Genomic DNA, 57,671 nt, shown 5'->3' on the forward strand with positions numbered 1-57,671 from the left:
TTAATTTGAGCGCGTCTTTGAGCTTATCGTCGGCATCAACCAGCAGTTGCTCGCAGCCGTGACAGCGGCGGGCGGCAATATCATTTTCAGCGCCACATTGCTCGCAGACCTTAAAGCGAAAACGAAAATCACACTGCTTTTGATCGGCGCCCTGCCTACCCTTGCCCGCCTTAGCAGTCGGATTGGGGTTATCCACCAACCCCTGGCAGCGACGACCAAAGTGCTCAATCACCAGCTCGCCATCACGCTTACCCCAGAATAAATTGGCGTGACCACACGCCGGACACTCAACCTGGACCGGTTCACTGTCACTGTCCGGTTTTGGCTCGCCCACTTCTGGCGAGTATAGGTCCCAAGGGTTACCCGCAAAATCCAGAACCAAGCAGTTGGCTTTACCCGGCGATAAACGCAACCCTCGGCCAACAATCTGCTGATAAAGGCTCACCGATTCTGTGGGACGCAGAATAGCGATTAAATCCACATGAGGCGCATCAAATCCGGTCGTCAGCACAGCGACGTTGACCAAGAATTTAAGCTCACGCGCTTTGAATGCTTCAATAAGAGAAGTACGCTCCTGTGAAGCCGTCGCACCGGTAATCAGCGCTGCTTGGTTCATAGGTAAGTAGCTGATAATTTCTTCAGCATGAGCGACCGTTGCGGCAAAAATCATCACCCCTTGACGCGCGGAGGCATACTCAACCACCTGGGCAATGATCCCTGGCGTAACGCGACTACCGGCAACAACACGGTTGAGCTCTTCCTCACGAAACAGCCCACTGGGCGCAGGGGCCAAGGCAGAAAAATCGTAGCCTTCAATGGCCATATCCAGCCGTTTAGGCGCCGCCAAAAAACCTTGTTTCACCATCAATCGTAGCGGCTGTTCAAAGACGCAGTCGGCAAAGAAGCACGCTTCATCGCCACGCACCATGCCATGGTGATGGCGGTGGTAGATAAATCCCTGCCCTAACCGAAACGGCGTAGCGGTTAAGCCGAGAATTTTTAGCTGTGGGTTCTGACGCTGCAGATGCTCAATCACTTGGCGATAGCTGGCATCTTTTTCCAGCGATACTCGGTGGCATTCATCAATCACCAGTAACGTAAAACTGGCGTCACTGAAGCGCTCCAGATTACGCACCACTGATTGCACCGAGCCAAACACCACTTGTCGGCTGGCTTCTTTACGCTTAAGACCTGCACTGAAAATATCTGCCTGAAGCCCGTAGGCTTGGTACTTGGCATGATTTTGCTCAACCAGCTCACGCACGTGGGCCAGCACCAACACACGGCCACGGGCTAGCCTGGCCAGCTCAGCAATCACTAACGACTTACCGCTCCCAGTGGGCAATACCACCACCGCGGGCGCACTGGTCGCACGGAAGTGCTCCACCACACGCTTTACCGCCTCCGTTTGGTAAGGTCTCAAGCAGGGTGGCGTGCCAAAAACAGGGGCGGTGGAAGGGCTGAATGGTTGCATGTCAGTCGAAACGCGGGGCGCGACGCTCCATTCGTGCGCTCACCGCTTCGCGATGCTCGGCGCCGGCCAAAAGCTGCTGTTGCAAATGCGCTTCAAGGGCCAGACGATCGCCATGGGCCAGCCCCGGACCGCGAGCGAACAGCTCACGAGCCGCAGCGACGGCCCGAGGTGAACGCGAGGCGATGAGTGCAGCGGTTTCCCGGGCGGCTTCCAGGGGCGTATCGCTCAGCCGACTGCCCAGGCCTAACTGATAGGCCTCTTCCCCTGACACCTTGCGTCCGCTGATCGCCAGTTCTTGGAGCACATCCTGGCGCAACGCCGCTCCAGTCACGCTAATAGCCATATCGGGGATGATGCCCCAATCGATCTCCAGCAGCGCCAGTCGTGCTCGTGGATGGAGAATACGGATATCGGCACCCAAGGCAATTTGCAGGCCGCCACCGTAGACATGCCCGTGCAAGGCAGCCACCACGGGAACGCCCACCTCACGCCAGCCTAGAGCCAAGCGCTGAACCGGGTTGATGCCCGCTTCGTCAGGCGCCAGCAGAGTGGGCAATCGCTCCGCCTCGATCATGATCGCCGCCATATCGAGCCCCGCGCAAAAGCTGTCACCATCGCCGCTTAAGACCACGGCACGCACTCCACTAAGCTGGGTCAAGCGCTGCTGGGCCGCCAGCAGGCCATCGATCATGGCCCAATCCAGGCCATTGTGATGTTCGGGTCGCGACAACATGACTTCGGCCACGTGGTCGGCGAAGGTCAGCGTTACACGTTCATTGAGGATTTGATGCATTCGAGCTCCCTGAAGAGTTCTTTGGCTCGCCACCGATTGGCGATCGCTGGGCTTGCGGGCTAATCCGCTTATAAACTGATAAACGCGTTTATGAAGTGAGTGTGGCGCGAGGATGAACGTTTTTCAAACAATCGTTTCATTTTACTCTCACCATCGCCCTACCCCATTGCCCTCGTAGCAAAAAGCGGCCCGCAGGCCGCTTTTCTTTAGCATGGCAGGACGTATCAGCCCAGCCATACACGGGCATTACGGAATAAACGCAGCCAAGCGCCGTCCTCAGTCCACTCAGCCGGACGCCAAGAGTTAGTAACCGCACGGGTCACCCGCTCAGGGTGAGGCATCATGATGGTCACGCGGCCATCTGGCGTAGTGAGGCCGGTGATCCCTGACGGCGAGCCGTTGGGGTTGGCGGGGTAACGGGTTGTCACTTGGCCGTAGTTGTCGATATAGCGCAGCGCTATCTGACTGCTAGACTGCATACTGCGCAGGTGCGCGGTATCGCGGAACTCTGCACGTCCTTCGCCATGGGCCACGGCAATCGGCAACTTAGAGCCCTCCATCCCCGCCAGCAGAATCGACGGGCTTTTCTCTACCCGCACCATCGCCACGCGTGCTTCAAACTGCTCAGATTCATTACGCTCAAACGCAGGCCAGCTTTCAGCGCCCGGAATCAATGATTTCAGTTGCGAAAGCATCTGACAGCCGTTGCACACACCCAGCGAGAAGCTGTCATCACGGGTGAAGAAACTCGCAAACTGCTCACGGGCTCGCTCATTGAAAAGCACCGATTTCGCCCAACCGCCGCCTGCGCCCAGTACGTCGCCATACGAGAAGCCCCCGCAGGCGACTAGCCCTTTGAACTCATCGAGGGAAACACGTCCTTCCAGGATGTCGCTCATATGCACATCCACTGCGTCAAAGCCGGCTTTGTGGAACGCCCAGGCCATCTCGACCTGACCATTAACACCTTGCTCGCGCAGCACGGCAACAGCAGGCTTGGCAGTGTTGATAAACGGCGCGCTGATATCATCGTTGATATCAAAGCTAGGCGCGGCGCTTAGGCCAGGATCACGAACATCCAGCAAGCTATCGAATTCGTTCTTAGCGCATTCAGGATTATCACGCAGTGCCTGCATGCGATAGCTGGTCTCAGCCCAAGTGCGCTGAGTCAGTTGACGGGTAGTTTCCAGCAGCGGCTCTTCAAATAGCGTCACTCGCACCTGGTCGTCATAACGAGGGCGCGCAATGACACCACACGTTTCAATACCCGCAACGGCGAACTGGGTGAGCACTTCTTCAGTGTGCTCGCGGTTTACTTGAATCACCGCACCCAACTCTTCGGAGAACAACGCATTGAAGGCTTCCACCGGCTCATCAATCAACCAGTCCAGCTTGATTTCCAGACCCGCATGGGCAGCAAAGGCCATTTCCAGCAGCGTGACTAGCAGGCCGCCATCGCTACGGTCGTGGTAGGCCAGCAGTTTGCCATCGCGGTTAAGCCCCTGAATGACCTCGAAAAATGCTTTCAGGTCTTCTGGGTCATCGACGTCTGGACACTCGTTACCGACTTGACCATAGACTTGCGCCAGCGCAGAGCCACCTAGGCGGTTTTGCCCATTACCCAAGTCGATCAGAATCAGGTCAGATTCATCCTGCTCCAGATTGATTTGCGGCGTCAGCGTCGCCAGCGCATCGGTCACCGGTGCAAACCCCGTCACCACCAGTGAGAGCGGCGATGTGATGCTCTTTTCGTCAGCCTCGTCACCTTCCTGCCAAGCGGTGCGCATGGACATGGAGTCCTTACCCACTGGAATGGCAATGCCGAGTGCCGGGCACAGCTCCATGCCTACCGCATGCACGGCATCATAAAGCGCCTGGTTCTCACCGGGATGGTCAGCGGCGCTCATCCAGTTAGCAGAAAGCTTAACATCCGACAGTTTGGCAATTGGCGCAGCGGCTAGGTTAGTAATCGCTTCGGCAACGGCCAGGCGAGCACTGGCAGCAGGGTTAATTAGCGCCACTGGCGGGCGCTCGCCCATTGCCATGGCTTCACCAGCGTGGGTGTCGAAGCTTGCGGTGGTCACAGCAACGTCGGCCACCGGCACTTGCCAAGGGCCAACCATTTGGTCACGGGCGACTTGGCCGGTAATAGAGCGGTCGCCAATGGTAATCAAAAAGCTCTTCGATGCTACGGTCGGCAGGCGCAATACCCTGTCCATCGCTTCACGCAGATCAAGGTTGTCGAGCATGACGCCAGACAGCTCAGGAGTCTGACGCTCAAACGAACGCGTCATCTTCGGCGGTTTGCCAAACAGCACGCTCATCGGGAGATCTACCGGCTTGGTATCAAAATGGCCGTCGCGAACTTCCAAATGATGATGCTCCAGAGCCTCGCCAACTACCGCATAGGGGCAGCGCTCACGCTTACACAGTGCGTCAAAGGTCTCCAGGTCTTCTGGGGCAACGGCCAGCACATAACGCTCTTGGGCTTCGTTACACCAAATTTCCAGCGGGCTCATTCCCGGCTCGGCGTTAGGCACCGCACGTAAGTCAAACAGACCACCGCGATTACCGTCTTTAACCAGCTCCGGCAGAGCATTAGAAAGCCCGCCAGCGCCTACGTCATGAATAAAGCGAATCGGGTTTTTATCGCCCAACGCCCAACAGCGGTCGATGACCTCCTGAGCGCGACGCTCAATTTCCGGGTTTTCCCGCTGCACTGAGGCAAAATCTAAGTCCGCGCTAGACTCGCCTGACGCCATGCTAGACGCTGCACCACCACCCAGGCCAATCAACATGGCCGGGCCGCCCATCACGATGAGCTTGCCACCAACGGGAATCTCACCTTTTTGCACATGGTGGGCACGAATATTGCCATAACCACCGGCCAGCATAATCGGCTTGTGGAAGCCGCGACGCTCGATACCATCGTCGCTCAACGTATCCTGCTCATAGGTACGGAAGTAGCCCGTCAGATTAGGCCGACCAAATTCATTGTTAAACGCTGCACCACCGATGGGGCCATCCAGCATAATTTGCAGCGCTGACTGCATGCGCTCGGGTTTGCCGTAGTCAAAGGCTTCCCAAGGCTGTACAAACTCGGGGATACGCAGGTTGGAAACGGTAAAGCCTGAAAGGCCCGCCTTCGGCTTACCGCCAATACCGGTCGCTCCCTCATCACGTATTTCACCGCCAGAACCGGTCGCCGCGCCTGGGAATGGTGCAATCGCTGTAGGGTGGTTGTGGGTTTCCACCTTCATCAGAATGTGAATGGGCTCTTGGTGGGCGTTGTAGCTAGCCCGCTCTCCCTCAGCACCAGTCAGCGGCGTAGGGAAGAAGCGCCCCCCCTGGCTACCCTTGATCACTGCCGCGTTGTCGCTATAAGCCGACAGCACGTTATCCGGCGAGGTCGCAAAGGTGTTCTTAATCATCTTGAACAGCGAGTGACTCTGGGCTTCGCCATCAATAACCCAGTCCGCGTTGAAGATTTTGTGGCGGCAGTGCTCTGAGTTTGCCTGGGCGAACATCATCAGCTCGACATCGCTAGGGTTGCGACCAAGCTCAATAAAGGCCGCAACCAGATAGTCGATTTCATCATCGGCAAGCGCCAGCCCTAACTCTCGGTTGGCTGTCGCCAACGCTTCGCGGCCGCCTTCCAAGATATCGACACTGCCCAGTGGTGCAGGGGTGTGATGAGCAAACAGCTTAACCGCGTCAGCAATGTCAGCTAGCACGTTTTCCGTCATGCGGTCGTGAAGCAGTGCGCTGATCGCCTCCAGGTGCTCGACGCTGGGTTCGCCACTCAGCGCCACCCGATAATCAACACCACGTTCGATGCGATCAATTTGGTGCAACCCACAGTTATGAGCAATATCAGTTGCTTTAGAAGACCATGGCGACTGGGTGCCTAAGCGCGGCACAACCAGGAAGCGCTGGGCATTTTCAGGAATGTCTTGGCTCGCGTGGCTGCCATAATCAAGCAGCTTGGCCAAACGCTCCTGGGCAGCATCATCCAGCGTCTCGTGGTGGTCAATGAAGTGGATATAATGGGCGGACAGCGCCACCACCTCGGGAACACGTTCACGCAACACCGTTAACAGCCGTTCATGGCGGAAGGCAGAAAGGGCGGGTGCGCCTCGCAGTTCGAGCATATCTGGGAGCCTCTAAAGCAGGAAGAGTTCGTGCAGGAAATCAATGGGCCGCAGCGCGGCAATCTCTCTATGATACTGGAAAGCGGCGGCCACACGAAATCAACAAGGTGACAGCTTCTCTCAGGCTGGGTATCGTTACAGACTGTTTCCCCTCAACAAGACACCATGCTAACGTTGATTTACCGACACTTTATGAGGCGTTCTCGCGCCTATTTCGCAGTAATTGCTACGCTTTTCTTAGCGTTAGTTCCGCGCGCCTCCCTGGTATCGCAAGGTGAACATTTAGCCCAGATTACCGCAAAAGATTTTATTACCATTCATACCCGCAACACGCCAACCACCTACTATGAAGGCCGCCAAGGCCCAACTGGCTTTGAATATGAACTGATGCATCGGTTTGCTGATTACCTGGGCGTTAGCTTAAACCTCAATGCAAGCCACCACCCTGAAAGCGTGTTGCCTGCTGTGCGAGGGCAAGGTGACCTGGGTGCAGCAGCACTGCCCTTGCTGCCAGATTCATCTGGCATTCATTACACCCGTTCAATTATTCAGATGCAGCCATTGGTGGTTTACCGCCGCGGCTTGAACGGCATTAACGAGCCGGAAAATTTAGTTGGCTTGGAATTGGGCACGCTGAGCGAGGCGGGCACCAGCCAAGCACTTCTCGCCCTTCAGCGCGACTATCCAAGTTTGAGCTGGAAAGAGTCCCATGAGCTTGAGGTAGCAGAACTGCTGGCGCGGGTGGAAAACGGCACGCTGGATGCGGCGATTATTTTTGATCATCAGTTTCGTCTAAACCGGCTTTTTTTCCCCAACGTCGAGCGCGGCTTCTTCTTGGGAGAGCCGCTATCATTAACCTGGGCGGTGCCCAGCGGGCGCGGGCTGGGCCTCTTGGAAGCTGCTAACCGGTTCCTTGAGGAGCTACAGGGAAATGGCACGCTAGAACAGCTAGTCAGCCGTTATTTTGGCCATGATGATTATTTGGAGTATGTGGGAACGCGCACGTTTTTAGCCCATCTTGATGAACGTCTGCCAACCTATACCGAGCTTTTCAAAAAAGCCGCTCGAGATACAGGGTTTGATTGGAAACTACTGGCCGCCGTGGGCTATCAGGAATCTCACTGGGACCCTAACGCAGTGTCCCCTACTGGGGTGCGTGGCCTGATGATGCTCACCAACCCTACCGCCAGCGAGATGGGCGTCGCTGACCGCACTAATCCAGCACAAAGCATTGATGGTGGTGCACGCTATTTACGCAGTATTAAAGATCGTCTGCCTGAAAGCATTATCGGTAATGACCGGCTCTACATGGCGATGGCAGCCTACAACGTGGGGCTTGGACACCTATACGATGCCCGCAAGATCGCCGAAATGCGCGGCGGCAACCCAGACAGCTGGCAAGATGTACGCGCAGCACTACCGCTACTTCAGCAACGGAAATGGCATAGCCAAACTCGCTATGGCTATGCACGCGGCGGCGAGCCCGTCATTTATGTACGCAACATTCGTCGCTACTACGAGATGATTGAGTACGTTGAGCGCAGCCGCCAGCAGTTCTTCCAGCTGGGGCAAACGCTGGTTAGCGATGAGCCTCTGTTACTCTTTGATATTATTCCACCCGTGGAATAATGATTGGCTACCCCCAATACCGCCACTCGTTGACGATAGTAGCGGGCTAGCGTTTCGTAGCAAAAAACTGTTTTAGCAATTTTTTTGCCGGCGCTGCCAGCACGCCACTGGTGACGGCTACTTGATGATTGAACCACGGCTGAGCAAGCAGGTTGGCTTTTGATTCGACCATACCCGTGCGCGGCTCTGCCGCACCATACACCAAGCGTGCTAAGCGGGCATGGACCATGGCACCCGCACACATCATGCATGGTTCAAGCGTCACAAATAGTGTGCAGCCCTCTAAGCGATAGTTATCCACCTGCTGCCCCGCCTCCCGCAGCGCGCGAATTTCTGCGTGACCACTGGGGTCGCAACTGGCTACCGGTGAGTTCCTCCCTACTCCTATAATAGCGCCTAGAGCATCTACTACCACGGCACCCACCGGCACCTCGCCCTCTTTAAAGGCAAGGTGTGCCTGGTCAAGCGCTCGGTGCATGTAAAATTCGTCGCTGCGTATCAAGACAAACTCCGCTAAGGTAGCAAAACGATCGTTTTAATTGTGCCATAGCCGCATAGATACCCTGGCAAACATTAGCGGCCAAACGGACAGCACTAAGGATACCGAGAATGAACGATGCGCTGAAGTTACTGGTAAGCTTACTAGAGCTGGAAACACTTGAAGAGACGCTATTTCGTGGCCAAAGCCAAGACCTCGGCTTCCCACAACTCTACGGCGGTCAGGTATTAGGCCAAGCATTAGCAGCTGCGGCCCGCACCGTGCCCGATGATCGCCGCCCACACTCACAGCATGGCTATTTTCTGCGTCCCGGCGACCCTCACCGCCCCGTCGTCTACCAAGTAGACACGATTCGCGATGGTGGTAGCTTTACTACTCGTCGCGTCACCGCCATACAAAAAGGACGACCTATTTTCTTCTGTAGCGCATCGTTTCAAAGCGAGGAAGAGGGCATTAGCCACCAACGCACGATGCCCAATGTAGCCACACCGGAAGCCATCATCGAAAGTGGTGACGTGAAGCATACCCGCTTCCCAGGCCACCCTATCGAGTTTCTGCATTTAAAGGGCAACCCAGACAATGCATCGCCTGCAGGCCAATGTCTATGGTTCCGCTTAGCTGGCGGAGCGCTGCCCGATGACCCAGCACTGCACCGACATCTGCTTTCCTACGCGTCAGACTTCAACCTACTGACGACAGGACTAGTCCCCCACGGCATTAAATTCACTGACCCTAAACTGCGCATCGCTAGCCTAGATCATGCACTGTGGTTACACGAAGACACTCGCCTGGATGACTGGCTACTTTACGTGATTGACTCTCCCTGGGCAGGCGGCGCCCGTGGTTTAGCCCGCGGTCATATTTACCGTCGCGATGGACGCTTGGTGGCATCTACCGCTCAAGAGGGGCTGGGGCGATATCCTCAGCAACACTAAACCGATCAACAAAACCGGCCCCCAAAACACCAACGCCCGCTATAAACGGGCGTTGGTGGGTACATTAATGTGTGCTAAACAACTGACGCACCGTAAACATCATTAATGGTTTTGAGCGGATAGTGTGCCGGGTAAGGTTTGCGCGCCACACCTGAATCTACCGCTGCCTGGGCCACCGCCGAAGAAACTCGGTCTAGCAGGCGAATATCGACCGGTGTCGGGATAATGTACTCACGCCCAAAGCTCATTTCAGTGCGCTCGTAGGCGTCTAACACTTCTTGGGGAACCGGCTCTCGGGCTAGATCCTTCAGAGCGTGGACTGCTGCCAGCTTCATGGCTTCATTGATGCGTGTCGCCCGAACATCTAAAGCACCTCGGAAAATAAACGGGAAACCCAATACGTTATTTACCTGATTCGGGAAGTCCGAACGGCCGGTGGCCATGATCACATCAGGGCGTGCCTCGCGGGCCACAGCCGGGTGAATTTCCGGATCTGGGTTAGTACAGGCGAAAATAACCGGATCTGCGGCCATTTTCTTAACTTGCTCAGCAGAAAGAAGCCCTGGACCAGAAAGACCAATAAACACATCAGCACCGTCGATGGCATCGTCTAGTGTGCGCATACCGGTATTGCGGGCGAATTCAGCTTTATACTCGTTAATGCCATCGCGATCAGTGTGAATAACACCGCGCCGGTCAAGCATCACCAAATTCTCTTTACTAGCGCCACAAGACACTAGCAAACGCATGCAAGCAATCGCTGCAGCTCCCGCGCCCATGCATACAATCTTCACATCTTCAATTCGCTTGCCCGCAATATCCAGCGCATTGAGCATACCTGCGGCGGTCACAATGGCCGTACCATGCTGATCATCGTGAAATACCGGAATGCTGCAGCGATCAATCAAGGCTTTTTCGATTTCAAAGCATTCGGGTGCTTTGATATCTTCCAGGTTAATGCCGCCCCAGGTGTCCGCAATACGCGCCACCGTATCGATAAACGCCTGCGGGCTTTCAGCATCCACTTCAATATCGACTGAGTTAATGCCTGCAAAGCACTTAAAGAGTACGCCCTTACCTTCCATAACCGGCTTACTGGCCAGTGGACCAAGGTTTCCAAGGCCTAGAATGGCGGTTCCGTCGGAAATGACGGCAACCAGGTTCCCTTTACCAGTGTAGCGATACGCATTTTCCGCCTCGCGAGCGATTTCGCGAACCGGCTCAGCAACGCCAGGGCTATACGCCAGCGCCAGATCACGCGCGGTAGCCGTGGGTTTGGTTAACTCCACAGATAGCTTACCGGGAATCGGTTTAGCGTGATAATCCAAAGCCGCTTGCTTATTTGCATCCATCATGGTCAAGGTCCAATCAGCCTAAAGTAGAAAAGTCACTCCAGAATATAGAAAAAACCCATGCGTCTCAAGCACGTAGTAAACTTTGCAGGAAAACAGTCGTTTTAACTCCGTTTCCATCATGTTCGTAACTTTTCAATATCATTTGCTGCAACTTATGCATAAACATCCCAGCCATAAAGGTTTGCTTATTGATGCAATGCGTCATTTTATGGAAATAAATTCCACTAAAAAAAGAGAAAAAAGCTAACTTTTCAACAGGCTAATATGTGCGGAAGAGCCTGTGGAAAAGTGCCTATTTAAAAGCAGCTATGGATGCGTCATCACTAAGCGCAAATAAGTCTTCAAAAGGCCAATCAGGAAAGGGAAAGGGAAAGGGAAAGGGAAAAAGCGAGCCACTGAGAATAAAAAGCCCACGCCGTAGCGTGGGCCTCATTGCAAAACACATTGTGTGTTTGCAACAGCGCAAATCCGTTAGGATTAGCCGCGCTTAACGGCAGCGCCGAAACGCTTGTTAAAGCGTTCTACACGGCCACCAGTGGTCGCTTGCTTCTGCTTACCGGTGTAAAACGGGTGGCAGTTGGAGCACACGTCCAGAGAGAAGTCCTGACCAGAGGTAGAACCAACTTGGAAGCTTGCACCACAAGAACAGCTAGCGGTGACCGTGTTGTAATTCGGGTGGATACCTTGTTTCATCTTGAGCCTCATGAGCTGTATGCCGCCACCTGATCCATTGCCAGGCACCGCATACGGGTTTGAAAAAACTGCTAACCGGTTAACCGCTCCATCCTATAGATTCAGAGCGGCCGCGCATTCTAGCAAACTAAACGCCGGAGGCCAATTGTCCGACTCTGTTTCTAACCAGGCACGCCCTCAAGGCGCGACCTCAGCACCGTTTCAAGTGCTAAAAGTCGCCCTGCCATCACCACTGCGGCGCTTATTTGACTATTTACCAACACACCAACCACCGGTTTGCGGCTGGCAGGTAGGCCTTAGAGTGCGCGTCCCCTTTGGCCGCAGGGAAGTGGTCGGCGTGGTAACAAAACTGGCCAATAGCAGCGAACTGCCTCACGGAAAGCTGCGCGCTATTAGCGAAGTGCTCGACGATGCCCCCCTGCCCAACGACTGGCAGTGGCTATGCCATTTCGCCGCCCGTTATTACCAGCACAGCTTAGGCGATACCATGCAGCTGGCCATGCCCGCCCGGCTTCGCCAAGGCCACCCCATGGGGGGACGAACACAAACCCTGTGGCTAACGCTATCACCAGGGGGGGACCTGCCGCTTCAACGAGCACCAAAGCAAGCCGAACTGTATGCCCTGCTGCGCCAGCATCCACATGGGCTGGCTGGCCGAGCAATCACTGCTCATGGTTTCACCCGTGAACAGCTTCTAGCCTTGCAAAAAAAAGGCTTCGCCCGTGCCCAGGAAACCACACTAACCGCAGCGCAACCTGCTGGCGGCAACCTACTGGCCTCGCCATCACTTCCTCTGAATAGAGAGCAGGCCGCAGCACTTGCCGTACTGCATGAAAAACTCGAAAGCTACCATCCTTGCTTACTTGAAGGCGTGACCGGCAGTGGTAAAACCGAAATTTATCTTCAACTGATAGAAGCCCTCGCCGATAAAGGCAAGCAGTCTTTGGTACTGGTGCCTGAAATAGGCCTCACTCCTCAAACTCTGGCGCGTTTCAAGAGCCGATTTAGGGTACCGGTAGTGGCGCTACATTCGGGCCTTACCGATCTAGAGCGCTTGGATGTATGGGAGGCCCCTGCCAATGGCCGCGCGCTAGTGATTATCGGCACCCGCTCAGCTATTTTCACTCCCCTCAAAAACCCAGGGGCCATTATCGTCGACGAGGAACATGATGGCTCCTATAAACAGCACGACGGGCTACGCTACCACGCCCGGGACTTAGCCGTTGCCAGGGCTCACTACCACAACATTCCCCTACTACTAGGCAGCGCAACGCCTTCGTTTGAGAGCTTGCAGCAAGCGCTTTCTGGTCATTACCGTCATCTGCGGCTTACCCAACGCCCTAGCCGGCACCCACCAGCTAAGCTTGAGTTGATTGACCTACGTCATCAGCGACGCCAGGGCGGGCTCCTGCCTAGCGCCATCGCCGCCATCAAAAGCACCTTAAAGGCAGGTAAACAGGCGCTAGTGTTTATCAACCGACGGGGGTTCGCACCGACACTGGCTTGTCATAGCTGCGGATGGATGGCCGAGTGCGGGCAGTGCGACTCACGCATGACACTCCACCGCCAGCCCCCCCTCTTAGCCTGCCACCATTGCGATAGCCGACGGGCGCTGCCGGATGCTTGCCCCGAATGCGGCAGCGGTGACCTGCGCGCCCTGGGCAGCGGCACCGAAAGAACTGAAGAAACGCTACAAGGCCTGTTCCCTAACGTTACCGTGCACCGTATTGACCGCGACAGTACGCGTAAAAAAGAGAGTTTTGAGCAGATACTCAAAGAAATTCAGCGAGGCGAGCCTTGCTTGCTCGTCGGCACCCAGATGCTAGCGAAAGGACATCATCTTCCCCATGTCACGTTGGTTGTCGTCGTCAATGCCGACGGCGGGCTCTACGCTGCCGACTTTCGCGCTTTGGAGCACAGCGCGCAGTTGCTGGAGCAAGTCGCTGGTCGCGCAGGGCGTGCCGCTCACCCGGGGCGTGTACTGGTACAAACGCTGCACCCAGATGACCCGCATTTGAGCCAACTTGCTGAACACGGTTATGGCGCACTCGCACGCAGTCTTTTGGAAGAGCGCCGACTCGCCGGGCTGCCCCCTTTTTGCTTTATGGCATTGCTACGAATTGAAAGCCCCCATGAAGAAGCAGCCCTTGCTTTGGGCCAACAGGCCGCTCAAGCACTTCAGGAATGGTTAACAATAGTAAAACTTCCCGTGCGCTGTTTAGGCCCTGTCCCGGCGCCCATGGAGCGCCGTCAAAACCGTTATCATGTACACATCATGCTGGCAGCGGACAAACGTAGCCAGCGCCACACGGCTGCTAACTGGCTGGGACAGTGGCTAGAGGCCAATCGAGAGGCACGCAAAGTGCGCTGGTCAATCGACATTGACCCGCAAACTCTCGCGTAAAGACAGGTAGATCGAAGGCAATTGGCTCGCCCGGTAACGCAATACGGCTTTGAAACTGCGCGCCAATTGCCGATAATGGCCGCTTTGCTACTGCATTTACATTTATATGAATAACTGCATTACCATTTACATGTATATGCGCATGCACACGCCGCCACCGACGACATCCGGATATTTAAATGAAAGACACCATTGTTACTTTGCTAGAAGGCGCGATTGCCGCGCTTAAGCACCAAGGCGTGCTGCCCGACGATTTACAGCCGACCATTAAAGTTGACCCCACCAAAGACAAAGCTCACGGCGACTATGCCACTAACTTGGCCCTCATGCTGGCGAAGCCTGCAGCGATGAACCCTCGCGAGCTTGCCGACCTACTGGTTGCTGCCCTTCCCGCCAGCGATGCGCTTCAAAAAACTGAGATCGCAGGCCCAGGCTTTATCAATTTCTTTGCTGCCACCGATGCGGCCGCTCAAATTGTTGCTCAAGTGCTCGATAGCGGCGATGCCTTTGGCCGCAGCCTGATCGGCAAAGGCGAGAAAGTCCAGGTGGAGTTTGTTTCAGCCAACCCGACCGGGCCTCTTCACGTTGGCCATGGCCGTGGCGCAGCAATAGGCGATTGTATTTGCCGCCTACTAGAAGCCACCGGCTACGATGTGACTCGCGAATTTTATTACAACGATGCCGGCGCCCAAATCAAAAACCTGGCGCTTTCTGTTCAAGCTCGCGCCAAGGGCCTTGGGCCAGATGATCCCAGCTGGCCAGAAGACGGCTACCGCGGCGAGTACATCGTTGATGTGGCCAATGACTATATGGCAGGGAAAACGGTGACAGCCGATGACCGTGAAGTCACCGCTAAAGCAGATGCTAATGACCTAGACGCCATTCAGGCCTTTGCTGTGGCTTTGCTACGTCGTGAGCAGGACTTGGACCTGAAAGCGTTTGGCGTTGAGTTTGATGTCTACTTCCTTGAGTCATCGCTTTATCAAGATGGCAAGGTAGAGGCGACCGTCGAGAAGCTGGTTGCTAATGGCCATACGTACGAAGAAGACGGCGCCATGTGGCTGCGCACCACTGACTTTGGCGACGATAAAGACCGCGTAATGCGTAAACGAGAAGGCGGTTATACCTACTTCCTACCGGATGTGGCCTACCACCTGAACAAATGGCAACGCGGCTTTAAAACCGTGATTAATGAGCAAGGTGCTGATCACCACTCCACGGTTACCCGTGTTCGCGCTGGCTTACAGGCACTGGAAGTCGGCATTCCAAAAGGCTGGCCCGACTACGTTCTGCATCAAATGGTGATGGTGACCCGCTCAGGCGTAGAGGTAAAACTTTCCAAACGTGCCGGCAGCTATGTCACCGTGCGCGACCTGATTGATGAAGTTGGCCGTGATGCTACCCGCTTCTTCCTAGCTGCACGCCGGGCGGATTCACAGCTGACCTTCGACATCGACCTAGCGCGCTCACAGTCGAACGACAACCCTGTTTATTACATACAGTATGCTCACGCGCGGGTATCCAGCATGCTGCGCAAAGCCGAAGATGCGGGCCAGCCCTTCAACCACGGCGTCGCTCTGGCGAACCTCGCACTGCTCGATAGCGATCAGGAAAAAGCCGTTCTTAACCGCTTGGCGCGCTATCCAGAAGTGGTTGAGAACGCCGCTAAAAATCGTGAGCCTCAGCAGGTTGCTCAGTATTTACTGGACCTTTCTGGTGATTTCCACACGTGCTACAACGCGGTTAAAGTCATGGTCGAAGACGATACCCTGCGCAACACTCGCCTAGCCCTTGGCCTGGCGACCAAGCAGGTGTTACGCAACGGTCTCGACCTTATGGGGGTCAGCGCCCCAGAGGAGATGTAAGCGATGGCCAGCCCAAAAGAAAAACCAACCCGCCGAGGAGCAACCTCTCAGCGCAAAGCCAGCAAAAGCTCAGGTGACGGATTCAAGATTCCCGGCTGGTTGTGGGGTGTGGCAGGTTTAGCGGCAGGCTTTTTCCTGGCGCAGCACCAACACGGCACCGCCCCTTGGCAAGAGCAGGAAGACACGCCCCAAGCGACCGTTTTGCCTAAGCCTGCCGACAGCGATGAGCGCAGCGCAGCGCGCCAGACCGAGAGCGTCGCCGAGCCAGCAATGCCGACGTTTGAGTTTTACACGTTGCTGCCAGACACAGAAGTCATTGCTCCTGGCGTGTCGCTACCGTCTACTGTGAACCGTCCTGAAGCAGCAGCACAGCAGGAACAAACGACGGCAAGTAACAACGCAGCAACAAACGAAACAGCAACAAGCAACGCAAGTGCGCGTCAGAACGATGACCCCATTGCTCAGGTCATTGCGGCTAATATGCGACCCGAAGAGCAAGTGGCCGCCGCCCAGCAAGCGCCTGCTACCAGCACACCTAATCGCTACATGTTGCAGTCCGCGTCGTTTCGGGAGTTAAGTGATGCCGAGCAGTTGCGTGGCCGTCTGCGCAACTTAAGCCTGCTTGCCCAAGTTAGCGAAGTAAAGGCTAATGGCGATACTTGGCATCGTGTTCAAGTAGGCCCTTATGAAGATACCCGTGAGCTTAACCGCGCCCAAGACTTAATGGCCACACAAGGCATTGAGCCGCTCCTGATCCAACTGCAGAACTAGTCTAACCACAGACTACTTTAACCAAAGGGCCAGGCGAGCTTTAATCGTCATAAGCCCCGTTTAAAAAACACTTTATCTAGCGGCTTTATTTAGCGGGCGGTTGATTTTTTATCAGCCGCCCGCATTTTGTTGTGAATCGCTTTTTTTTACGGTCTTTTAATATGGCCGATCAGTCATCGGGAGCGTGAGTCTCCCCCAAGGAGTTATCTCCATGACCACTATTGTATCCGTACGCCGCGGTAATCAGGTTGCCCTTGCAGGCGACGGCCAAGTATCACTGGGCAACACCGTAATGAAAGGCAATGCGAGTAAAGTACGCCGACTTTATCGCGGCAAAGTGTTGGCAGGTTTTGCGGGCGGCACCGCCGATGCCTTCACCCTGTTTGAGCGCTTTGAAGCGCAGCTGGAAAAATACCAGGGCCACCTTACCAAAGCAGCGGTTGAGCTGGCGAAAGACTGGCGCACCGACCGAGCGCTACGCCGACTGGAAGCGCTACTGGCCGTGGCTGACCACAGTGCCTCGCTGATCATTACCGGTAACGGTGATGTGGTTGAGCCTGAACGCGGCATTATTGCTATTGGCTCTGGCGGCAATTTTGCCCAGGCAAGTGCCCGCGCGCTGTTGGAAAACACCGAGCTTTCTGCTCGTGAAATTACTGAAAAGTCTCTCGAAATCGCCGGCGACATCTGCGTATTTACCAATCACCACGTGACGCTCGAAGAGCTGAACATCAACGACCGTTGAGGCCCTTTTTATGACTCAGATGACACCCCGCGAAATCGTCCACGCCCTAGATCAATACATTATTGGCCAGCAAGATGCCAAGCGCGCGGTGGCCATTGCCCTGCGTAACCGCTGGCGTCGCATGCAGTTGGACGATGAGCTGCGCCCGGAAGTGACACCAAAGAATATTCTGATGATTGGCCCTACCGGCGTGGGTAAAACTGAAATTGCCCGCCGCCTAGCCAAGCTAGCTAGAGCGCCCTTCATCAAGGTCGAAGCCACTAAGTTTACCGAAGTGGGCTATGTAGGCCGCGATGTCGAATCGATTATTCGCGACTTGATGGAAGCCGCGATCAAAATGGTTCGTGAGCACGCGAAGGAAGAAGTCGGACATCGCGCTGAAGATGCCGCTGAAGACCGCGTTCTAGATGCACTGCTGCCACCACCCCGCGGCCAGGAAGACCAGCCGAGGGAAGAGAGCGGCACGCGTCAAACCTTCCGCAAAAAGCTCCGGGAAGGCCAGCTGGATGATAAAGAGATCGATATTGAAATATCTTCCCATGGTCAGGGCATCGACATTATGACGCCGCCCGGCATGGAGGAGATGACCAATCAGCTACAGAGCCTATTCTCCAACATGGGCCAGCAAAAGCGCGAACAGCGCCGTGTAACGGTGAAAGAAGCACTGGTTCTGCTGCGCGATGAAGAGGCGGGCAAACTGGTCAATGAAGAAGAGATTAAAGCCCGCGCCGTCGAAGCCGTCGAACAGCATGGGATTGTCTTCTTGGATGAGATCGACAAAGTTGCCAAGGGCAGCGGCCAGTCCAGCGGTGGCGAAGTCTCCCGTGAAGGCGTGCAGCGTGATCTGCTGCCGTTAATCGAAGGCTCTACCGTTTCAACTAAATATGGCATGGTCAAAACCGATCATATTCTGTTTATTGCTTCGGGTGCCTTCCACCTATCGCGCCCCTCGGATCTTATTCCTGAGCTACAGGGGCGCTTGCCGATCCGTGTTGAACTGGATGCGCTAACACCTGGCGATTTCCAACGCATTCTCACCGAGCCATCCGCTTCGCTTACCAAGCAGTATCAAGCACTGCTGGCAACTGAAGGGCTGGATATCGAGTTCACTCCAGACGGTATCGAGCGTATTGCCGAGATCTCCTGGCAGGTGAACGAAGGCACCGAGAATATCGGTGCTCGCCGACTACACACAGTGCTAGAAAGGCTCCTCGAAGAAGCCTCGTTTAAAGGCGGCGATATGGATAGCCCTCTGGTTATCGATGCCGATTACGTCAATGCCCAACTGGGTGAGCTAGCAGTAGACGAAGACCTATCGCGCTATATTTTGTAAACGCGCTTATATCGGTATAGCCCGCAGCAGCCTGCCCGCTATTTACGCACGCAAATGCTGCTATTCAGGCTGCGCTGCGTCTAACGTTATGCACGAGAACAACATCCCTGTTGCTCGTGCTTGATCGGCGTCCTGTCGATTAAACGCTAGCCGTGGCGCTTGCCTTCACGCATTTGCTAAAGCGTAAATAGCCGGTCAATCCGCTTTAGCTCAATATCGTAAAAGGTGACGTCATCCATGAATGCCCCTATTTCTACGAATGCCCCCACCCCAACGCGGGTTCACTACCATAAACAGGCTCGAGAGTTAGAACTTGGCTACGCCACGGGTGAAAACTTTCGGCTGCCTGTCGAATTTTTACGGGTTTACTCACCTTCAGCCGAAGTACGTGGCCACGGCGGCGACACTGCCGTGCTCCAGGTAGGCAAAAAAGATGTCGGACTGCAAAACATTACTCAAGCCGGCAACTACGCTCTGAAACTGCATTTTGACGATGGCCACGATAGCGGCCTTTACAGCTGGAACTATCTTTACGACTTGGCTCAGCACCAAACAGATTATTGGCAAAACTCCCTGCAACGCCTCGAAGAGGCCGGTGCCTCTCGCGAACCTGCCAGCATTCAATTCAAACAGCTGTGACGCTTCACCTCAGTTGAAGCGCAGACAAGTTGGGGGTGAGAAGGCTACAATGTCGCTAACCATTTATTGCGACGACCTTTTGGTCGACTATTACCGCCTCGAACTCGGGAGCTAGAGCCCCATGAGCCCCACTGAAAAACGCACCACCCATTTTGGTTATCAGGAAGTCGCAGTTGACGAAAAAGCGTCTCGTGTTGCCGATGTCTTTCATTCGGTAGCTGCGCGCTATGACATCATGAATGACTTGATGTCTATGGGTATCCATCGCGTCTGGAAACGCCTTGCGATTGAGCGCGCAGGCGTTCGCCCTGGGCACCATGTGCTGGATATTGCTGGCGGCACTGGCGATTTAACACTCAAATTTTCTCGTCTGGTTGGCCCGCGGGGCAAAGTGGTATTAGCCGACATTAACGCCTCCATGCTCAGAGTCGGCCGGGACAAACTGATGGATAATGGCGTCGGTGGCAACGTTGAGTATGTACAAGCCAATGCCGAGTGTCTGCCGTTTCCCGATAACAGTTTTGATTGCATTACGATTGCCTTCGGACTGCGTAACGTCACCGACAAAGATGCTGCGCTGCGTTCTATGACACGCGTGCTAAAGCCCGGAGGACGGTTACTAGTGCTTGAGTTCTCCAAGCCAAATAATGCGCTGCTGTCGAAAGCTTACGATGAATACTCCTTCCGCCTTCTGCCGAAAATGGGTGAACTAGTGGCCGGAGACGGTGAGAGTTATCGCTACCTCGCCGAATCTATTCGTATGCATCCCGATCAGGAAACCCTGAAAGGCATGATGGAAACGGCAGGGCTTGATCGGGGTGAATATACCAACCTGACCGGCGGTATCGTGGCCCTTCACCGCGGCATTAAATTATGAAATCACCGACAATGAGGTCAGCATGCTAGTCACCCCGACCCTGTTGCTGGCCGGATGTGAACGCACGTTGAATGCCTTGCTTGCCCGCGATCCGGCCTCGCCTGCGCGCTTGTCCGCGTTAGCGGGTAGTCGACTACTGGTAAGGCTGGAAAAGCCTCACCTTCAGTTGGTACTGCACTACCACCATGCGGGGATTGATCTGCTGCGTGGCGATGATCTAGATGAAACCGACGTCGACGCCATCGTTGAGCTTACTCCGGAAACGCTCTCTGAATGGTTAAGCGGAGCCTCCATTGAGCGGTTGATGTTTGATGGCAAGCTTTCTGTACGTGGCCGCATTCACCTATTAGAAGCCACCCGTGACCTGCTCTTTGATCTGGATATCGACTGGGAAGGCGAGCTAGCTCGTTGGTTGGGTGATATGCCCGCCCATTCACTGGCCGAAGGTATCCGCCGCGCCACCCGCTGGGGGCTAAGGGCGAAAGACGAGCTGCTGCAAGACGTTTCTGAATACGTATTTGAAGAAGCCCGCTTATTACCCGGCCGCCAACAGCGCAATGTGCTTCGAGATCACTTGACCGAACTTGAGATCGCAACCGACCGCCTGGAAGCCAGGCTCAATCGCCTGCATAAGCGTTTGACACAGTTAACAGCCACGCCGACCGAGCAGTTGCACCCTGAGGAGCCGCACTAATGAGTCTGCGGTTATTGAAGATTTCTTGGATAGTCGCTCGCCATCGTTTAGATACGTTGATACCCATTGAGCGGCTACCGTTCTGGCTGCGTATCTTAATGACGCTTTCTCCTCTAAAGCTGTTTCCCGTTGGGCAGCGCAGCCGCGGCGAGCGATTGCGCCTAGCTTTGGAAGCGCTTGGGCCGATTTTTATTAAATTTGGCCAAATGCTCTCGACCCGTCGAGATCTATTGCCCGAAGATATCGCCGATGAATTAAAACGACTGCAAGACCAAGTGCCCCCTTTCCCTGGCGAATTAGCTGCCGCACGGGTCGAAAAAGAGCTTGAAATGTCGCTGATTGAGGCATTCGCTACCTTTGACCGAACCCCTCTCGCCTCTGCATCGATTGCCCAGGTGCATGCGGCAACGCTGCATAGCGGTGAAGATGTAGTCGTCAAAATTATTCGCCCCGGCATCGACCGCATTATGCGCCAGGATATGGCGCTGATGTATCAAATCGCCAAACTGCTGGGTAAAGTGCCTGACGCAAAACGCTTACGCCCTGTAGAAGTGATCCGCGATTACGAAGCCACACTGTTTGACGAACTTGATCTCTACAAAGAAGCGGCAAACACGTCGCAACTCAAGCGTAACTTCAAAGATTCACCGCTGCTGTTTGTACCGACGATCTATTGGCCATACACCCGCCGCCATGTCATGGTGCAAGAGCGTATTCGCGGCGTACCGGTGGCTGACTTAGACACCCTTATTGCCCGTGGCACCAATCTTAAGAAGCTGGCTGAGCGCGGCGTAGAAATCTTCTTCACCCAGGTCTTCCGCGATAACTTCTTCCATGCCGATATGCACCCCGGCAATATCTTTGTTAACTGCGATGACCCTGAAGATCCACAGTACATCGCCATCGACTGCGGCATCGTGGGGAGCCTTACCCGAGAAGATCAGGACTACCTTGCGCGCAACTTACTAGCGTTTTTCCATCAAGACTATTACGAAGTAGCGGCTTTACATATCGAGTCTGGCTGGGTGGGTGAAAACACGCGCGCCAACGAATTCGCAGCAGCTATTCGTACCGTATGCGAGCCCATTCTTGAAAAGCCCCTAAAAGATATTTCTTTTGGGCAGGTGCTGTTAGGGCTGTTTCAAACGGCACGGCGTTTTAATATGGAAGTACAGCCACAGCTGGTATTGTTGCAAAAAACGCTGCTTAACATCGAAGGGCTGGGCCGTCAGCTTTATCCTGACCTGGATTTGTGGAGCACCGCCAAGCCATATCTAGAAAAGTGGATGAAACAGCGTGCGGGTATCGGCGGGCTTTGGGAGTCGCTCAAACGCCAGGCACCGGAGCTTTCCCATCAGTTGCCTGAGCTGCCCGTGTTAGCGCACCAGGCGCTGAGCCGAATGGAACATGAGCACCGTCAGCGTCATCAGCAAGTGACCTCTATTAGTGCTGTTCACCAGCAGCTGACGCGCCAGCATAAACGTCATTATCGGCTGCGTATCGGCCTCATCCTGATTGCCATTGCCCTAGCTTGCCAGCCGCTAAGCAGCTGGGCATCGGCTCAAGAATGGCCTGTTTTAGCAGCTGCGGGAGTAGGCTTGCTGTTGCTACTATGGCAATGAAACAACCTGGCAGTAAGATAAAGCGCCTCAATGTTGGCCTTTGACGAAAGTGCTGGTCTTTGGCGAAAGCGCTGTGATGATTGATAAAAGGATGCCTATGACTGATTCTACCCAGACGACGCAAGTGCTAGATGCACTCGCCGAGGTCTTAAAGCAGCGCCGTCATGCTTGTGCAGAAGATTCTTATGTTGCCTCCTTGCATCATAAGGGTTTGAACAAGATACTCGAAAAAGTCGGCGAAGAGGCGACCGAAACAATTTTGGCTGCTAAGGATGCCGAGCACGGTGGCGAGCAGGCGCATCAAGCATTGATCGCTGAAACCGCCGACCTGTGGTTTCATAGTTTGGTGATGCTGTCGCACCTTGAACTGGATCATCAGCGCGTTTTAGATGAGCTAGCACGGCGGTTTGGTATTTCTGGTCATGACGAAAAAGCGTCCCGCACACAACGTTAACCTGCACTGATGAGGAAATGCATATGTTAGGTGGTATCAGTATTTGGCAGTTGCTGATTGTTCTGGGCATTATCATCCTAATTTTCGGCACCAAGAAACTGCGTAATGTGGGCACCGACTTAGGCGGTGCAGTCAAAGGCTTTAAGAAGGCCATTAACGAAGAAGAGAAAGATGGCGATAAAAAAGATGTCGACCAACCTCAGGCGAAAGTAAGCCACGAAGAGGCTGGTAACACCTACGACGTTCAAGCAGAAGAGAAGCGTGCCGCCGAAGAACGCCCCACAGAACGTAACGAAGAGCGCAAATAACCCATGCTGGATATCGGCTTTCTTGAACTGATGCTGATTGGTATCGTCGGGCTTCTGGTGCTTGGCCCAGAGCGCCTGCCGAGAGCCGCTCGCACAGCAGGTATGTGGATCGGCAAAATCAAGCGTACGGTATCCGGTATGCAGCGTGAAATCAGCGCTCAGTTGGAAGCAGAGGAGTTGCGTCAAAAACTCAACGAGCAACAGAAAAAGCTCGATGACAGCCTCAAAAAAGCCAAGCAGGATGTTGAGAGCATTGCCGACGCCCCCTCTTCTTCCAGCTCTTCAAGCGCTTCTACACCGGCCACCCAAAACGAGACCGAGCAGCGGGTTGCCAACGCTAGCGCCCGGTTAGATGATGCCTTGCAAACAGTACGCGAAGACACGCCAGCAGCTTCTTCTTCAACGCCTCATCAAAGTGCTACCGATGAGCTGCGTGCGGTTAATCCTAGCGGCGAGAATGCGCCTAGCAAGGCTAATGCTAAGCAGGCGGATATTAAAAAGGCTGATCTTACAAAGGATAGCAATCACCAATGAGCATGTCTGGCGATTCGCAAGAGCCGCGTAAAGACCAAGGCCAAGCGCCTCTTATTGAGCACCTGATTGAACTACGCTCGCGGCTGATGAAAGCGGTCGTGGTTATATTAGTCGTGTTTCTTGGCCTTTACGCCTTTGCCAATGATATCTACAGCTTTGTGGCTGAGCCATTAATGGCATTGTTGCCGGAAGGCTCACAGATGATCGCCACCGAAGTGGCCTCACCTTTCCTGGCCCCCTTTAAACTAACGCTGGTAGTCGCCGTCTTTATTGCTATCCCCTTTGTGCTGCACCAAGCATGGGCGTTTGTAGCACCAGGGCTTTACGATAACGAAAAAGCACTCGCCATTCCTATTCTGGTCTCCAGCATAGCGCTATTTTACGCAGGAGCGGCCTTTGCTTATTACGTGGTATTTCCGCTGCTATTTGAGTTTTTCACCCAAACCGGGCCGGAAGACGTTGCGGTAATGACCGATATTAACCAGTACCTGAATTTTGTACTGAAGCTGTTTTTCGCCTTTGGTGTCGCATTTGAAATCCCCATCGCGACGTTCCTGCTGATACTGTCTGGCGCGACCACGGTTGAAAGCCTTTCTAAAAAACGCCCGTACATTATTTTAGGCTGCTTTGTGGTGGGCATGCTGCTTACCCCACCCGATATTATTTCTCAAAGTTTGTTGGCCATACCGATGTATCTGCTCTATGAAGTGGGGCTATTGTTTGGCCGATTGGTACGCCGCAAGGCAAAGGCTGATGACGCTGAGGAACAAGAGACTTAACAGCGCTATCACACGCGACACACTGCTCAAAAAAAGCCTCTGCCATTGAAAAATGACAGAGGCTTTTTGCTTTTCATACGAGAAGCCGGTTACTCAGTAAGCGCTAGCCCATCATTTCATCAATGCGGTCTACCAACTTAAAGATACCTGTCGCTGCCTCGCTGATTCGGGTCGCCAGCATATAGGCAGGCGTCGTTACCACCCGATGTTCATGATCCACCACAATGTCTTCTACGCCGCAACTGCGATGCAAGCCACCCATCGCACTAATGGCTCCAGAAACCCCCGGATCATGACCAATGGTCACTGCGACTCCCTCGCCAAGCAGGCGCGGGACCAAAACAGGAGCAATACACATCAAGCCAATGGGCTTAGCCTCTTCTTTAAAACCTATCAGCGCCTCTTTTACGCTCTCAAGAACCTGCATGTTATCGCCCTGATCGGCAAAATCAGACAGGTTTTTAGCGACACCAAACCCACCAGGCACAATAACCGCATCAAAATCATCGGCATCTAGCTCAGTAATCGGACTAACATCACCACGCGCAAGGCGCGCCGACTCCTGCAGTACATTTCGCTGTTCGCCTTCTACAGGCTCTTGAGTTAAGTGGTTAATAACATGATGCTGAGCGACATCCGGCGCAAAGCAGCGATAGCCAATCCCTAACTGATCAAGGCGCAGCAGCGTTAGCGTTGTTTCATAGATTTCAGAACCATCAAAAACGCCGCAGCCTGCTAATACGATTGCTACCTGTTTGGTCATGCTTATCTCCTTATCGTAGCGCTTATTATCGCTGTTAAATCGTCGCCACTTAGCGTCGCTGAGTGACTCACTTTAGTCAGTCTATAAAGCCACTACAAGCTAGCTATCACAACCCTGCTTTCGCTGCAGTGCGAGACTGATATACTCACGTTAAGCCTTTTAGGGCACCCACTACGCGATTGTCTATGCGATTGTTTGGAGAAAGCCGTTGAACACCTCTGCTCCCCGCCATTTCCCTGCTACCCGTCTTCGCCGTATGCGTCGCGACGATTTCTCCCGTCGCTTAATGCAGGAGTCGACGCTAACGCCCAGCGACTTGATTTTGCCGGTCTTTGTGCTGGAAGGCGAAAATCAACGCGAAGCGGTTGCCTCAATGCCCGGTGTTGAGCGTCTTTCGATTGACCTGCTAATTGAGCAGGCCCGAGAGGCCTACGCGCTGGGTATTCCTGCCCTGGCTCTCTTCCCTGTTATCGGTGCAGAGCAAAAAAGCGAGTTAGCAGAGGAGGCTTATAACGCGAGCGGCCTTGTCCAGCGCAGCGTGCGGGCGCTAAAAGAAGCGCTACCTGAGCTTGGCATTATTACCGATGTCGCCCTTGACCCCTATACTAGTCATGGTCAGGACGGCATTCTCGATCAACACGGCTATGTGCAGAATGACCGCACAGTAGATACGCTACTTAAACAGGCGCTCTCCCACGCCGAGGCAGGTGCCGATGTAGTGGCCCCTTCCGATATGATGGATGGCCGCATCGGTGCCATCCGCCAAGTGTTAGAGCAAGAACACCTGCATAATGTGCGTATTATGGCGTATAGCGCTAAGTATGCCTCTAAGTATTACGGCCCCTTCCGTGACGCGGTCGGATCTGCCGCTAATCTTGGCAAAGCAGACAAACGCACCTATCAAATGGATCCTGCCAATAGTGATGAAGCGCTGCATGAAGTGGCTATGGATATCGCCGAAGGTGCTGATATGGTGATGGTAAAACCCGGCATGCCTTACTTAGATATCGTACGCCGCGTAAAAAGCGAGCTTCAAGTACCAACGTTCGCTTACCAAGTCAGCGGTGAGTACGCCATGCATCGCGCCGCTTTCGATAACGGCTGGCTTGAAGCCGAACCAGTAATTCTTGAATCACTGATGTGCTTCAAGCGAGCAGGTGCCGATGGGATTTTGACCTATTTTGCGTTAGAAGCAGCACGCTTGTTACAGCGTTAGCTTAAGGGGTCAGGCCTCAAAGATGACAAACCGGTGACACTTGTTTGTCATCTTTTCCCGGCATACTCCTATTAACGATAGTTATTAACATGAGCTATCACGCTATGATGGGTATGAACCACTACCGGGGGCAACCATGGACGATCAATCAGCAGATTCCACGCCAGTATTTTCTAGCGAGTCAACGAGTGGCGAAGGAGAAGTTTTGCCATTGCGCATCAATCGTACGCCCACCGGAGTTCACGCGAAAGAGTCTCATTTGGAAGCGGATCTTGACGACCCGCAGCTTTATTTCAATCGTGAGCTTTCTCATTTGCAATTCAATATCCGGGTGCTTGAACAGGCCCTGGATGATGCGCACCCGCTACTCAATCGGCTGATGTTTCTGCTGATATTTTCATCCAATATGGATGAGTTTTTTGAGATAAGAGTCGCCGGACTTAAACACCAAATGGCGTTAGGTGACGATACCACCGCCGCAGATGGCCGCTTACCCAAAGCTGTACTGGCAGAAATCTCGGAAATCGCACATCAGCAAATTGCCCGTCAATATCAAATATTGAACGAAACGCTGCTGCCCGCATTGGAAGCCCAGGGGCTACGCTTTCGCCGTCGCGATCAGTGGACCGATGAGCAGAAAGCCTGGGTTAAAGATTTTTTTGATAACGAGATCATGCCGGTCATCAGCCCCATTGGCCTAGACCCTTCCCACCCGTTCCCACGCTTGGTTAATAAAAGCCTCAACTTCATTGTTGAACTAGAAGGGAAGGACGCCTTTGGGCGTGCTGGTGGCATGGCAATACTTCCCGCACCTCGCTCACTGCCTCGTTTGATGGCACTGCCTAAAGCGCTGTGTGCAGAAGGCTTCTCCGAGTATATTTTCCTATCGTCGATGATTCACGCTCATGCAGAGGAACTATTCCCTGGGATGCGTGTGCGCGGTTGTTATCAGTTCCGACTGACCCGCAATGCCGATATGACCGTCGACCCAGAAGAGGTCTCAGACTTGGCGTCCGCGCTACGCGGCGAGCTATTAGCCCGCCGTTATGGCAGCGGTGTTCGGCTTGAAGTTGCCGACAATTGCCCAGATGACTTAATCAGCTTTTTGTTACGCCAGTTTGAGTTAGAAAGCAGTGACTTGTACCGTGTTCAAGGGCCAGTGAATTTAACCCGTATGATGGCTGTACTAGGTGATGTCGACCGGCCTGAGCTGCTCTATCGCCCTTATTCGCCTAGCGTGCCAAAAGCATTGAAAGGTGGCAGCCTATTTAGCGCCATTGCCAAAAGCGATATTTTGCTCCACCACCCGTTCCAGTCCTTTTCGCCTATTGAAGACCTACTGCGTGAGGCCGCCCGCGACCCGGACGTACTGGCAATCAAGCAGACGCTATACCGCACTGGCGCTGATTCAACGATTGTGAGTGCTCTGGTCGATGCCGCCAGCCAAGGCAAGGAAGTTACCGTCGTTATTGAGCTGCGGGCGCGTTTCGATGAGGCCGACAACCTGCAGCTGGCATCACGCCTGCAAGAAGCCGGCGCTATAGTGATTTATGGCATTATGGCCTATAAAACCCACGCCAAAATGCTGCATATCGTTCGGCGTGAAAAAGGCGAGCTACGCCACTATGCGCATTTAGGCACTGGCAACTACCACTCTAAAACCGCAAAGCTGTATACCGATTACAGCCTGCTGACTGCCAATAAAGCGCTATGCGCCGACGTGCACAAGGTGTTTCAGCAGCTGTCCGGCATGGGCCGCGCGCGCAAGATCGACACATTGCTCCACGCCCCCTTTACGCTTCACGAGCGATTAGTCGAAATGATTGACCGTGAGGCTCAGGTAGCACTTAGAGGTAAGCGTGGGCACATTATTATTAAGTGCAATTCGCTAACAGAGCCCAAGCTGATCAAAGCACTTTATCGCGCCTCGCAAGCAGGCGTAGAGTGCGATCTGATCATTCGTGGCATGTGCTGTTTGAAACCCGGTATCGAGGGAGTTTCGGAAAATATCCGTGTCCGGTCGATTATTGGGCGCTTTTTAGAACATACCCGCGTTTTCCATTTTCATAACGACGGCAAACCAGAAACCTGGTGCTCAAGCGCCGATTTTATGTCACGCAATATGTTCCATCGCGTAGAAACCTGTTTCCCGCTACTGGATAAAAAGCTTGCCACACGGGTACGTAAAGACTTGGAGACATACCTGGTCGATAACTGCCAAAGCTGGCTACTAAAAAGCGACGGTAGCTATCAACTGCAAGATCCTGGCAATGGCGACGCAATCAGCGCCCAGGAAACACTGCTCTATGCCTACGCCTCAAAAAGCTAGCTATCAAACAGCTAGATAAACAACAAGCCCCGCTGCCTGTGCAGCGGGGCTTAAATGACAAGTATCTATGTTCAGAAGTACCTGTGTTCAGAAGTACCTGTGTTCAGAAGTACCTGTGTTCAGAATTAACTTTTACCCCCCCTACTTACTTGCTTGTCTAGCGGGTGATCGGTTAATGCTGGTTCTATCGCGTGCCGCCTATCGTTTTTACGCATAACGCTGACGCAGTTGATTGGCAGCTTCCACCATATTCGCCAATGCAGGCTCCACTTCTGCCCAGCCGCGGGTTTTCAGACCACAATCAGGATTCACCCACAGCCGCTCGGCAGGGATTTTCTCCAACGCTTTTTCCATCAGCGCCACCATCCACGCGACATCCGGAATATTGGGCGTGTGGATATCATAAACCCCTGGTCCAATTTCGTTCGGGTATGCAAAATCCTGGAAAGCGTCCAGCAGCTCCATATCAGAACGTGACGTTTCAATAGTGATCACATCCGCATCTAGCGCAGCGATGGCACCAATGATGTCGTTAAACTCCGAATAGCACATATGAGTGTGAATTTGGGTGCTATCCTTCACGCCCGCAGCGCTTAGCTGAAAGCTTTCTACCGCCCAATCTAAATAACCCTGCCATTCATGATGACGCAGCGGTAAACCCTCACGTAGCGCAGGCTCGTCAATTTGAATGATCCGAATACCGGCTTTTTCCAAATCCAATACTTCGTCACGCAGCGCCAGGGCGATCTGGCGGCAGGTGGTTGCGCGAGGTTGATCATCACGCACAAACGACCACTGCAAAATCGTCACTGGCCCTGTCAGCATGCCTTTCATGGGCTTATCCGTGAGCGATTGGGCATATTCGCTCCACTTCACTGTCATTGGTACTGGTCGGGTGACATCACCAAAAATAATCGGTGGTTTCACACAACGAGAGCCATAACTTTGTACCCAGCCAAAGCGCGTAAAGGCAAAGCCTTCTAACTGCTCACCAAAGTACTCCACCATGTCATTACGTTCAGCCTCACCATGGACAGGCACATCAAGCCCTAGTGCTTGCTGGCGCTCTACGACGAAGGCAATTTCTTCACGCATGCGGGCTTCATAATCCGTTTGGCTCAGTTCACCGGCTTTAAATGCCCGACGAGCAGCGCGTATCTCATCTGTTTGTGGAAAAGAGCCAATGGTGGTGGTGGGAAACAGCGGTAACGCAAGCGCTCTGCGCTGTGTTGCTGCGCGGGCAGCATAAGGTGATTGGCGTTGGCTCTCTTGAGGCGTTATTGCTGCTAGACGTGAGCTGACAGCAGGCTGATGAATTCGGGTTGATTCCCGACGCTTATCCAGAGCATATGTTGCCTCGCTCACCCGCTGCTCATCAATGGGCGTTGTTCGGTTATCAATGAGCCGAGCGAGGGTCACCACCTCATCTAGTTTTTGCCGAGCAAATGCTAGCCAGCCCACCAGCTCGCTATCTAGCTCGGTTTCTTGGGACAAGTCTACCGGCACGTGCAGCAACGAACAGCTGGGCGCCAGCCATAACCGCTGCCCTAAACGCACTTTTAAGGGCAGCAAACGCTCACGTAGGGCTGCCAAATCAGCACGCCAAATATTACGGCCATCGACTAAGCCAATTGAAAGCACTTGATGAGGGCTTAAACGATCAATCACGCTCTCTACCTGACCCGGCGCACGCACAGCATCAATATGCAACCCAGCCACTGGCAGGCGAGTGGTTAGCGAAAGGTTATCACCCAGCGCACCAAAGTATGTTGCAACAAGTAGCTTCAATTGTGCCGATTGCAGGCGATGATAGGCACGCTCATACGCCTGCTGCCACGCCAACGGCAGATCTTGCACCAGAGCAGGCTCGTCAAGCTGCACCCACTCAATACCTTGGGTGGCTAGACGTGCCAGAATTTCGCTATACACATCCAACACGCTGTCTAACAGGCTCAGCCGGTCAAACTCGCTGCCTTTGGTCTTACCCAGCCATAGCCAAGTAAGCGGGCCGGTTAGCGTCACTTTCGGCGTAAAGCCTGCTTGTAAGGCTTCATCAACTTCATTAAATAAGCGGTCAGACGCTAGCGTAAACGCCTGCCCCTCATGCAGCTCAGGTACTAGGTAGTGGTAGTTGGTATCAAAATACTTGGTCATTTCACAAGCAGCTACGGGCGTGCCGCTTGGCGCACGGCCACGGGCCATGCGAAACGCGGTATCCAAATCGACGTTGCCTGCACTGATTTCCTGCTGAGCATTAAAACGCGCGGGCACCGCTCCTAGCATGACGGAAACATTAAGCACTTGATCATAAAACGCAAAATCGCCAACGCTAACAAAATCGAGGCCAGCGTTTTGTTGAGTATTCCAGTGAGACAGCCTCAGCGCCTGCCCTGTTATTTCAAGTGCTTCCCGTGAAACGTCACCTTTCCAATAGGCTTCGGTGGCTTTTTTAAGTTCGCGCTGAGCGCCAATACGCGGATAGCCGAGAATATGAGAAACTGTCATGATGAAACCTATCAACGTGAATGATTTCGCACAGTCTGCTCACCTCACAAAAATGAATCAAACTAAAGTTTCTAATATCAACCATGAAAAATACTCACAATGATTGAATTACGCCATCTCCGCACGCTACTCGCCCTTCGGGAAACCGGTTCATTAGTGGAGGCTGCTGAGCGGGTTCACCTAACGCAGTCGGCGCTTTCCCACCAGTTAAAAGACTTGGAAGGTCGCGTTGACAGCGCGCTGTTTGCGCGTAAAACACGCCCAGTGGAATTTACCCGAGCGGGACTTCGCCTCTTAGCCCTGGCAGATGAGATTTTGCCCGAGGTGCGTAAAGCTGAGCGCGACTTAGCTCGCTTGGCAGGCACCGAGCAGGGTCGATTACACATGGCCATCGAGTGCCACAGCTGTTTTCAATGGCTGATGCCAACGGTGGATTATTTTCGCGATCATTGGCCAGAGGTGGAAATCGATATCCCCAGTGGCCACCACTTCGACCCACTGCCCGCCCTTGCTAGAGAGCAGTTGGACTTGGTGATTACCGCCGACCCCCAGCCACTGGAAGGGGTTCACTACGCGCCGCTGTTTCGTTATGAGGGACTGCTGGCGGTTGCTCGACAGCATGCCTTTGCTGGCCGTCCGTTTATCGAACCACAAGCGTTAGCCGAGGAGACGCTGATCACCTACCCGGTCGAACACTCTCGGCTGGATGTGTTTACCCAGTTTTTATCTCCTGCCAATGTGCGACCAAAGGAAATTCGCACCGCGGAGCTTACCATCATGATGATGCAGCTTGTTGCCAGCGGTAGAGGCGTCTGCGCACTGCCCAACTGGGCACTCACCGAGTATTTAGAGCGGGATTACGTTAGCGCCGTAAAACTGAGTGAGAACGGCATTTGGAGTACGCTTTATGCCGCCATTCGGGAGGAGAATTTAGAAGCGCCTTGGATGCAGGATTTTTTGCGCACCGCCAAAGAGACGTCATTTGCGGTGCTGTCAGGCATTAAGCCAGCGACTCGCGACGAGGAATCAGCAGGGTAAAGCGCGCGCCGCCCAGTGAAGGACTGGTATCGACAGTGACGCTACCGCCGTGGCCTGCCATAATTTTTTGCACAATGGATAGGCCTAGCCCGTAGCCGCCGGAGCTACGTGCGCGGCTGTCATCAAGCCGGGCAAAAGGCTTGAAGATATCGCTTCGCGCCTCGGGGGGTATGCCTGGCCCATCATCTTCAATATCAATACGCACAAGATGAGGCTCATCCCATAGGCGAATCACCACTTGGGACTTACCATAACGACAGGCATTACTGACTAAGTTCTGCAAGGCTCGTTGTAAATAGCGAGGTTCGGCGTACAACTCAATTTCGGCACTACCATCCAGCGTTAACGATAGGCTTTGGTGCAACGGCGACAGCGTATCAATAACTCGCTCAGCCATTGCCCGACACTCAACCAAGGCCATTTCTAATTCTACGCCATTAATAGACTCCCCCCCCAAGCGGGCATAGGTGAGAATTTCATCAACTAAGTCGTCTAGTTCAGAAATATCAGCATCAATACCTTGAAGCTGGCGGCGTATCGCAGGTTGGTCGGTCATATCTTCAACCATTTGCACCGCAAACCTTATACGAGCCACCGGCGTGCGTAATTCATGAGAGACCGCGCGAATCATCTCTTGCTGACCTCTAAGCAAGCTTTGAACTTGATTCGCCATCCCATTGAATGCCATGCCCAGGCGGCCTAAAAAGTCTCCGCTTTCAACTTTCACCCGGGTTTCTAAGCGCCCGCTGGCGATTCTAGTCGCAGCAAGCTCCAAACGCGCCATACGAGCTTCAATGCTGCGCATGATTAAGTAAATAATTAGGCTAAGTACCACCATCAAACCGACTAGCAAAGGCAGGTGCAAATTGACCGGCAGCGTATCACCACGAGAGGTCGGCCCCGCCTGCAACCACTGATTATCACCAGGCACCCGGTAAAGCAGCATCAATGAAAGCTTATCTGACACCAGCCGAGTCAACACGCCTCCTTGAGCGAGTTGAAACTGCTGTTCGGGGGTAAGGTCAGAGGGCAGCGCTGAAAGCAGCACAAGCGGCCAGCTACCCGCGTCTAGCGAGGTGATCGCGTCGGCCCGCGCATTATGAGGCATACCGGCGAGCCACTCACCGAGTAGCACCATGCTGCCCTGCCACTGTCGTTCACTCCAAGCGGCAAACGTTGCTTCGAGCATCCACTCATCGTTGGGTATGCGTTGCCGCAACTGCCAGGGCTCTTCGGCAACTAATACCGTGCCTCGCTCAACGCGAGCTTGCTCAAAGTAGTTAAGTTCTGCATCCGCAATACGCTTAAGTGAGAGCTGCATACCGAGCTGTTCCGAAAAGCGGGCAAGCATGGCTTCTCTTTCAGCCGCCGGACTTGACGCTAACTGCTGCGTCATTAACGACATAGGTAATGCGGCGAGCTGCTCACGATAGTCTTCACGGCGAACCTGCTCAATAAAAGAGCGCCCGCCCAATGCAATAAAAAACACAACGCACAGTGCCAAACCCAGCAGAAGATAAAATCTCAGAAAAGAACCGTGGCCCAGCACTCGCCGCATGCGGTCAACCTCTCTTAGTTAACTGTCTTTCACAAAAAGATAGCCTTTGCTTCGCACTGTTTTGATCCGGTGCGGCTGGTTAGGGTCATCGCCTACTTTGGGACGAATACGCGAAACGCGCACGTCAATTGAACGATCCTGGCCATCGTATTTAATACCACGCAGCTCATTGAAAATTTCTTCGCGGGTTAATACGCGTCCCGCGTTGCTCGCCACCAGCCACAGTAGATCAAACTCTGCGCTGGTGAGATCGATGCGCTCACCGGAAAGCCAAGCCTCACGTGTTGCGTTATCTATCTCGAGATTTTCGAAGCGCAGGCGCATTTCACCACCAGGCGCTGGCGCATCGGCACGACGAAGTAGCGCACGCATACGCGCTAGAAGTACACGAGGTTGAACCGGTTTTGGCACATAGTCATCGGCCCCCATTTCCAAACCCAGCACCTGATCAAGATCATCGGTGCGGGCCGTTAGCATCATGATAGGACCAGCAAAGTTTGGCCTAACACGACGACAGATAGCCAAACCATCCTCGCCCGGCAACATTAAGTCCAAAATCACCAAGTCAGGCTGAAGCGTTAAAATGCGATCCACGCCCTTTGCACCATCCGCCTCTAGCGTCACTTGAAAGCCATTTGCCTCCAGGTATTCGCGGGTCAGCTCTGCCAAGCGCTGGTCATCTTCAATAATCAACACGTGATCTTGATCGGGATAATCAGGCATTACGGCGTCTTGAGCCCCAAGCGCCTGAAATTGCTGTTCCAAGTGGTCTACCATCCTTTATACTCACTCCGCTTAGGCAGTTTGTGTTATCACCCGCTCACCCTATATAACCGCAGGTTTCAATATCGTCCAGGATACCTCAAAACCGTTCAAACGCCTGCCCCCTTAACTCTTTCCCACCCCCATGTAATGGTTTGCCTGCTAGGTACCTTGATTCTTGCACCGCCAAACGCTAATGTGACTTTGCTAACTGTCGATAATCTGGCAGCAGGAGGACATATGGGAAACAGCAAAACCAAGAGTGTTATCAAACGCGTTTACGTACCCACTCAAGTGCGCGATCTGCCTAATGGAGAGAAACTGACGATTCCTGGGCATTATAAAGCGCCACCAAGTGAATAAAACGGCTTGCGTGATAAGCCGCTTTACGATCCGTTAGGTAGCCTAATAGCTAGGTTACTAAAAAGGCAGACCACAGAAGTGGTCTGCCTTTTTATTATCTATAAATAGCGTGTTACCCACTACCCTTTTGGGCCAAGTAGAAACCAAGCAATCAGCCCAACTAACGGGAAAAATAATAGCGCCAAAATCCACAACAGTTTTGCCAGCCCACCGGCTGAACTCTTGGCGACTTTAACAATGGCCCATACGACAATAATCAGCCAGATAAGGCCCAGTAATCCACCTACTTCAATACCCATAACTACTCCTTAGCGGGTTTGCTTCCATGAATTTTTAGCTAAGCACATCGTTTCGATGCATACAAGTAACATTCACTCCGCAGGCAGGCTCAGCACCATTTCTCCACCGCGTATTTCAATCGTCAAAAAATTAAGAAAGCTCATACCAAGCAGGACGGTATCGTTTTCCATCCCAGGGCTTATAGACCCTTGTACATCATTCATGCGTATGTTGCCCAACACAACCTCATCTAGCTGTGTCAGCGTGCCCTCTGCGCGGCCATTCGCGGTGTTAAACCAAGCACTGCGCCCTGGCTCCAGCCCCAGCTTGCTTGCTAAATTGCCGGGCACAGCCACATAGGTAGCCCCTGTATCTAACAAAAAGGTAACTGGCTTCCCGTTGATTTTTCCCGGCGCTTCAAAATGGCCGGCACGGTTACGCGTTAAATTGACAGGCCCATCATCAGGTGAGGCGTACATCACATGGACATTCGGCGTCATTACCTTTTCAAAACCACCATCCAACAGCCACGTGCCAGCGGCCAATAGCAGCACCCAAAAAAGTAGCATTATGACGATACCGCCACGTTGCGTAGCGAGGGTTTTCATATGCCACCTCCGAGCTAAGCGCTCCTTTCCCAGGCAAGTGCAGCATCACGCCCCCGCTGTTCATTAACGCCAGCACATATCAGCATCGCGATAATAAACAGTGCTACACATAATAGGATAGACGCTTGCAGTCCAATTAGCGTTTGCAAAACGCCCAGCATGACAATCCCGAACACGCCTGCCAGTTTATTGGCGAGCCCCCAAAAACCGAAAAATTCAGCGGACTTCTCCAGTGGCGAAAATACGCCTACCAATGCCCTGCTGGCTGACTGGCTAGACCCCAGACTAAGACCCGCCAGACAACCGACTACCAGAAAAACGTGCTGTGCTTGCCACTGCACGGCGTAACGGCTGTTGACCCAGTCGGTTAGCTCTGGCGTCGCCCATATCGAAACAATAGCAATGACCCAAAGCGCTAGCGTCATTTGATATGTGCGCTTGGCGCCCAATTTATCCTGTAAAAACCCAACCCCCAGCGCCCCTGCCGCGGCCGTTACTTGAACAATAATAAACATAATATTGCGCACGCTCTCTTCCCAACCAATCACCTGAGCGCCATAAATAAAGGCAAACGCAATAATGATGTAGACACCCGCCATTGAGAATAACAGCGACACTAAAAAGACCGTTAAGTCTTTAAAATAGCGTAGCTCAGCAAATGTCGACCGAACACGCTGTAACGCAATACGCCGATAGGAAACGCCATGGGGTTGCGGCACACCGCGCTCTTTCATCCACAGGAAGGTGGGAATTGCCGCTACCAAGAAAAAGCCAGCGGCAAAAGGACCTACCCAACGTATGCGTTCAAAGTTATCGGCGGTCGCCTCCCCTAACACCATCAGCGTAAAACCAGCGGCAAACAGGCCACCAATATAGCCAAGTGCCCAGCCAAACCCAGAAATCTTACCTAGCGCATTAGGAGGCCCTAGCTCCGGCAAAAAAGCGGCGATAAACGACTCACCCATCGAGTAAGCATAGTTTGAAAGTATGATTAACAGCAGGCCCACCACCACGTAGCCAGGCTCAACAAAATAGAGCATGGCGGTAGTCGCTACCGTTGCGAGATAACTTATCAATAAAAAGCGCTTTTTTTCTGCTCGATAATCCATCACTGCACCGCACAGCGGGGCAGTTAATACGACCATTAGATAGCTCAACGCTAACGCGAGACTCCACAAAAAATTCGCTAGGCGAAAGCCATCACCTCGATCACCTACAATGACCGTCGTGAAAAGCTCTCCAAACACGACGGTAATGATGAGCAAGGTGTAGGCTTGGTTGGCAAAATCAAACATTGCCCAGCCAAATATTTCACGTCGCGATGCGTAGGTGGGCGCAACCTTGGCGGGGGTAGCAGGCAGCATGCTGGCTCTCTCAAAAAGTGTGTAGTGGCATCGTCACCATTTTAACGAACGCTAATTAATGACGATAAAATGGCATGTAGTTAGAACAGCGGGGGCGGTCATTAAAAAACAAACGCCCGGCATAGCCGAGCGTGACACGCTGATCATTGCTGCTTTTGCCATCCGTGGCAATCCGGTTCATAGCAACCAGTGTGCGACCACGGCGGCAATGCCCACCACCATCGCTGTAATAACAGCAACGGTGACAAGACGATCCAGCCAACGATCAAAAACCACCCTTTTGGGCTGTTTTCTAGTGGCACCGTGGTGTCCTTGCCGGGCCATTAGCACGCGTTATCCATGTGTGCGTTCCCTGTAAATAAGCGAATAATTCAACTATTAATGCGGCGGTTGACGACGCTTGGGGCACGGCGTAGGCGTTCTTCTTCGCCTAACTGCTCTGCTTCAAATGCATCGGCACCAACCGGCGTTTCCCCGTGGCGACGATATAGCTGCGTTAGCATCGCTTTGCGGTCAGCCCGCAGCTCGCGAACCAGCACCACAATCATCATATACAAAATAAAGGTAAACGGTAATGCCGAAAGCACAGCCGCTGACTGCAGGCCAGAAAGCCCACCCGCCACAATCAGCGTTAAGCAAATGGCTGCGATCAATACGCCCCAAATAATGCGCTTATAAAGAGGCGGATTGATGGAACCATTATCGGTCATTTGCGCCACGATGTATGAGGCCGAGTCTGCCGACGTCACCAGGAAAATGAAGATTAGCATCATAGCCACTACCGACAATGCACCGGTAAAGGGCATTAGCTCAAACATCTCAAACAGCGCCACGGTAATATTGGCTTCAGTAGCAGCAGCCAACCCAACATCGCTGCCCGACATTTCCAAATGAAGCGCGGCACCGCCAAATACGCCTATCCATAGACAGGCTAATAGCGGTGGCACAAACAATACGCCAAAGACATACTCCTTGATTGTGCGACCGCGGGAAACACGCGCCACAAAGGTACCGACAAACGGTGACCAAGCAATGACCCATGCCCAATAAAAAATAGTCCAGCTACTCGCCCACTCATTATCGCTGTAGGGCGAAATCCGCAGGCTCATACCGATAAAGTTTTGCAGGTAATCGCCAATACCCAGGGTAATGGTCTCTAAAATAGCAATGGTAGGGCCGGTGATTAATACATAAAGCATCAAGCCAATACATAAAATCATGTTTAGGTTTGATAACCGTTTAATGCCTTTATCCAAGCCTGACCATGTTGATGCCATATAAGCACAGAACATGACAAACAGAATGACAAACTGCCAAAAGCCATTTTCCGGCAAACCAAACACCGCATTAAGGCCACCGTTCATTTGCAGAACACCTAAACCAAGCGAGGTGGCGACCCCCATAACGGTGGCAACCACGGCAAAAATATCCAGCCATGATGCGTATGGGCGAACTCGGGGATGTTTAGCCGTCACCGAAGAGAGCACGGAAGACACCAGCCCTGCTTGCCCTTTCCGGAATTGAAAGTAGGCAATAATCAAACCCACAACAGAAAAAGCCGCCCACTGGTGGATGCCCCAGTTAAAGTAGCTGTACTGGATCGCATAGCGCGCGGCAGCGTCTGTTTCAGCAGGCACATCGCCATAAGGAGGGTTGATATAGTGAGTCATTGGCTCAGCCATGCCGTAGAACACCAGCCCAACGCCGAACCCTGCAGCCAGCAGCATGCTAATCCACGAGAAAAAACTGTAGCTGGGCGTACTGTCTTGAGGACCAAGGCGCACTTTTCCGTACTTGCTCAGTGCTAGGCCAATAAGAAAAACCACAAAGCCAAACACTGAAAATAAGTAGAACCAGCCGAACAGTTCAGTAATTGATGTGAGCGCTGCTTGGGCTGCATTACCAAAGCCTTCTGGGAATGCAGCACCAATAACAACCAAGCCGAATATAATCACCGCAGATGCGACAAATACCGACTTACCTCCATGATTTGCCATATAACCATCCTGTTAAATGAGCATTGTGTATAACAGAGTAAAATGTACCGATAAATGCAGGCGTTTTAAAACCTCAATCTTGTACCAAACATTAAACGACACGCCCCTCAACCTAACATAGTCGTATAAAATTTCTGCGCAGCCAGAATGAAGAAATGTTAAGCCAGGCCAGGAACTTGATACCCAACCTGTGTTCCAATAGGCGCATACGAACGACGGAGGCTTTCATGCCGCAAATGAATCGCGATCAACGCAATGCTGCGTGGCAAGCTGCTAATCAGTGGCGTGCACGGGCAGCTCAGACCCAGCCGACCGGCCTAATGGGCAGTCTTAAATTGTTACTGACGTGGCTAGCGTTTGGCGCACTGATGATCGTTGGTGTCGTACTTGGGCTCTTTTTCCTGCTTATTGGCTGGGCAATGATGCCGTTTGTCCGCCATAAAATGAAAAAACGTATGGAGCAGATGCGCGCTGACCATGCTCAGGATATTGGCGGCAGTTATACTCATAGTGACGCCTCTCCAGGCCAGCACGATGCGTTAGAGGGTAGTTACGAAGTTAAAGATGATCACCATCGGCCTTAGTCAATTGCTGTCCCGCCGTTGTTAAGGCGGCGATTGAATCCAGGCAAACGCCGCTGCTAATGTCAGCGGCATAACGATTAAGCTACCTAAGTTGCCGATCAGCACCAACGAGGCCACTTTTTGTGGGGCGAGTTTATACTGCTCTGCTACTAAGTAGTTCAGAACTGCAGGCGGCAGTGCGGCGAACACCAGCAGCACGGCCGTTTGTAGCGGATTTAACGGCAGTAACCACATGAGTGGAAGTGCGATCACTAAGCCAGAAAGTGGGCAAAGCACCGCGCCCAACAACCCCGTTCGCCAGTCATTAAAATCAATTTCCAGCAATCGAACGCCTAATGCAAAGAGCATCAGTGGAATACAGATGCCCCCTAACATATGCATCGCTTCCAGCAGCCAACTCGGTAACGCGACATCAGCGACGTTAACCACTAGCCCTGCCAGGCTCGCGGCTACAATGGGCATTCGTAACAGTCGCCAAAGCGGCGTGCGTGGGTCCAACATATAAAGACCCACTGAGAAATGCAGCAGCATTTCAACAATAAACACGACCACACCAGCCGGTAGGGCTTCTGGCCCAAAGGCGAGTACCAATAACGGTACCCCCATATTGCCAGAGTTATTGAACATCATTGGCGGCAAGAACACTTTTGCATCCAACGACAGCCATTTAGCGATCGGCCAAAGCACAAGACCAGATCCCAGCACGACGGCCACCGCTGCAGTGGCAAGCCACGCATAGTCCGCCAAAGGTGCCTGCCGATCAGCCAGCACGGCAAATACCAGTAGTGGTACAAACAGCTCCATGTTGAGCGTATTGAGGCTGCGAATATCGGGGTTACGGTAACGCCCGTAAACCGCACCACAACCAGCAATTAAGAACACGGGTAACAGCGTCGCGAGAATATGACCGATCATGGTTCAAGAAAACGCTGCCAAAGTGAGATAACTACATCGCGGTGGGTTTTAAACGCCTGTGCATCAACGATTGTTTTTTCACCGGTCAACGCCGCACGATGGGTACGACTGCGATAAGCGAGGTACGCTTCTCGTAACTGGTCCGCTTCTGACTCGGTGAGATGACCGCTCTCGGCGAGGGTTTCTAAAATGCGGATATTATCGCTATACGTTATTAATGCAGGCGTGTCATGAGCGAGTGATAACACCGCGTATTGGCAGAGAAACTCGATATCGACCATGCCACCCACATCATGCTTCAGGCTAAACACCTCTCCTACCGCATTATCTGGCTGCCCCTTTGAACCCTGTCCTTGAGAGCCAAGGTGATCACGCATTTTATGACGCATGCTGACAACGTCATCTCTCAAGGCTTGCGGATCACGCTCGCGACAAAGCATCTCACCGCGGATTGCATCGAATTTTTCCGCCAGCGCGTTACTACCTGCGACAACGCGCGCACGAACCAGCGCCTGGTGTTCCCAGGTCCAGGCGTTCTGGCGTTGATAATCCGCAAAGGCATCTAAAGAGGTCACCAACAGACCCGCATTGCCCGAGGGGCGAAGACGCATATCAACTTCGTAAAGGCTACCTGCAGGCGTTACTGCGGTTAAGAGGTGGATAATGCGCTGGCCTAACCGGGTAAAAAAGACCGGTGTATCGATTGGCCTGGCGCCATCGGTAGTGCCTTTTCCATCGCTATCATGAAGAAACACCAGGTCTAAATCAGAGCCGTAACCAAGCTCAATGCCCCCCAGCTTGCCATATCCAACAATCAGAAACGCTGGCTCTCGTGTATTGAGGCCTTCTGGAACACCATGTTTACGCGTGACATGTTTCCAGGCCATTGCTAACACGGCATCCAGAATGACTTCAGCGATATACGTTAAGTAGTCGCTCACCTTCATCAGGTGGCGTGTTCCAGCGATATCTGATGCAGCAACGTGAAGCATCTGTGCATGCTTAAACACGCGTAGCGCTTCCAACTGGGCCTCATCATCATCTTCCGGTAGACGATTCAATGTTTGGCGTAGCTCATCTGCCAAGCGTGACTTGTCAGCGGGAGTGTAGAGCGTGTCCGGCGTTAGTAGCTCATCAAGCAATATCGGGTAGCGCGCCAACTGCTCAGCAATCCAGTGACTGGCCGAGCACAGCTTCATTAGGTGCTCAAGAGCCTGGGGATTTTCACGCAGCAGCGCAAGGTAAGCAGTTCGCCGTAGCACCGACTCAATCAACGGCTGAACGCCGCTAAGGGCGTTATCCGGCAGCTCACTTTCCGCGACGGCAACCAGAAGTAGCGGCATTAGCGCATCCAGCCGTTCAAAGCCGATACGCTGCATGCTTTGCACCTGGCGGGAATGGTAAAGACCATGCAACCGTTTAAGCGCTTTCTCTGGTTCCAGAAAACCAGCATCCTTAAGCAGCGCTGACGACTCGTCCTGCTCTAGTTCGCCGCGCCACAGTAACCGCCATTGCGACAAGCCAAGGTTATCGTCGCTACTCTCTGCATCGGTATCCTCTTCCGGGTCAGCGATCACTGCATCAAAGTGCTGACGAACGCGTTCGCGCACTTCATCCAGCCGTGCGATGAGCCCAGGCCAATCTTCATGTCCCAAAGCAAAGGCAACCCGTTCACGGTCTTCATCATCAACGGGTAGCATTTGGGTTTGGCGATCTTCTAGCGCCTGAATAGCGTGTTCCATATCACGAAGATACGCGTAGTCAGGCAGCAGCTCATCAACGACCGCTTGGGGCAACAGTCCCAGTTCAGGCAATCGATTTAGGGCGGTCTTGAGCGAGGTCACTTGAAGCTCGGTATCGCGCCCACCGCGAATTAGCTGAAACGCCTGGACAACGAACTCAACCTCTCGAATTCCACCGGGCCCTAGCTTGATATTGCTTTGCATGCCCTTCCGCTTTACCTCGCGATTGATCATCGCCTTGAGCTCACGCAGCGACTCAATCGCACCAAAATCCAAGTAGCGGCGGTAAACAAACGGCCGGAGGCTCGCGAGCAGCTCATGCCCACCGTCTATGTCTCCTGCGACGGGTCGCGCTTTGAGCATGGCATAACGTTCCCACTCACGGCCCTGGTCTTGGTAGTAACTGGAAAGCATCGAGAAACTGCCCACCAGAGGGCCACCGTCACCCAGTGGGCGCAGCCGCATATCAACGCGAAATACGAAACCGTCGGCCGTCATGGCATCTAAAGCGGCGATCAGTTTCTGGCCTAGCTTGGTGAAGTACTCTTGGTGCTCAAGGGGCTTGCGACCGCCTTCGGTTTCACCTTTTTCAGGGAAGGCGAAGATCAGGTCGATGTCTGAGGATAGATTCAGCTCACCCGCGCCGAGCTTACCCATACCCAGCACCACCAACCGCTGGGACGAGCCATCTCTGCGGGCCGCAGGCATCCCCCAGCGTGGGGCGTAAAAACGTTCAAGCCAGCTTAACGCAGCTTCTATACAGACTTCCGCCAGCCACGAGACTGCCTGAGCAGTGTCCCACATGGTGTAGCCATCAGGGCGATTAAGGTCGCGCCATACGATCCCGAGCATACGGGCACGGCGAAAACGGCGAATAGTGCGGTGCATTGCCTCTTCGTCATCGGCATTTTCCAGCGCATCATCTAACCAACTCGCTTGCGTTTCTTTACTTGCCGTTGCATCCAGCTCGCCAGCCACATCCAAATCAATCAGCCAGTGGGGAAAACGCGTCAAGGTCTCTAGGGTGAAGCTTGAGCCAGCCACGACGTTAGCTAATGCTTCACGACGCGCGTCAGAAAGCGCCTCCCAACTACTGGAAGGCAGCGGCTGCTTGGTCATTGAGGCAACATTATCAGCTTGGCTAAGCGCTTCACTTAATCGCTGCCATGCGCGCTGTGCAGCGGGCTTAAGCGCTGTTGGCAGCACCTCCTGGGGTAAAAACGCGTCGTTTAACTGCATACCCACCTCTCTGCCAAGCGTCTATTATGTTTGTTGATGAAGCTAATCACTGCATGGATTGAGTAGAAGCGATTTAGCCAATCAATTTTTGCCAGCCTAACAGCCCCCAGGTTAAGCCTGCCATGATCAACGACAGCATAACCGCCGCGGAGCCAATATCTTTAGCACGCCCTGAAAGCTCATGATGCTCGGTGCCAATGCGATCGACAACGTTCTCTATGGCACTATTGAGCAGTTCCACAATCAGTACAAGAAACAGGCTGCCAACCAGCAGCAGCCAGCTAATTGGCCCTTCTCCAATCCACCAAGCGAACGGCAGTAACACCGCTGTAATGCCTACTTCTTGGCGAAATGCAGCTTCATTTCTAAAAGCGGCCTTTAGCCCTTTCCACGAATAACGCGTTGAGTGCAGTAAATGGGTTAACCCCGTATGTCCTGGCTTCATGCCCGTTGCCTCGGCAGTAAAAATTAAGATTAATTGGCTAATATCATCGCATCTAAGTCCAACGATAAGGGATCAAGCACCTCGGGCCAGCTAAGGTAAGGCGTACTACCACTGCCGTTAACTAACACACTAAACACGCCCCAACGCCCCTGAGCGGTACGGAAATACCCCGCCACGGCGCGAACAGCAAACGGCTGATTGAGCGTGCCAGTCTTCAACATGACGTTATTTTGAAACGTTGGTGAACCACGGCGAATAAAGCGCATTACTCCATTGGCAGGCGACTGGAAGGAAGCGACGAAACTAGGAAAAAGGGCACTCTGGTGAAACATATCCTCCAACATCACATTGACACCATGGGCAGAGGTACGGTTATCAGTCGTCAGCCCGCTGCCGCTGTGCATCGTCAGCGGCCCGTGCCCTGACAAGCTTTGTGCGTAGGTTTCAATCGCTTGCCCCGCTTGGCGCAGTTGCGCTTGGGGCGTTTCCACCAGATTCAGCGCCAGCACGTCAGCCATGTAATTATTGGAGTAGTTCATCGTACGCAGCAGCAGTTCCTGGAGTGGCTTACTATCAATTGCCGCCAAGCGCTGCGCGCTACTCGGTGGGCGGGTTGAGCTGACCCGCCAGGGGTCACGAACACTGACACCCGCTTGATTCAGCATGCTCAGCAATACTTGGGCAGTTTTCTCTGCTGCATCGCCAGCCCCACGGTAAACATCACGGGCAGTCGCATTGGTTGAAATTTGCCCGGTAAGACGTAGAACATCACCACGCTCATCGGTAATGCGCTCTGCGCTGATGTCTGTGCCGCTATTAGCGGGGCGTGTGGTGACTTGGTTATCAATAGCAATTAACGGAGCTTGGCTATCGCATAACCCCACGCGGGCAGGCTCTCCCGCAGTCGCAGCAGGGGCTATGTTGGCGCACCAGCTACCAAAATTGACGCCTGCCGAGGTGAGTGGCGCACTGTAAGCATTGGTGACTCGAGTACGCGCATTACAGCGATCCGTGGTAATACACTCAACAGGGCCAAAGCGCCACTGACTGACCACCAGAGCGCCATCCACTTCGCGCACACCAGCAAGCTGCAGGCGCTGTACTAACCGCCAAAGGTCTTCGGTCGTGAGTCCTGGATCACCCCCACCTTCAAATACCAAGTCACCGCGCAACACACCACTTTCCACATTGCCCGTACTGACCAGTTGGCTGGTAAAGCGATGCTGGGGCCCAAAATGATTGAGTGCCGCAGCAGACATATAGGCTTTTGTAACGGAGGCTGGCGACAGCTGACGCTCAGGATTCAGGCTACCCAGTAATGCATTACTGCCGGTATCCGCATCCAGTAAGCGCGCTTCAGCGCTAATTGCAAACCCCTTACTCTCTAACTGGCCTAGTCGGCTGAAATCGGCATACAGTGCAGGGCTTACACACAAGGCAGCACTTGCCATACTTGTCATTAACGTCCGACGCCAGCGGCGTATGGATGATTTAACCGAATGATTAAAAGCTGAGAGTTTCTCGGCAGAATCGTTAACCTTTAAACACTTTGTATCTGAGCACTTAATATCTGAGCACGTCACGCTTACTTTCCTCAATGCACGTTCATTTTTGAAAAGACTTGAAGTATGACTACTCCAGCCACAATCAAACTAATGCCAATAACCGCGGGTAAGTCAGGCTTTTCACCGAAAACCATAATGCCAACCAGCGTGACCAACACGATGCCCAGGCCCGCCCAGATGGCGTAGGCAATACCGACAGGCAATGTCCGCAACACCAGGCTCAACAGATAAAATGCCACGCCGTAGCCTACAACGACCATGATGCTTGGCAGCGGTCGTGTGAATCCCATTGAAGACTTGAGGGCGCTAGTGGCGATAACCTCAGCAACAATCGCTAACACTAGATATACAAACGTCATGCCCGCTCCAATTCAATCTGTAATCGCCAAAGCGTTTGTCCGCTTTGATCATACTTTGCTTCAAACGGCGTTAGATACCTGCCGTTAGGAACCAACGATGCAATGGTTGCCTGCTTTCCCGTTACCAGGGCGGTTGCCAGAGCAAACTCTTCAACATACAGCAGCCAATTGGAGCGCACTTCTAAGTGGCCCCCAAGGGCTAGCAGTGTGGGGAAAACAGGATGCCCATGCCAGCGCATTTTTAAATGCGCGGCTTTTGGATAAGGGTTAGGGTAAAGCAGAAAGTGGCGCTCGGGCGCCCAATTTGCCTGTTCAGCAAGTCGCCAGAAGTCGACAAGGTCAGCTCGCACCAACAGCGCGTTAGCAGGCAACTCGCCATGGTCTCGACTTAGCCGGTCTTCGCTCCGGTCGACGCCGATAACCGCATGCGATGGAAACTGTTCTGCCAAACGGCGTGTTGAAAGACCCACACCGCAACCGGCATCTAAGATCAGCGGTGCTTGCTGCGTTTGAAGCCACGTATGCGCATACTCAAACGCCTGTAGAGTATGCGTAGCAATTGGCTTTCGCAGTGGGTTTTCTATGGCACGCGCCACCCTGCGCGCCACATCTTGATGCGGGCCTGGCTGATTGGAAACCACGGGTCGTGATGTATGCTGCATGCCATCCCCTGCTTAAAAAAAACGTGATTCTATCAGTCTACCGCGCACGCGGCATGACGCCGTTGTATGCCCGGTGCTATGATCACGCTCGAGAGTATTATTAAGCGCAGATGAGCAGCACTTTTTTGCTATGCCTCTGACAATAACTGTTACTAAAAACCACCGCACCACGAGGAACCCGGCTTGTCACACTTACCGGTGATTGTCGGCATGGGCGGCATCAATCCCGCCGGCAGAACCTCGGGCCACCAGGCCTTCCGCCGCACCGTGCTTGATGCTCTTCCAGCTGACCAGCAGCGCCAAACACTGGAAGGCTTGGCAGCGCTTATGCGCCTTGCCGAGCATTCCGATAACGGCTGGCATGATAGTGCCGGCCAGCCCATTGACTCCCCTGCTCAATCCTTGCGCGATCATGTGCTTAACCACACATTGATTCGGCGCAACGAGGATCCACGCTTTCTCGCCCCGGGCTTGCCAGCCAACCGACGGGCAGAAATGACGCTGTCTGAACCGGTGCGTTTTACATTGCGCCGCCGTCAGCTGCCCGAACAGCTGCCTGAAGGATGGCAGGTAGAGGACATTGACGCGAAGGAAGTCGCCGTCACCGTGCCCGCGGGTAACTTTAGTGCTCTACTGCCTGACGCCTTAGAGCCAAAGGTGCGTGCGGCTGCCCAACTGCCGAGTGGCTTCGATCCCGCCAGCCTTTACCGTAGCGTGCATCATCCGCGCGGCCTGTCGATGGCAGTATTTAGTGCTAGTGACTGCCTAGGCGCGAGCGGGCTCGCTTGGGAATCAATTCGCCAGCGGCTTGATCCTGACCATATCGCTGTATATGCGGGCAACTCCATTGGCCAGCTAGATGACCAAGGCTGGGGCGGTTTGCTAAAGAGCTTGGTCAGTGGTCAACGTGCCACGTCTAAGCAAATGCCGCTGGGCTACGGGCAAATGCCCGCCGACTTCCTCAATGCCTACGTATTAGGCAGCGTGGGTAGTACCGGTGCAGCCCTAGGTGCCTGCGCCAGCTTTTTATATAACCTACGCCTGGGGATTGATGATATCCGCGCAGGGCGTTGCCGAGTCGTTATGGTGGGCACGGCAGATGCGCCGATCACCCCCGAAATCATCGAAGGCTTTCGCGCTATGGGCGCACTGGCCGATGACGCCAGCCTGAAAGCGCTGGATTCTCTAGCGCTACTTACCGACGCTGACTACCAGCGCGCCTGTCGCCCGTTCGCACGCAACTGTGGCTTCACCATGGCGGAAGGGAGCCAGTTCGTGCTGTTAATGGACGACGCGTTAGCACTTGAGTTAGGGGCGGATATTTTAGGTTCAGTGCCTGATGTATTCGTTAACGCTGATGGCTTTAAGCGCTCTATTTCCGCACCCGGCATTGGTAACTACATCACCCTGGGCAAGGCAACCGCTTTGGTAAAAGATATGCTAGGTGAGAAAGCGCTAAAAGAGCGTACCTTCCTGCATGCCCATGGCACCAGCACCCCTAAAAACCGTACTACCGAATCCCATGTTTTCGATGAAATTGCCCGCGCAAATGGTATCGAGAACTGGCCAGTGGTTGCCATTAAAGCGTTTATCGGCCACTCCCAGGGGTCTGCGGCAGGCGACCAGTTGGTAAGCGCTCTGGGCAGTTTTGCTCATGGGTTACTGCCGGGCATCCCCACCTTAGATGCGGTCGCGGATGATGTGTACGCCAAACGGCTACGCTTCTCCACCACGCCATTACCCTTTAAGGCAGATGCCGCCTTTATCAACGCGAAAGGGTTTGGTGGTAATAATGCCACTGGCGTCGTGCTCTCTCCCCAGGTCACCGAGCGCTTGCTCACACAACGCCACGGCAGCGCAGCCATTAGCGCTTGGAAAACACGCCGGGAAGCCGTTCGCGAGAATGTCGCGGCTTATTTAGAAGGCGCTGACCGTGGGCACTATGCGCCTCGTTACCAGTTCGGTGAAGCCGTTCTGGAGGGCCCTGAGCTTGAAATCCATGCCGACCGTATTCATATTCCTGGCTATGAACACGCCGTTTCGCTCACGGCGGATAACCCTTTTGGTCAGCTTGACGAACAGGAGACGCCCGAATGAGCGATCAACGTGTGAATATTGCTGTCTACCCAGGCACCTTTGACCCTATCACCAATGGCCACTTTGACCTTATCGAACGAGGTGCGCGGATGTTCGATAAGGTGGTCATTGCGGTCGCCGCAAGCCCCGGCAAGCGGCCTAGCCTTGAGCTGGAAACACGTATTGCGCTTGCCAAAACAGTATGTGCTTCCCTACCGAACGTCGAGGTCATCGGCTTCTCAACGCTGCTGACCACCATGATGCATGAACAGGGAGCCACCATTATTCTACGTGGTCTGCGGGCTGTCTCGGATTTCGAGTACGAGCTACAGCTGGCCAATATGAATCGTGCGCAAAACCCTGAACTTGAGAGCGTTTTTCTCACCCCAGCGGTGGAAAACTCCTATATTTCATCCACCATTGTGCGAGAAATCGCCAAGCTGGGTGGCGATATTTCACCGCTCGTTCATCTGCAGGTCGCAGAGGCACTGCGTAAGCACTACACTATCTAACGATCGATATTGTTGAGTAAAACGCTCGGGTATATAACTACCTGGGCGAAAAGCCATTCGTGAGGTATGCCCATGGCCCTGATGATCACCGACGAATGCATTAACTGCGACGTCTGCGAACCTGAATGCCCTAATGACGCCATCTCTCCTGGCGATGAAATTTACATTATTGACCCCAATTTATGCACTGAATGTGTGGGTCACTTTGACGAACCCCAGTGTCAGCAAGTGTGCCCTGTGGACTGCATTCCTCTCGACCCAGAGCGCCCCGAGACACACGAGAAACTCATGGAGAAGTACCGCATTATTACTGCTGCTTAGGGTCGTTGCGACGTGCGTATTTGGACCCTTGCTTGGCCCATCATTCTTTCGAATATAACAGTTCCTCTACTAGGGCTTGTCGATACCGCCGTGGTCGGGCACCTGCCCGACTCTCGCTATCTGGCGGCCGTGACTCTCGGCGCGACACTGTTTAGCTTTCTCTATTGGGGATTTGGCTTTCTACGTATGGGCACTACCGGCTTGGTCGCCCAGGCAATCGGGCGCGAAGCACATAGTGATGTACGCAATTTACTGGGTCAGTCACTCATTATGGCAGTCGTTATCGGCGCGCTGCTGATTATCTTTGGCTCGCCGCTGATTTCCCTAGGCCTATGGCTGTTAGACGGTAGTGAAGCGGCGACGCCACTAGCACGGGAATATGCCGAGATACGGCTCTGGTCAGCCCCAGCAGTGCTTGCGAACTACGCCATCCTCGGCTGGTTTTTGGGTCAGCAGAACGCTCGTGTCACGCTAATGATTTTAGTGCTGACCAACAGCGTCAATATCGTGCTCGATCTTTGGTTTGTGGTGGGGCTAGGGATGACCAGCGGTGGCGTTGCCATGGCCAGCGTGATTGCCGACTACAGCGCGCTCGCCTTTGGCGGCTATTTGGTACTACGTCAGCTTGGTCACTTGGAAGGCTGCTTTCAACGGCAGCGGCTTTTGGTGCTGTCAGCCTACTCAGCCCTATTTAATGTTAATGCCAATTTGTTTGTGCGCACCTTAGGGCTACTGTTTGCCATGGCCTTTTTTACCGCACAGGGGGCACGCCAGGGCGACACTGTGTTAGCCGCTAATGCCGTGCTATTGCAGTTTATTATGCTCACTAGCTACGCACTTGATGGCTTCGCCCACGCAGCGGAATCGCTAGTAGGCCGCGCTTTTGGGCGGCGGGACTGGCGGGAGTTTGCAGCGACGGTTAGGGCGACAGCGCAATTCTCATTCTGGACAGCCACGGCGGCCACCCTTGCTTTCGCATTAGGGGGAAATTATTTGGTTGCCCTGCTGACGGGGCTGGCAGAGGTTCGTGCCACCGCCGCTAGCTACCTGCCTTGGATGGTAGTAATGCCATTAATTGCCGTATGGAGCTATTTATTAGACGGCGTCTTTATCGGCACCACCGCCGTGCGCGAAATGCGCAATAGTATTTTTATTGGCTTAGCGGTTTACCTACCTACTTGGTGGCTATCCCAAGGGTTTGGTAACCACGGTCTGTGGCTAGCCTTTACGCTTTTTATGTTCACACGTTCGGCGGTATTGATTGTCTACTATTACCGCTACCGCCAACACCATTGGCGCCCTCAGCGTGGAAATCTATAACGCTGAGAACATAACGCCAAACTCATAGGGCCCACTCCGTTGAAGCTCATCACGCATAGCTGCTACTAACTGGGCTACCGTAATAGTGAGTATCTGAGCAAGCATTTTAGTAAGCACCTGACAATAGATGAAAAATACGGTGTACCGCCGTATATTAGCCACGCACTTCCTAATAACGAATAAAGAGAGCACTCATGCTAAAACTCATATCAAAACCAGCAGTTAAGCTGGTCGAGCGCTACTTGCCTGATCCCTACATCTTTGTTCTGCTGCTAACATTAATTGCGTCTGTCGCTGCGATAGCCGTTGAGCGCCAAACACCGCTTGCCGTGCTGCGCATGTGGGGTGATGGCTTCTGGGGGCTACTCACCTTCTCAATGCAGATGCTGCTAGTGCTAGTCACGGGCTTTATGCTGGCAAGCTCACCACCGGTAAAACGCATTTTGCAGAAAATCGCTAGCACTGCGAAAAGCCCTGGTGGCGCGATTATTCTGGTCACGCTCGTGTCGCTCGCTGCCAGTTGGATTAACTGGGGGTTTGGTCTCGTTGTTGGGGCGCTTTTTGCCAAGGAACTCGCCCGCTTGATACGGGTGGACTATCGCCTTCTGGTCGCCAGCGCTTACTCTGGCTTCGTGGTTTGGCATGGCGGCCTTGCGGGTTCGATTCCGCTGACCATTGCAACAGAGGGCCACTTCTCCGCTGATCAAATTGGTGTTATCGGTACCGGTTCGACTATTTTTGCCTTCTTTAACCTTGCGATTGTTGTTTGTCTGTTTATTGCCGTACCGCTGGTTAACCGCTTCATGCTGCCGGATGAAAAAGACAGCGTGTATGTGGATCCAAAGCTGTTAAACGATGAACCTGAACAGCAAGGTCGTATTACCCGCCCAGCAGAAAAGCTCGAAAACAGCATGCCACTCGCCCTGCTAGTGGGCGTTCCAGGGCTTCTGTTCCTGCTCGACCACTTTCTACTTCGTAGCGGAGGATTGAACCTTAACGTCGTCAACTTCCTGTTCCTATTCTTGGCCATTGTGCTGCATCGCACGCCGCGCAACCTGCTCAACAGCTTGAATGAAGCCATTAAAGGCGGCGCAGGAATCGTTATTCAGTTCCCCTTCTACGCGGGCATTATGGCCATTATGGTGCAATCGGGATTGGCTCAGAGCATGTCTGAGTGGTTAGTCTCTTTCGCCACCGCTACGTCGCTGCCATTCTGGTCCTTCCTAAGCGCAGGCATTGTGAACCTGTTCGTGCCTTCCGGCGGTGGCCAATGGGCTGTTCAAGCCCCGGTCATGCTACCCGCTGCAGAAGCGCTAGGTGCTGACATTTCGCGTGTGGCCATGGCGGTAGCCTGGGGCGATGCCTGGACTAACTTATTGCAGCCCTTCTGGGCGCTGCCGGTGCTGGCTATCGCAGGCCTGAAAGCGAAAGACATCATGGGTTTCTGCCTAATCCAGCTGTTTGTCACCGGCATTATTATTTCCGTTGGCCTAGTATGGTTTTAGCATTAACGACGCAATAGCTTTAGAACTCTAGCTACCTACATAGCGCCCGCCCCTTGGGGCGGGCATTTTAATCTCTGAAGGTTTTTATTTATGTCAGACACCCACGCTGAACACAGCGCCCTACCCGGCCAGCATGAACTCTCCATGACCGTGTTAATGACGCCCGACATGGCCAATTTCAGTGGCAAAGTACACGGTGGTGCTATCCTTAAAAAACTCGATGAGGTGGCCTACGCTTGTGCAAGCCGCTATTCAGGCCACTATGTCGTCACACTTTCTGTCGATCAGGTGTTGTTTAAACAGCCGATTCACGTAGGCGAACTGGTGACCTTTCTAGCCAGCGTTAACCATGTGGGGCGCTCTTCTATGGAGATCGGAGTTAAGGTAGTGGCCGAAGATATCCGTGAAAAGCTGATTCGCCACACCAATAGCTGTTACCTCACCATGGTGGCGGTAGACTCGGACGGTAAGCCTGCGATAGTGCCGCCACTTGCGCTGGAAACTTCGCTACAGAAACTGAGATTTGAAAAAGCCGCGCTGCGCAAAAAACTGCGTAAGCAGGCGGAGCAAGAAGAGCTGCTAACTCATCAAAACCACCACCAGCAGCACTCTTAACGCTAACCCACACCGCAGAGCAAGGAGCCCTCATGCCCGTCAGGGAGCGCAACCCACAGCTACCTAAAACCGTTGAGTATGCGCATATCGGTTGGGATTTTTTCATCCTCGCCGCGGTTATCATCAACCTTAGCCTGTTACTATTTGACTCATTGTTTCTGATTGGACCGATTAACGACGCTATTGCCAGCCTCACACCCGGCTTTCACGTTTTTTACGACACAGTGATCCACAGCCGTTTTATTACCATCGACTTGTTTTTTGTCGGCATTTTTATAGCGGATGTACTGCTGGGCTGGATGGTAGCAATTGCCGAGCGGCGCTATCACCGCTGGTTTTTCTACCCTTTTGTTAACTGGTACGACGTGCTTGGCTGCATCCCCCCTAGCGGGTTCCGCTTATTGCGCGTACTACGCGTGGTATCTCTCTTAAACCGACTGCACCGGCTGCGCTTAATCGATGTGACAAGCTGGTCCAGCTACCGCTTTTTGGCCAAGTATTACGACATACTGTTGGAAGAACTTTCCGATCGCATTGCACTGCGGCTTCTTAGCAATGTACAGCAACAGGTCACTGCCAGCGACTCACTCACTGAGCGGGTCATTGATCGCGTTATCCTCCCTCGTAAAACTCAGCTGATTCATGAAATATCCCAGCGTCTGGAGGCGACGGTAGGCCAAGCCTATCAGCAGAATCGGATTGCTATCATGGCGTCGATTGATGACCTAGTCAGCCGAACACTACGGGAAAGCCCAGAAATTCAAAAACTACACCGCCTCCCCATGGGGAGAACCGCCTCAAACGCTATGCAGGCATCACTTAGCGGGGTTGCCCAACGGTTAGTAGATGAACTGGCCCAGGGCATTCACTCAGCGGAGTTTCGCCAACTGGTTGAGCGCACGGCCGAAACAGGCTTCAACAGCTGGCTAACTGTGGATGAAACGAGTGCGCATGTCACCGAACAAGTGCTTTACGACACTCTCGAAATGCTCAAAGAACAGATACACCACCAAGGATGGAAAGACCGTTATGAGTAGCTTGGTTATTAACAGCTTTGTTACACGGTAATGGTTGCCAATGGCGGCTGAGCCAGGCACTGCTTAATAACGCTCACTGCCTGAGTTAATGCCTGCCTATCAGTAGCAGCGCCAATACAAATCCTAATTGCCTGGGGCGCGGGCGTACTTCCCACACAAAAAGGCTCCGCGCTTGAGACTTTAACGCCTTGCAGTTGCAAGCGCTTGCACAGTTCGATGGCGCGACTCCCTTCCGGCAGCGTGAGCCAGACATTACTGCCGTTGTGACTCCGACCCAGCGTGTAACCGGAAAGCATCTCTGTCACTATTTGCTGTCGCGCGGCCAGCTCCTCAGTTTGCCACGCAAGCAGCGAAGCTGCCTCAGGCTGAGCGATCCAATAACAGGCGATATCGACCATCAGTGGCGGCACCATCCAACTCTGCGCTCTTAACCCGGCGGCAAGGCGCTCAAGCAGCACATTAGGCGTGCGCAGAACACCAATACGCAGCCCTCCCGCCAATACTTTTGCCGTACTGAAGACAAATAGCGTCCGCTCTGGAGCTAACTGATACAGCGGTGTACCGCGCTGCTCAGCAGGCAAGTACTGCACACCATCTTCTAATAGCCAGCTGTCATAACGCCTGGCAAGCGCTACCAATTGCTCACGCCGAGCCTCGCTGAGACAAGCGCCGGTAGGGTTATTCTGGTCGGGTGTCACATAGATTAGCCTAGGCGGCTGGCGGGCACACTGCGCCTCCAGCGCCTCCATGCACATGCCTTCTTCATCAAAGGCAATACCGACCATTTTTAGGTGTGCTTGCTGGGCGGCACTAATCGCACCTGGATAGGTCAAGGCATCGGTAGCAATTAGTTCACCAGGGCGCAGCAGCGTACTAAGCACAAGACTAATGCCATGCTGCCCCCCTTGAGTAATCAACAGCTCATCCGCGTTCAGCGACATACCTAACTGCGCTAGCCATCCCGCCAGCCTCTCGCGGTGACCTTCGGCTCCCCGAGCATCAAGATAGGAAACTCCCCGCGTCACTGCAGAAGGCGATTCGCTCATTGCCTTTAATGCATCACTAAACGCCTGTAAACGAAGCGGGTGAGGTGGCGGCAAGCTTAAGCTTAAATCGATGACATCGCTGTCATCATTCTGACGCCACGCCATATCAAAAACGGTTCTTTCCGCAGGTTGTTTGACGAAGGTTCCACTGCCTACTCGGGCAGTTCCCCAGCCATGGTGTTCTGCCTCAGCATACCCACGCGTAACGGTTCCTACGGTTACCCCCAACGCATCCGCTAAACGCCGCTGAGGTGGTAAGCGTTCGCCTGGAGCAAGCTCTCCGGCCGAGATGGCTGCGCCAATAGACTGGGCGATAGCGCGATAGCGTGGCCCAGAAAAGCACTCGAGTGAAGGCACCCAAATTGTCATGGTGACAATAAAACCTTTGACGTAGATTTAACCGCCATTATGCTTAAAAAAGTGACTAAAAGACAACCTAACCGAAAAATTGTATGGATACAAAATGAACAACGAATGGCTACTACTTGGCCCTGCAGCGCTTTACATGATGTCGATGACGCTTACTCCTGGGCCGAACAACATTATGCTGACTGCCTCAGGGGCGAATTTTGGTTTTCGGAGAACAATGCCTCATATGTGGGGAATTTTAGGCGGCTGTTTTCTGCTATTTTCCGGTATCGCACTAGGGCTTGGCGTTTTGTTTGAACGCTTTCCCATGGTGCAGACAACACTTCGCTGGGTAGGTAGCGCCTATTTGCTGTATTTAGCCTGGAAAATAGCCACTGCACCGCCGCCAAACCTCAAAGGGACTCAGCACGGGGTGCCATTAACCTTTTTCCAAGCCGCAATGTTTCAATTTGCCAACCCCAAAGCGTGGGTAATGGGGCTGGCGTTGATGGCAGGGTTTCTTCCCGAAAATGGCCAGCCAGTGGTAAACGCATTGGTGTTAGCGGGTTTCGCGGAATTGGTCGCGCTGCCGTGCATTGCCCTGTGGGCAGCGTTTGGCAGCGCTATTGGACAGTGGATCAAAAGTGATAAAGCCTGGCGGCTATTTAATATCACCATGGGGCTGTTAACGGCCGCCTGTGTGGTGCTGATCTTACGCTAGCCGCAGCGCAGCGCTTCAATCATGTCATTACTTTCTAAAAGAATATTTAGGCGATCTTCCCGGTAATCCATGGTCGCGGCGCTGTTAGGCCTGAGCACACGCACCTGCTGAGCACCACTCTCACTTTGCAATGTGGGCACATTGGTTTCATCAAAGGGAGCGCCAATAGCGTACTGCACTGCTTCAGCACTACAGGTGGTGTTCGTCACGCTAGAAGACTGGCCTACGGTAGGCGGCACTGGAGCTGAGACATCATCGGGTGAGCCAGCACATGCCACTAACAAGGCCGACACTGGAACTACTGATGCGAATAATACAGTGAGACTGCCCAGTTTTTTCTTCGCGCAGCGTAATGGATGATTCATTATGATTCTTCCTTGTTTGGCTAATAACTACCCAGAATGCAAAGCGGGCTAGACAACTATGCCTAACCCGCTCATTCACGCCAAGAAACATCCGTTATAAATAATGTTAACTCGCTGCGTCCTGAACAGCTTTTCCTCCCTCTTGGACGTCTTGTCCTGCACCAGAAATCGTATTGCAGCCCGCTAAAGCACCCGCAGTCATCAGTAAAATAAAGCTGCCAGCCAATAGCTTTTTCATCGCTGTTCTCCTTAACAAGTTATTCAAAGCCGGGAAGCTCCCACGGAAGCCTTTCCGTATAGGAGTACTTTCAGCGTAACAGGTTTTAATAATTACGCCTGTTTTGATCTCTACTTACCGGGCCCTTGGTAAGGAGCAAGGCGAATCAGCAGCTGCTATGATGATTTCATTATGTAAAGGAGTACTGATTTGAAAACGTTTGAACTTGACCCACGGCTAGAAGCGGATACCTTGCCGCTCGCTGACCTTACTCTGTGTCGCGCGCTGCTAATGAACGATGCGCGCTATCCTTGGGTAATTCTGGTTCCCAAGCGTGACTCAGTTAGCGAAGTTTTTGAACTGAGCCAGGATGATCAAGCCCAGCTATGGCGTGAAACGGTAGCGTTAGGGGCAGCGATGAAGGAGACATTCCACGGTGATAAGCTCAACATTGCCACCTTAGGTAATGTCGTCAGCCAATTGCATATTCATTTGGTGGTGCGCTATAAAAATGATGCCAGCTGGCCAGCGCCGGTATGGGGAAGCGGCAGTCCAGAGCCCTATGAGCTAGCCCTACAGGGCAGTCGCCGCGAGCAGTTGCTTGCCCAAATTGAAGGTTTAAAGACTTAACTTACTTCCCCAGCAAAGAGCCCTGCCTTGATGGTGGCTCGTTGAGTAATGGACCGCTGGCTGGCTGGGCGGCGCCAGCCAGGGAAAGCGATACGCCTAACGCAACTATGA

The 57,671-nt window shown here is 53.4% G+C and carries 54 protein-coding genes (2 of these 54 cut by a window edge); 29 read left to right on the plus strand and 25 right to left on the minus strand.

Going from position 1 to position 57,671, the window contains the following annotated elements; translation table 11 throughout:
- The 3 genes from radD to purL all read right to left on the minus strand — a co-directional run.
- Positions 1-1,474: the 5' portion of a DNA repair helicase RadD gene (gene radD, locus REH51_RS05575; protein ID WP_498937120.1), read on the minus strand. 362 nt of this gene lie to the left of the window's left edge; only the first 1,474 of its 1,836 coding nucleotides appear in the window; its start codon is at positions 1,472-1,474; its stop codon lies off the left edge, out of view.
- Position 1,475: 1 nt separating this feature from the next.
- Positions 1,476-2,267 carry a crotonase/enoyl-CoA hydratase family protein gene (locus tag REH51_RS05580; RefSeq protein WP_009724821.1) on the minus strand — a complete coding sequence of 264 codons (792 nt, stop codon included), beginning with the start codon at positions 2,265-2,267 and terminating at the stop codon, positions 1,476-1,478.
- A 224-nt stretch (positions 2,268-2,491) separates the two neighbouring features.
- A complete protein-coding gene (purL, locus tag REH51_RS05585) occupies positions 2,492-6,418 on the minus strand; it encodes a phosphoribosylformylglycinamidine synthase (protein ID WP_009724822.1) in 3,927 nt (1,308 codons plus the stop codon).
- Between the two features lie 165 nt (positions 6,419-6,583).
- Between purL and mltF the strand changes: the two genes are divergently transcribed.
- The gene (mltF, locus tag REH51_RS05590) at positions 6,584-8,047 is read left to right on the plus strand and encodes a membrane-bound lytic murein transglycosylase MltF (protein WP_009724823.1); all 1,464 of its coding nucleotides are present in this window, start codon (positions 6,584-6,586) and stop codon (positions 8,045-8,047) included.
- 46 nt (positions 8,048-8,093) lie between these two features.
- On the opposite strand, the gene tadA is transcribed toward mltF, so the two are convergent.
- Complete coding sequence (tadA, locus tag REH51_RS05595; protein WP_221927901.1) at positions 8,094-8,546, minus strand: tRNA adenosine(34) deaminase TadA; 453 nt, start codon at positions 8,544-8,546, stop codon at positions 8,094-8,096.
- 110 nt (positions 8,547-8,656) lie between these two features.
- Between tadA and REH51_RS05600 the strand changes: the two genes are divergently transcribed.
- Complete coding sequence (locus tag REH51_RS05600; RefSeq protein ID WP_498937122.1) at positions 8,657-9,481, plus strand: acyl-CoA thioesterase; 825 nt, start codon at positions 8,657-8,659, stop codon at positions 9,479-9,481.
- A 74-nt stretch (positions 9,482-9,555) separates the two neighbouring features.
- Here the strand turns inward: REH51_RS05600 and REH51_RS05605 are convergent, their stop codons facing one another.
- Together REH51_RS05605 and rpmE are read right to left on the minus strand one after the other, a co-directional pair.
- Positions 9,556-10,836, minus strand: coding sequence for a malic enzyme-like NAD(P)-binding protein (locus REH51_RS05605; RefSeq protein WP_009724826.1), 1,281 nt, complete (start codon positions 10,834-10,836; stop codon positions 9,556-9,558).
- A gap of 477 nt (positions 10,837-11,313) precedes the next feature.
- Positions 11,314-11,529: a 50S ribosomal protein L31 gene (gene rpmE, locus REH51_RS05610; RefSeq protein WP_009724828.1), complete on the minus strand. Its 216-nt coding sequence runs from the start codon at positions 11,527-11,529 to the stop codon at positions 11,314-11,316.
- Positions 11,530-11,548: 19 nt separating this feature from the next.
- On the opposite strand from rpmE, the gene REH51_RS05615 reads away from it, so the two are divergent.
- From REH51_RS05615 to tatC, 13 genes are all read left to right on the plus strand, one after another.
- Positions 11,549-13,933 carry a primosomal protein N' gene (locus REH51_RS05615; RefSeq protein WP_498937124.1) on the plus strand — a complete coding sequence of 795 codons (2,385 nt, stop codon included), beginning with the start codon at positions 11,549-11,551 and terminating at the stop codon, positions 13,931-13,933.
- 179 nt (positions 13,934-14,112) lie between these two features.
- Complete coding sequence (gene argS / locus REH51_RS05620; RefSeq protein ID WP_498937126.1) at positions 14,113-15,798, plus strand: arginine--tRNA ligase; 1,686 nt, start codon at positions 14,113-14,115, stop codon at positions 15,796-15,798.
- Between the two features lie 3 nt (positions 15,799-15,801).
- Complete coding sequence (locus REH51_RS05625) at positions 15,802-16,569, plus strand: SPOR domain-containing protein (RefSeq protein ID WP_498937128.1); 768 nt, start codon at positions 15,802-15,804, stop codon at positions 16,567-16,569.
- Between the two features lie 211 nt (positions 16,570-16,780).
- Complete coding sequence (gene hslV, locus REH51_RS05630; protein ID WP_009724832.1) at positions 16,781-17,314, plus strand: ATP-dependent protease subunit HslV; 534 nt, start codon at positions 16,781-16,783, stop codon at positions 17,312-17,314.
- Positions 17,315-17,324: 10 nt separating this feature from the next.
- Positions 17,325-18,647: an ATP-dependent protease ATPase subunit HslU gene (gene hslU, locus REH51_RS05635; RefSeq protein ID WP_009724833.1), complete on the plus strand. Its 1,323-nt coding sequence runs from the start codon at positions 17,325-17,327 to the stop codon at positions 18,645-18,647.
- A gap of 237 nt (positions 18,648-18,884) precedes the next feature.
- Positions 18,885-19,286, plus strand: coding sequence for a gamma-butyrobetaine hydroxylase family protein (locus tag REH51_RS05640; protein WP_498937130.1), 402 nt, complete (start codon positions 18,885-18,887; stop codon positions 19,284-19,286).
- Between the two features lie 121 nt (positions 19,287-19,407).
- The gene (gene ubiE / locus REH51_RS05645; protein WP_498937132.1) at positions 19,408-20,163 is read left to right on the plus strand and encodes a bifunctional demethylmenaquinone methyltransferase/2-methoxy-6-polyprenyl-1,4-benzoquinol methylase UbiE; all 756 of its coding nucleotides are present in this window, start codon (positions 19,408-19,410) and stop codon (positions 20,161-20,163) included.
- Positions 20,164-20,185: 22 nt separating this feature from the next.
- Complete coding sequence (locus tag REH51_RS05650; RefSeq protein WP_009724836.1) at positions 20,186-20,857, plus strand: ubiquinone biosynthesis accessory factor UbiJ; 672 nt, start codon at positions 20,186-20,188, stop codon at positions 20,855-20,857.
- A complete protein-coding gene (gene ubiB, locus REH51_RS05655; protein ID WP_498937134.1) occupies positions 20,857-22,479 on the plus strand; it encodes a ubiquinone biosynthesis regulatory protein kinase UbiB in 1,623 nt (540 codons plus the stop codon). The genes REH51_RS05650 and ubiB overlap by 1 nt, the downstream gene beginning before the upstream one ends.
- Positions 22,480-22,576: 97 nt before the next feature.
- A complete protein-coding gene (locus REH51_RS05660; RefSeq protein ID WP_009724838.1) occupies positions 22,577-22,933 on the plus strand; it encodes a phosphoribosyl-ATP diphosphatase in 357 nt (118 codons plus the stop codon).
- Between the two features lie 23 nt (positions 22,934-22,956).
- A complete protein-coding gene (gene tatA / locus REH51_RS05665; RefSeq protein WP_009724839.1) occupies positions 22,957-23,241 on the plus strand; it encodes a Sec-independent protein translocase subunit TatA in 285 nt (94 codons plus the stop codon).
- A gap of 3 nt (positions 23,242-23,244) precedes the next feature.
- Positions 23,245-23,775: a Sec-independent protein translocase protein TatB gene (gene tatB / locus REH51_RS05670; protein ID WP_009724840.1), complete on the plus strand. Its 531-nt coding sequence runs from the start codon at positions 23,245-23,247 to the stop codon at positions 23,773-23,775.
- Entirely contained in the window at positions 23,772-24,554 is a 783-nt protein-coding gene (gene tatC / locus REH51_RS05675) for a twin-arginine translocase subunit TatC (RefSeq protein ID WP_009724841.1), read from the plus strand. Before tatB ends, tatC begins: the two co-directional genes overlap by 4 nt.
- A gap of 103 nt (positions 24,555-24,657) precedes the next feature.
- Here tatC and elbB read toward each other — a convergent pair whose 3' ends face one another.
- Positions 24,658-25,317 carry an isoprenoid biosynthesis glyoxalase ElbB gene (elbB, locus tag REH51_RS05680; protein ID WP_009724842.1) on the minus strand — a complete coding sequence of 220 codons (660 nt, stop codon included), beginning with the start codon at positions 25,315-25,317 and terminating at the stop codon, positions 24,658-24,660.
- Between the two features lie 208 nt (positions 25,318-25,525).
- Here elbB and hemB point away from each other — a divergent pair, with 208 nt between their 5' ends.
- Both hemB and ppk1 read left to right on the plus strand, forming a co-directional pair.
- Positions 25,526-26,533, plus strand: a complete 1,008-nt coding sequence (hemB, locus tag REH51_RS05685) for a porphobilinogen synthase (protein ID WP_009724843.1) — start codon at positions 25,526-25,528, stop codon at positions 26,531-26,533.
- Between the two features lie 136 nt (positions 26,534-26,669).
- The gene (ppk1, locus tag REH51_RS05690) at positions 26,670-28,862 is read left to right on the plus strand and encodes a polyphosphate kinase 1 (protein WP_009724844.1); all 2,193 of its coding nucleotides are present in this window, start codon (positions 26,670-26,672) and stop codon (positions 28,860-28,862) included.
- A 207-nt stretch (positions 28,863-29,069) separates the two neighbouring features.
- On the opposite strand, the gene metE is transcribed toward ppk1, so the two are convergent.
- Positions 29,070-31,367 (minus strand): 5-methyltetrahydropteroyltriglutamate--homocysteine S-methyltransferase, encoded by a 2,298-nt coding sequence (gene metE / locus REH51_RS05695; RefSeq protein WP_498937136.1) that lies wholly within the window; start codon positions 31,365-31,367, stop codon positions 29,070-29,072.
- Between the two features lie 99 nt (positions 31,368-31,466).
- Here metE and REH51_RS05700 point away from each other — a divergent pair, with 99 nt between their 5' ends.
- Positions 31,467-32,405 carry a LysR family transcriptional regulator gene (locus tag REH51_RS05700; protein ID WP_009724847.1) on the plus strand — a complete coding sequence of 313 codons (939 nt, stop codon included), beginning with the start codon at positions 31,467-31,469 and terminating at the stop codon, positions 32,403-32,405.
- Here REH51_RS05700 and REH51_RS05705 read toward each other — a convergent pair.
- Together REH51_RS05705 and REH51_RS05710 are read right to left on the minus strand one after the other, a co-directional pair.
- Positions 32,368-33,963: an ATP-binding protein gene (locus REH51_RS05705; RefSeq protein WP_009724848.1), complete on the minus strand. Its 1,596-nt coding sequence runs from the start codon at positions 33,961-33,963 to the stop codon at positions 32,368-32,370. The two genes, REH51_RS05700 and REH51_RS05705, sit on opposite strands and share 38 nt — an antisense overlap.
- An 18-nt stretch (positions 33,964-33,981) precedes the next feature.
- Entirely contained in the window at positions 33,982-34,740 is a 759-nt protein-coding gene (locus REH51_RS05710; protein ID WP_498937138.1) for a response regulator, read from the minus strand.
- A 225-nt stretch (positions 34,741-34,965) separates the two neighbouring features.
- Between REH51_RS05710 and REH51_RS05715 the strand changes: the two genes are divergently transcribed.
- Positions 34,966-35,088 (plus strand): hypothetical protein, encoded by a 123-nt coding sequence (locus REH51_RS05715; RefSeq protein WP_009724850.1) that lies wholly within the window; start codon positions 34,966-34,968, stop codon positions 35,086-35,088.
- A gap of 119 nt (positions 35,089-35,207) precedes the next feature.
- On the opposite strand, the gene REH51_RS05720 is transcribed toward REH51_RS05715, so the two are convergent.
- From REH51_RS05720 to REH51_RS05740, 5 genes are all read right to left on the minus strand, one after another.
- Positions 35,208-35,387: a PLDc N-terminal domain-containing protein gene (locus tag REH51_RS05720; protein WP_009724851.1), complete on the minus strand. Its 180-nt coding sequence runs from the start codon at positions 35,385-35,387 to the stop codon at positions 35,208-35,210.
- Between the two features lie 72 nt (positions 35,388-35,459).
- Positions 35,460-35,975: a retropepsin-like aspartic protease family protein gene (locus tag REH51_RS05725; RefSeq protein WP_009724852.1), complete on the minus strand. Its 516-nt coding sequence runs from the start codon at positions 35,973-35,975 to the stop codon at positions 35,460-35,462.
- Between the two features lie 14 nt (positions 35,976-35,989).
- Entirely contained in the window at positions 35,990-37,339 is a 1,350-nt protein-coding gene (locus tag REH51_RS05730; protein WP_498937140.1) for an MFS transporter, read from the minus strand.
- Between the two features lie 177 nt (positions 37,340-37,516).
- Complete coding sequence (locus REH51_RS05735) at positions 37,517-37,663, minus strand: hypothetical protein (protein ID WP_009724855.1); 147 nt, start codon at positions 37,661-37,663, stop codon at positions 37,517-37,519.
- 47 nt (positions 37,664-37,710) lie between these two features.
- Positions 37,711-39,336, minus strand: coding sequence for a BCCT family transporter (locus tag REH51_RS05740; protein WP_009724856.1), 1,626 nt, complete (start codon positions 39,334-39,336; stop codon positions 37,711-37,713).
- Positions 39,337-39,563: 227 nt separating this feature from the next.
- Here REH51_RS05740 and REH51_RS05745 point away from each other — a divergent pair, with 227 nt between their 5' ends.
- Positions 39,564-39,920, plus strand: coding sequence for a hypothetical protein (locus REH51_RS05745; protein WP_009724857.1), 357 nt, complete (start codon positions 39,564-39,566; stop codon positions 39,918-39,920).
- A gap of 21 nt (positions 39,921-39,941) precedes the next feature.
- Here REH51_RS05745 and REH51_RS05750 read toward each other — a convergent pair whose 3' ends face one another.
- The 6 genes from REH51_RS05750 to trmB all read right to left on the minus strand — a co-directional run bounded on the left by REH51_RS05750 (position 39,942) and on the right by trmB (position 46,847).
- The gene (locus tag REH51_RS05750; protein WP_498937142.1) at positions 39,942-40,835 is read right to left on the minus strand and encodes an AEC family transporter; all 894 of its coding nucleotides are present in this window, start codon (positions 40,833-40,835) and stop codon (positions 39,942-39,944) included.
- Positions 40,832-43,816, minus strand: a complete 2,985-nt coding sequence (glnE, locus tag REH51_RS05755) for a bifunctional [glutamate--ammonia ligase]-adenylyl-L-tyrosine phosphorylase/[glutamate--ammonia-ligase] adenylyltransferase (RefSeq protein ID WP_498937144.1) — start codon at positions 43,814-43,816, stop codon at positions 40,832-40,834. The genes REH51_RS05750 and glnE overlap by 4 nt, the downstream gene beginning before the upstream one ends.
- Before the next feature lie 73 nt (positions 43,817-43,889).
- Complete coding sequence (locus REH51_RS05760; RefSeq protein WP_009724860.1) at positions 43,890-44,261, minus strand: diacylglycerol kinase; 372 nt, start codon at positions 44,259-44,261, stop codon at positions 43,890-43,892.
- Between the two features lie 29 nt (positions 44,262-44,290).
- The gene (dacB, locus tag REH51_RS05765) at positions 44,291-45,712 is read right to left on the minus strand and encodes a D-alanyl-D-alanine carboxypeptidase/D-alanyl-D-alanine endopeptidase (RefSeq protein ID WP_009724861.1); all 1,422 of its coding nucleotides are present in this window, start codon (positions 45,710-45,712) and stop codon (positions 44,291-44,293) included.
- A gap of 143 nt (positions 45,713-45,855) precedes the next feature.
- Positions 45,856-46,185, minus strand: a complete 330-nt coding sequence (locus REH51_RS05770; protein WP_009724862.1) for a DMT family transporter — start codon at positions 46,183-46,185, stop codon at positions 45,856-45,858.
- The gene (trmB, locus tag REH51_RS05775) at positions 46,182-46,847 is read right to left on the minus strand and encodes a tRNA (guanine(46)-N(7))-methyltransferase TrmB (protein ID WP_498937147.1); all 666 of its coding nucleotides are present in this window, start codon (positions 46,845-46,847) and stop codon (positions 46,182-46,184) included. Before trmB ends, REH51_RS05770 begins: the two co-directional genes overlap by 4 nt.
- Before the next feature lie 210 nt (positions 46,848-47,057).
- Between trmB and REH51_RS05780 the strand changes: the two genes are divergently transcribed.
- From REH51_RS05780 to REH51_RS05810, 7 genes are all read left to right on the plus strand, one after another.
- On the plus strand, positions 47,058-48,944 hold the full coding sequence (locus REH51_RS05780) for a beta-ketoacyl synthase (RefSeq protein ID WP_498937716.1): 1,887 nt from the start codon (positions 47,058-47,060) through the stop codon (positions 48,942-48,944).
- Positions 48,941-49,435 (plus strand): pantetheine-phosphate adenylyltransferase, encoded by a 495-nt coding sequence (coaD, locus tag REH51_RS05785; protein WP_039869857.1) that lies wholly within the window; start codon positions 48,941-48,943, stop codon positions 49,433-49,435. Before REH51_RS05780 ends, coaD begins: the two co-directional genes overlap by 4 nt.
- Positions 49,436-49,507: 72 nt before the next feature.
- Positions 49,508-49,756 carry a YfhL family 4Fe-4S dicluster ferredoxin gene (locus tag REH51_RS05790; RefSeq protein WP_009724866.1) on the plus strand — a complete coding sequence of 83 codons (249 nt, stop codon included), beginning with the start codon at positions 49,508-49,510 and terminating at the stop codon, positions 49,754-49,756.
- Between the two features lie 12 nt (positions 49,757-49,768).
- Positions 49,769-51,076, plus strand: a complete 1,308-nt coding sequence (locus tag REH51_RS05795) for an MATE family efflux transporter (RefSeq protein ID WP_009724867.1) — start codon at positions 49,769-49,771, stop codon at positions 51,074-51,076.
- Positions 51,077-51,270: 194 nt separating this feature from the next.
- A complete protein-coding gene (locus REH51_RS05800; RefSeq protein ID WP_009724869.1) occupies positions 51,271-52,581 on the plus strand; it encodes a short-chain fatty acid transporter in 1,311 nt (436 codons plus the stop codon).
- A gap of 90 nt (positions 52,582-52,671) precedes the next feature.
- Positions 52,672-53,196 (plus strand): acyl-CoA thioesterase, encoded by a 525-nt coding sequence (locus REH51_RS05805; RefSeq protein WP_009724870.1) that lies wholly within the window; start codon positions 52,672-52,674, stop codon positions 53,194-53,196.
- A 32-nt stretch (positions 53,197-53,228) separates the two neighbouring features.
- Positions 53,229-54,233 (plus strand): ion transporter, encoded by a 1,005-nt coding sequence (locus REH51_RS05810; protein ID WP_498937149.1) that lies wholly within the window; start codon positions 53,229-53,231, stop codon positions 54,231-54,233.
- Between the two features lie 20 nt (positions 54,234-54,253).
- On the opposite strand, the gene REH51_RS05815 is transcribed toward REH51_RS05810, so the two are convergent.
- Positions 54,254-55,648, minus strand: a complete 1,395-nt coding sequence (locus REH51_RS05815; protein WP_498937151.1) for an aminotransferase-like domain-containing protein — start codon at positions 55,646-55,648, stop codon at positions 54,254-54,256.
- 94 nt (positions 55,649-55,742) lie between these two features.
- Between REH51_RS05815 and REH51_RS05820 the strand changes: the two genes are divergently transcribed.
- A complete protein-coding gene (locus REH51_RS05820) occupies positions 55,743-56,348 on the plus strand; it encodes a LysE family translocator (protein ID WP_009724873.1) in 606 nt (201 codons plus the stop codon).
- On the opposite strand, the gene REH51_RS05825 is transcribed toward REH51_RS05820, so the two are convergent.
- Entirely contained in the window at positions 56,345-56,713 is a 369-nt protein-coding gene (locus REH51_RS05825; RefSeq protein WP_009724874.1) for an I78 family peptidase inhibitor, read from the minus strand. The genes REH51_RS05820 and REH51_RS05825 overlap by 4 nt on opposite strands.
- A 106-nt stretch (positions 56,714-56,819) precedes the next feature.
- Complete coding sequence (locus REH51_RS05830; protein ID WP_498937153.1) at positions 56,820-56,951, minus strand: entericidin A/B family lipoprotein; 132 nt, start codon at positions 56,949-56,951, stop codon at positions 56,820-56,822.
- A gap of 189 nt (positions 56,952-57,140) precedes the next feature.
- Here REH51_RS05830 and REH51_RS05835 point away from each other — a divergent pair, with 189 nt between their 5' ends.
- Positions 57,141-57,560, plus strand: coding sequence for an HIT domain-containing protein (locus REH51_RS05835; protein WP_009724876.1), 420 nt, complete (start codon positions 57,141-57,143; stop codon positions 57,558-57,560).
- A 1-nt stretch (position 57,561) separates the two neighbouring features.
- Here the strand turns inward: REH51_RS05835 and REH51_RS05840 are convergent, their stop codons facing one another.
- Positions 57,562-57,671: the end of a nickel/cobalt transporter gene (locus REH51_RS05840; RefSeq protein ID WP_009724877.1), read on the minus strand. The gene runs 895 nt beyond the window's last position; the window shows 110 of its 1,005 coding nt (coding positions 896-1,005); the start codon falls outside the window, past its right edge; the stop codon is at positions 57,562-57,564.

The sequence above is a fragment of the Halomonas bluephagenesis genome (genome assembly GCF_054790765.1).

Bases quoted from the DNA above. Each gene is read 5' to 3' on its own strand.
- REH51_RS05580 (WP_009724821.1), bottom strand. From the start codon at position 2,267: ATGCATCAAATCCTCAATGAACGTGTAACGCTGACCTTCGCCGACCAC.
- purL (WP_009724822.1), bottom strand. From the start codon at position 6,418: ATGCTCGAACTGCGAGGCGCACCCGCCCTTTCTGCCTTCCGCCATGAA.
- mltF (WP_009724823.1), top strand. From the start codon at position 6,584: ATGCTAACGTTGATTTACCGACACTTTATGAGGCGTTCTCGCGCCTAT.
- REH51_RS05600 (WP_498937122.1), top strand. From the start codon at position 8,657: ATGAACGATGCGCTGAAGTTACTGGTAAGCTTACTAGAGCTGGAAACA.
- REH51_RS05605 (WP_009724826.1), bottom strand. From the start codon at position 10,836: ATGATGGATGCAAATAAGCAAGCGGCTTTGGATTATCACGCTAAACCG.
- rpmE (WP_009724828.1), bottom strand. From the start codon at position 11,529: ATGAAACAAGGTATCCACCCGAATTACAACACGGTCACCGCTAGCTGT.
- REH51_RS05615 (WP_498937124.1), top strand. From the start codon at position 11,549: ATGCCGCCACCTGATCCATTGCCAGGCACCGCATACGGGTTTGAAAAA.
- argS (WP_498937126.1), top strand. From the start codon at position 14,113: ATGAAAGACACCATTGTTACTTTGCTAGAAGGCGCGATTGCCGCGCTT.
- REH51_RS05625 (WP_498937128.1), top strand. From the start codon at position 15,802: ATGGCCAGCCCAAAAGAAAAACCAACCCGCCGAGGAGCAACCTCTCAG.
- hslV (WP_009724832.1), top strand. From the start codon at position 16,781: ATGACCACTATTGTATCCGTACGCCGCGGTAATCAGGTTGCCCTTGCA.
- hslU (WP_009724833.1), top strand. From the start codon at position 17,325: ATGACTCAGATGACACCCCGCGAAATCGTCCACGCCCTAGATCAATAC.
- REH51_RS05640 (WP_498937130.1), top strand. From the start codon at position 18,885: ATGAATGCCCCTATTTCTACGAATGCCCCCACCCCAACGCGGGTTCAC.
- ubiE (WP_498937132.1), top strand. From the start codon at position 19,408: ATGAGCCCCACTGAAAAACGCACCACCCATTTTGGTTATCAGGAAGTC.
- REH51_RS05650 (WP_009724836.1), top strand. From the start codon at position 20,186: ATGCTAGTCACCCCGACCCTGTTGCTGGCCGGATGTGAACGCACGTTG.
- ubiB (WP_498937134.1), top strand. From the start codon at position 20,857: ATGAGTCTGCGGTTATTGAAGATTTCTTGGATAGTCGCTCGCCATCGT.
- REH51_RS05660 (WP_009724838.1), top strand. From the start codon at position 22,577: ATGACTGATTCTACCCAGACGACGCAAGTGCTAGATGCACTCGCCGAG.
- tatA (WP_009724839.1), top strand. From the start codon at position 22,957: ATGTTAGGTGGTATCAGTATTTGGCAGTTGCTGATTGTTCTGGGCATT.
- tatB (WP_009724840.1), top strand. From the start codon at position 23,245: ATGCTGGATATCGGCTTTCTTGAACTGATGCTGATTGGTATCGTCGGG.
- tatC (WP_009724841.1), top strand. From the start codon at position 23,772: ATGAGCATGTCTGGCGATTCGCAAGAGCCGCGTAAAGACCAAGGCCAA.
- elbB (WP_009724842.1), bottom strand. From the start codon at position 25,317: ATGACCAAACAGGTAGCAATCGTATTAGCAGGCTGCGGCGTTTTTGAT.
- ppk1 (WP_009724844.1), top strand. From the start codon at position 26,670: ATGGACGATCAATCAGCAGATTCCACGCCAGTATTTTCTAGCGAGTCA.
- metE (WP_498937136.1), bottom strand. From the start codon at position 31,367: ATGACAGTTTCTCATATTCTCGGCTATCCGCGTATTGGCGCTCAGCGC.
- REH51_RS05700 (WP_009724847.1), top strand. From the start codon at position 31,467: ATGATTGAATTACGCCATCTCCGCACGCTACTCGCCCTTCGGGAAACC.
- REH51_RS05705 (WP_009724848.1), bottom strand. From the start codon at position 33,963: ATGCGGCGAGTGCTGGGCCACGGTTCTTTTCTGAGATTTTATCTTCTG.
- REH51_RS05710 (WP_498937138.1), bottom strand. From the start codon at position 34,740: ATGGTAGACCACTTGGAACAGCAATTTCAGGCGCTTGGGGCTCAAGAC.
- REH51_RS05715 (WP_009724850.1), top strand. From the start codon at position 34,966: ATGGGAAACAGCAAAACCAAGAGTGTTATCAAACGCGTTTACGTACCC.
- REH51_RS05720 (WP_009724851.1), bottom strand. From the start codon at position 35,387: ATGGGTATTGAAGTAGGTGGATTACTGGGCCTTATCTGGCTGATTATT.
- REH51_RS05725 (WP_009724852.1), bottom strand. From the start codon at position 35,975: ATGAAAACCCTCGCTACGCAACGTGGCGGTATCGTCATAATGCTACTT.
- REH51_RS05730 (WP_498937140.1), bottom strand. From the start codon at position 37,339: ATGCTGCCTGCTACCCCCGCCAAGGTTGCGCCCACCTACGCATCGCGA.
- REH51_RS05735 (WP_009724855.1), bottom strand. From the start codon at position 37,663: ATGGCCCGGCAAGGACACCACGGTGCCACTAGAAAACAGCCCAAAAGG.
- REH51_RS05740 (WP_009724856.1), bottom strand. From the start codon at position 39,336: ATGGCAAATCATGGAGGTAAGTCGGTATTTGTCGCATCTGCGGTGATT.
- REH51_RS05745 (WP_009724857.1), top strand. From the start codon at position 39,564: ATGCCGCAAATGAATCGCGATCAACGCAATGCTGCGTGGCAAGCTGCT.
- REH51_RS05750 (WP_498937142.1), bottom strand. From the start codon at position 40,835: ATGATCGGTCATATTCTCGCGACGCTGTTACCCGTGTTCTTAATTGCT.
- glnE (WP_498937144.1), bottom strand. From the start codon at position 43,816: ATGCAGTTAAACGACGCGTTTTTACCCCAGGAGGTGCTGCCAACAGCG.
- REH51_RS05760 (WP_009724860.1), bottom strand. From the start codon at position 44,261: ATGAAGCCAGGACATACGGGGTTAACCCATTTACTGCACTCAACGCGT.
- dacB (WP_009724861.1), bottom strand. From the start codon at position 45,712: ATGGCAAGTGCTGCCTTGTGTGTAAGCCCTGCACTGTATGCCGATTTC.
- REH51_RS05770 (WP_009724862.1), bottom strand. From the start codon at position 46,185: ATGACGTTTGTATATCTAGTGTTAGCGATTGTTGCTGAGGTTATCGCC.
- trmB (WP_498937147.1), bottom strand. From the start codon at position 46,847: ATGCAGCATACATCACGACCCGTGGTTTCCAATCAGCCAGGCCCGCAT.
- REH51_RS05780 (WP_498937716.1), top strand. From the start codon at position 47,058: ATGGGCGGCATCAATCCCGCCGGCAGAACCTCGGGCCACCAGGCCTTC.
- coaD (WP_039869857.1), top strand. From the start codon at position 48,941: ATGAGCGATCAACGTGTGAATATTGCTGTCTACCCAGGCACCTTTGAC.
- REH51_RS05790 (WP_009724866.1), top strand. From the start codon at position 49,508: ATGGCCCTGATGATCACCGACGAATGCATTAACTGCGACGTCTGCGAA.
- REH51_RS05800 (WP_009724869.1), top strand. From the start codon at position 51,271: ATGCTAAAACTCATATCAAAACCAGCAGTTAAGCTGGTCGAGCGCTAC.
- REH51_RS05805 (WP_009724870.1), top strand. From the start codon at position 52,672: ATGTCAGACACCCACGCTGAACACAGCGCCCTACCCGGCCAGCATGAA.
- REH51_RS05810 (WP_498937149.1), top strand. From the start codon at position 53,229: ATGCCCGTCAGGGAGCGCAACCCACAGCTACCTAAAACCGTTGAGTAT.
- REH51_RS05815 (WP_498937151.1), bottom strand. From the start codon at position 55,648: ATGACAATTTGGGTGCCTTCACTCGAGTGCTTTTCTGGGCCACGCTAT.
- REH51_RS05820 (WP_009724873.1), top strand. From the start codon at position 55,743: ATGAACAACGAATGGCTACTACTTGGCCCTGCAGCGCTTTACATGATG.
- REH51_RS05825 (WP_009724874.1), bottom strand. From the start codon at position 56,713: ATGAATCATCCATTACGCTGCGCGAAGAAAAAACTGGGCAGTCTCACT.
- REH51_RS05830 (WP_498937153.1), bottom strand. From the start codon at position 56,951: ATGAAAAAGCTATTGGCTGGCAGCTTTATTTTACTGATGACTGCGGGT.